The sequence below is a fragment of the Arthrobacter sp. Z1-9 genome, from assembly GCF_054792695.1.
Map to the genome: position 1 here is coordinate 792,525 of NZ_CP096456.1, position 56,357 is coordinate 848,881.

Annotated in this window: 50 protein-coding genes and 1 pseudogene (2 of these 51 cut by a window edge); 19 read left to right on the forward strand and 32 right to left on the reverse strand. The window is 66.2% G+C overall.

All coding sequences use genetic code 11. The annotated features are described in order from the left end of the window. The 5 genes in view from M1D93_RS03790 to M1D93_RS03810 are tightly spaced (at most 28 nt apart) and all read right to left on the reverse strand, a layout consistent with a single transcriptional unit that may run on beyond the window. Positions 1-523, reverse strand: partial view of a GNAT family N-acetyltransferase gene (locus M1D93_RS03790; protein ID WP_461173847.1) — the 5' portion only. 11 nt of this gene lie to the left of the window's left edge; 523 of the gene's 534 nt are visible here — the first part of the coding sequence; it begins with the start codon at positions 521-523; its stop codon lies off the left edge, out of view. 28 nt (positions 524-551) lie between these two features. Beyond that, positions 552-1,547, reverse strand: coding sequence for a sugar phosphate isomerase/epimerase family protein (locus M1D93_RS03795; protein ID WP_461173848.1), 996 nt, complete (start codon positions 1,545-1,547; stop codon positions 552-554). A gap of 1 nt (position 1,548) precedes the next feature. Further along, positions 1,549-2,736 (reverse strand): Gfo/Idh/MocA family protein, encoded by a 1,188-nt coding sequence (locus M1D93_RS03800; protein WP_461173849.1) that lies wholly within the window; start codon positions 2,734-2,736, stop codon positions 1,549-1,551. After that, positions 2,733-3,869, reverse strand: coding sequence for a Gfo/Idh/MocA family protein (locus tag M1D93_RS03805; RefSeq protein ID WP_461173850.1), 1,137 nt, complete (start codon positions 3,867-3,869; stop codon positions 2,733-2,735). Before M1D93_RS03805 ends, M1D93_RS03800 begins: the two co-directional genes overlap by 4 nt. Next, positions 3,866-4,612, reverse strand: coding sequence for a sugar phosphate isomerase/epimerase family protein (locus M1D93_RS03810; protein ID WP_461173851.1), 747 nt, complete (start codon positions 4,610-4,612; stop codon positions 3,866-3,868). Before M1D93_RS03810 ends, M1D93_RS03805 begins: the two co-directional genes overlap by 4 nt. A gap of 155 nt (positions 4,613-4,767) precedes the next feature. Here M1D93_RS03810 and M1D93_RS03815 point away from each other — a divergent pair, with 155 nt between their 5' ends. Further along, entirely contained in the window at positions 4,768-5,979 is a 1,212-nt protein-coding gene (locus M1D93_RS03815) for an ROK family transcriptional regulator (protein WP_461173852.1), read from the forward strand. A gap of 47 nt (positions 5,980-6,026) precedes the next feature. Here the strand turns inward: M1D93_RS03815 and M1D93_RS03820 are convergent, their stop codons facing one another. After that, a complete protein-coding gene (locus tag M1D93_RS03820) occupies positions 6,027-6,986 on the reverse strand; it encodes a D-2-hydroxyacid dehydrogenase family protein (protein ID WP_461173853.1) in 960 nt (319 codons plus the stop codon). Between the two features lie 141 nt (positions 6,987-7,127). On the opposite strand from M1D93_RS03820, the gene M1D93_RS03825 reads away from it, so the two are divergent. Next, positions 7,128-8,324, forward strand: a complete 1,197-nt coding sequence (locus M1D93_RS03825; protein ID WP_461173854.1) for an MFS transporter — start codon at positions 7,128-7,130, stop codon at positions 8,322-8,324. Between the two features lie 154 nt (positions 8,325-8,478). Here M1D93_RS03825 and aceB read toward each other — a convergent pair whose 3' ends face one another. Together aceB and aceA are read right to left on the reverse strand one after the other, a co-directional pair. After that, positions 8,479-10,131, reverse strand: coding sequence for a malate synthase A (gene aceB, locus M1D93_RS03830; RefSeq protein WP_461173855.1), 1,653 nt, complete (start codon positions 10,129-10,131; stop codon positions 8,479-8,481). Positions 10,132-10,220: 89 nt separating this feature from the next. Beyond that, positions 10,221-11,549, reverse strand: coding sequence for an isocitrate lyase (aceA, locus tag M1D93_RS03835; protein ID WP_461173856.1), 1,329 nt, complete (start codon positions 11,547-11,549; stop codon positions 10,221-10,223). Between the two features lie 148 nt (positions 11,550-11,697). On the opposite strand from aceA, the gene M1D93_RS03840 reads away from it, so the two are divergent. Then, entirely contained in the window at positions 11,698-13,212 is a 1,515-nt protein-coding gene (locus M1D93_RS03840; RefSeq protein ID WP_461173857.1) for a helix-turn-helix domain-containing protein, read from the forward strand. Between the two features lie 164 nt (positions 13,213-13,376). Here the strand turns inward: M1D93_RS03840 and M1D93_RS03845 are convergent, their stop codons facing one another. From M1D93_RS03845 to M1D93_RS03855, 3 genes are read right to left on the reverse strand one after another with little or no spacing between them, the layout of a single operon-like run. Further along, the gene (locus tag M1D93_RS03845) at positions 13,377-14,393 is read right to left on the reverse strand and encodes a TAXI family TRAP transporter solute-binding subunit (protein ID WP_461173858.1); all 1,017 of its coding nucleotides are present in this window, start codon (positions 14,391-14,393) and stop codon (positions 13,377-13,379) included. Further along, entirely contained in the window at positions 14,386-15,840 is a 1,455-nt protein-coding gene (locus tag M1D93_RS03850) for a sensor histidine kinase (protein WP_461173859.1), read from the reverse strand. Before M1D93_RS03850 ends, M1D93_RS03845 begins: the two co-directional genes overlap by 8 nt. Next, complete coding sequence (locus M1D93_RS03855) at positions 15,837-16,505, reverse strand: response regulator transcription factor (protein WP_461173860.1); 669 nt, start codon at positions 16,503-16,505, stop codon at positions 15,837-15,839. The genes M1D93_RS03850 and M1D93_RS03855 overlap by 4 nt, the downstream gene beginning before the upstream one ends. Positions 16,506-16,814: 309 nt before the next feature. On the opposite strand from M1D93_RS03855, the gene M1D93_RS03860 reads away from it, so the two are divergent. Both M1D93_RS03860 and M1D93_RS03865 read left to right on the forward strand, forming a co-directional pair. Further along, a complete protein-coding gene (locus M1D93_RS03860) occupies positions 16,815-18,209 on the forward strand; it encodes an MFS transporter (RefSeq protein WP_461173861.1) in 1,395 nt (464 codons plus the stop codon). A gap of 333 nt (positions 18,210-18,542) precedes the next feature. Then, entirely contained in the window at positions 18,543-19,859 is a 1,317-nt protein-coding gene (locus M1D93_RS03865) for a serpin family protein (RefSeq protein WP_461173862.1), read from the forward strand. A 151-nt stretch (positions 19,860-20,010) separates the two neighbouring features. Here the strand turns inward: M1D93_RS03865 and M1D93_RS03870 are convergent, their stop codons facing one another. Further along, a complete protein-coding gene (locus M1D93_RS03870) occupies positions 20,011-20,868 on the reverse strand; it encodes a hydroxymethylpyrimidine/phosphomethylpyrimidine kinase (protein ID WP_461173863.1) in 858 nt (285 codons plus the stop codon). Between the two features lie 145 nt (positions 20,869-21,013). Between M1D93_RS03870 and M1D93_RS03875 the strand changes: the two genes are divergently transcribed. Next, positions 21,014-21,757, forward strand: a complete 744-nt coding sequence (locus tag M1D93_RS03875; RefSeq protein ID WP_461173864.1) for a queuosine precursor transporter — start codon at positions 21,014-21,016, stop codon at positions 21,755-21,757. A 13-nt stretch (positions 21,758-21,770) separates the two neighbouring features. On the opposite strand, the gene tgt is transcribed toward M1D93_RS03875, so the two are convergent. From tgt to M1D93_RS03900, 5 genes are all read right to left on the reverse strand, one after another. Beyond that, positions 21,771-23,111 carry a tRNA guanosine(34) transglycosylase Tgt gene (gene tgt, locus M1D93_RS03880; protein ID WP_461173865.1) on the reverse strand — a complete coding sequence of 447 codons (1,341 nt, stop codon included), beginning with the start codon at positions 23,109-23,111 and terminating at the stop codon, positions 21,771-21,773. A 32-nt stretch (positions 23,112-23,143) separates the two neighbouring features. Beyond that, positions 23,144-23,869 (reverse strand): SRPBCC family protein, encoded by a 726-nt coding sequence (locus M1D93_RS03885; RefSeq protein WP_461173866.1) that lies wholly within the window; start codon positions 23,867-23,869, stop codon positions 23,144-23,146. Positions 23,870-23,960: 91 nt separating this feature from the next. Then, on the reverse strand, positions 23,961-24,959 hold the full coding sequence (locus M1D93_RS03890; protein ID WP_461173867.1) for a DUF6707 family protein: 999 nt from the start codon (positions 24,957-24,959) through the stop codon (positions 23,961-23,963). Between the two features lie 87 nt (positions 24,960-25,046). Beyond that, a complete protein-coding gene (locus tag M1D93_RS03895) occupies positions 25,047-25,586 on the reverse strand; it encodes an NUDIX hydrolase family protein (protein WP_461173868.1) in 540 nt (179 codons plus the stop codon). Positions 25,587-25,595: 9 nt separating this feature from the next. Continuing rightward, complete coding sequence (locus M1D93_RS03900) at positions 25,596-26,333, reverse strand: VOC family protein (protein WP_461173869.1); 738 nt, start codon at positions 26,331-26,333, stop codon at positions 25,596-25,598. 106 nt (positions 26,334-26,439) lie between these two features. On the opposite strand from M1D93_RS03900, the gene M1D93_RS03905 reads away from it, so the two are divergent. Further along, a complete protein-coding gene (locus tag M1D93_RS03905; protein ID WP_461173870.1) occupies positions 26,440-27,045 on the forward strand; it encodes a YdeI/OmpD-associated family protein in 606 nt (201 codons plus the stop codon). Here the strand turns inward: M1D93_RS03905 and M1D93_RS03910 are convergent, their stop codons facing one another. Next, positions 27,046-28,272, reverse strand: a complete 1,227-nt coding sequence (locus M1D93_RS03910) for a glycoside hydrolase family 76 protein (RefSeq protein WP_461173871.1) — start codon at positions 28,270-28,272, stop codon at positions 27,046-27,048. A gap of 136 nt (positions 28,273-28,408) precedes the next feature. Here M1D93_RS03910 and M1D93_RS03915 point away from each other — a divergent pair, with 136 nt between their 5' ends. Together M1D93_RS03915 and M1D93_RS03920 are read left to right on the forward strand one after the other, a co-directional pair. Next, a complete protein-coding gene (locus M1D93_RS03915) occupies positions 28,409-29,245 on the forward strand; it encodes an SDR family NAD(P)-dependent oxidoreductase (protein WP_461173872.1) in 837 nt (278 codons plus the stop codon). Continuing rightward, positions 29,242-30,465, forward strand: coding sequence for an acyl-CoA dehydrogenase family protein (locus M1D93_RS03920; protein WP_461173873.1), 1,224 nt, complete (start codon positions 29,242-29,244; stop codon positions 30,463-30,465). Before M1D93_RS03915 ends, M1D93_RS03920 begins: the two co-directional genes overlap by 4 nt. A gap of 20 nt (positions 30,466-30,485) precedes the next feature. On the opposite strand, the gene M1D93_RS03925 is transcribed toward M1D93_RS03920, so the two are convergent. Further along, complete coding sequence (locus tag M1D93_RS03925; protein ID WP_461173874.1) at positions 30,486-31,313, reverse strand: DUF1684 domain-containing protein; 828 nt, start codon at positions 31,311-31,313, stop codon at positions 30,486-30,488. Between the two features lie 92 nt (positions 31,314-31,405). Here M1D93_RS03925 and M1D93_RS03930 point away from each other — a divergent pair, with 92 nt between their 5' ends. The 3 genes from M1D93_RS03930 (at position 31,406) to M1D93_RS03940 (ending at position 35,443) form a co-directional block, all read left to right on the forward strand. Then, complete coding sequence (locus tag M1D93_RS03930; protein ID WP_461173875.1) at positions 31,406-31,951, forward strand: hypothetical protein; 546 nt, start codon at positions 31,406-31,408, stop codon at positions 31,949-31,951. Between the two features lie 112 nt (positions 31,952-32,063). Continuing rightward, on the forward strand, positions 32,064-34,895 hold the full coding sequence (gene ppc, locus M1D93_RS03935) for a phosphoenolpyruvate carboxylase (protein WP_461173876.1): 2,832 nt from the start codon (positions 32,064-32,066) through the stop codon (positions 34,893-34,895). A 242-nt stretch (positions 34,896-35,137) separates the two neighbouring features. Continuing rightward, entirely contained in the window at positions 35,138-35,443 is a 306-nt protein-coding gene (locus M1D93_RS03940) for a hypothetical protein (protein ID WP_461173877.1), read from the forward strand. A 6-nt stretch (positions 35,444-35,449) separates the two neighbouring features. Here the strand turns inward: M1D93_RS03940 and M1D93_RS03945 are convergent, their stop codons facing one another. The 3 genes from M1D93_RS03945 to M1D93_RS03955 all read right to left on the reverse strand — a co-directional run bounded on the left by M1D93_RS03945 (position 35,450) and on the right by M1D93_RS03955 (position 37,776). Continuing rightward, positions 35,450-36,070: a DedA family protein gene (locus M1D93_RS03945; protein ID WP_461173878.1), complete on the reverse strand. Its 621-nt coding sequence runs from the start codon at positions 36,068-36,070 to the stop codon at positions 35,450-35,452. 73 nt (positions 36,071-36,143) lie between these two features. Next, positions 36,144-37,112, reverse strand: coding sequence for an RluA family pseudouridine synthase (locus tag M1D93_RS03950; RefSeq protein WP_461174919.1), 969 nt, complete (start codon positions 37,110-37,112; stop codon positions 36,144-36,146). Between the two features lie 61 nt (positions 37,113-37,173). Beyond that, on the reverse strand, positions 37,174-37,776 hold the full coding sequence (locus M1D93_RS03955; protein ID WP_461173879.1) for a TetR/AcrR family transcriptional regulator: 603 nt from the start codon (positions 37,774-37,776) through the stop codon (positions 37,174-37,176). Between the two features lie 78 nt (positions 37,777-37,854). Here M1D93_RS03955 and M1D93_RS03960 point away from each other — a divergent pair, with 78 nt between their 5' ends. Then, positions 37,855-38,376: a DUF4188 domain-containing protein gene (locus M1D93_RS03960; protein ID WP_461173880.1), complete on the forward strand. Its 522-nt coding sequence runs from the start codon at positions 37,855-37,857 to the stop codon at positions 38,374-38,376. Positions 38,377-38,404: 28 nt separating this feature from the next. On the opposite strand, the gene yczR is transcribed toward M1D93_RS03960, so the two are convergent. Beyond that, on the reverse strand, positions 38,405-39,931 hold the full coding sequence (gene yczR / locus M1D93_RS03965; protein WP_461173881.1) for a MocR-like transcription factor YczR: 1,527 nt from the start codon (positions 39,929-39,931) through the stop codon (positions 38,405-38,407). Between the two features lie 61 nt (positions 39,932-39,992). On the opposite strand from yczR, the gene yczE reads away from it, so the two are divergent. Then, entirely contained in the window at positions 39,993-40,649 is a 657-nt protein-coding gene (gene yczE / locus M1D93_RS03970) for a membrane protein YczE (protein WP_461173882.1), read from the forward strand. A 93-nt stretch (positions 40,650-40,742) separates the two neighbouring features. Here the strand turns inward: yczE and M1D93_RS03975 are convergent, their stop codons facing one another. The 3 genes from M1D93_RS03975 to M1D93_RS03985 all read right to left on the reverse strand — a co-directional run bounded on the left by M1D93_RS03975 (position 40,743) and on the right by M1D93_RS03985 (position 48,310). Then, positions 40,743-41,573 (reverse strand): Fpg/Nei family DNA glycosylase, encoded by an 831-nt coding sequence (locus M1D93_RS03975; RefSeq protein ID WP_461173883.1) that lies wholly within the window; start codon positions 41,571-41,573, stop codon positions 40,743-40,745. Next, entirely contained in the window at positions 41,566-46,719 is a 5,154-nt protein-coding gene (locus tag M1D93_RS03980; RefSeq protein ID WP_461173884.1) for an Lhr family ATP-dependent helicase, read from the reverse strand. The genes M1D93_RS03975 and M1D93_RS03980 overlap by 8 nt, the downstream gene beginning before the upstream one ends. 64 nt (positions 46,720-46,783) lie before the next feature. Then, positions 46,784-48,310 (reverse strand): FAD-dependent oxidoreductase, encoded by a 1,527-nt coding sequence (locus M1D93_RS03985; RefSeq protein ID WP_461173885.1) that lies wholly within the window; start codon positions 48,308-48,310, stop codon positions 46,784-46,786. Between the two features lie 189 nt (positions 48,311-48,499). Here M1D93_RS03985 and M1D93_RS03990 point away from each other — a divergent pair, with 189 nt between their 5' ends. Next, positions 48,500-48,970, forward strand: a complete 471-nt coding sequence (locus tag M1D93_RS03990; protein ID WP_461173886.1) for a DUF4383 domain-containing protein — start codon at positions 48,500-48,502, stop codon at positions 48,968-48,970. 172 nt (positions 48,971-49,142) lie between these two features. Here the strand turns inward: M1D93_RS03990 and M1D93_RS03995 are convergent. Further along, positions 49,143-49,493 (reverse strand): annotated as a pseudogene (locus M1D93_RS03995) (DUF4232 domain-containing protein); the annotation flags it as partial. 82 nt (positions 49,494-49,575) lie between these two features. On the opposite strand from M1D93_RS03995, the gene M1D93_RS04000 reads away from it, so the two are divergent. Continuing rightward, positions 49,576-49,776: a hypothetical protein gene (locus tag M1D93_RS04000; RefSeq protein WP_461175110.1), complete on the forward strand. Its 201-nt coding sequence runs from the start codon at positions 49,576-49,578 to the stop codon at positions 49,774-49,776. A gap of 125 nt (positions 49,777-49,901) precedes the next feature. Here the strand turns inward: M1D93_RS04000 and M1D93_RS04005 are convergent, their stop codons facing one another. The 4 genes from M1D93_RS04005 to M1D93_RS04020 form a co-directional block, all read right to left on the reverse strand. Next, entirely contained in the window at positions 49,902-50,645 is a 744-nt protein-coding gene (locus M1D93_RS04005; RefSeq protein ID WP_461173887.1) for a YcnI family copper-binding membrane protein, read from the reverse strand. 73 nt (positions 50,646-50,718) lie between these two features. Then, positions 50,719-51,357: a hypothetical protein gene (locus M1D93_RS04010; RefSeq protein WP_461173888.1), complete on the reverse strand. Its 639-nt coding sequence runs from the start codon at positions 51,355-51,357 to the stop codon at positions 50,719-50,721. A gap of 177 nt (positions 51,358-51,534) precedes the next feature. Further along, positions 51,535-52,608, reverse strand: coding sequence for an NAD(P)H-dependent flavin oxidoreductase (locus M1D93_RS04015; protein ID WP_461173889.1), 1,074 nt, complete (start codon positions 52,606-52,608; stop codon positions 51,535-51,537). 121 nt (positions 52,609-52,729) lie between these two features. Further along, the gene (locus M1D93_RS04020; RefSeq protein ID WP_461174920.1) at positions 52,730-52,939 is read right to left on the reverse strand and encodes a hypothetical protein; all 210 of its coding nucleotides are present in this window, start codon (positions 52,937-52,939) and stop codon (positions 52,730-52,732) included. Positions 52,940-53,161: 222 nt separating this feature from the next. Between M1D93_RS04020 and M1D93_RS04025 the strand changes: the two genes are divergently transcribed. From M1D93_RS04025 to M1D93_RS04035, 3 genes are all read left to right on the forward strand, one after another. Then, the gene (locus M1D93_RS04025; RefSeq protein WP_461173890.1) at positions 53,162-53,506 is read left to right on the forward strand and encodes a hypothetical protein; all 345 of its coding nucleotides are present in this window, start codon (positions 53,162-53,164) and stop codon (positions 53,504-53,506) included. Between the two features lie 72 nt (positions 53,507-53,578). Continuing rightward, positions 53,579-54,049, forward strand: a complete 471-nt coding sequence (locus M1D93_RS04030; RefSeq protein ID WP_461173891.1) for a MarR family winged helix-turn-helix transcriptional regulator — start codon at positions 53,579-53,581, stop codon at positions 54,047-54,049. A 76-nt stretch (positions 54,050-54,125) separates the two neighbouring features. Then, complete coding sequence (locus M1D93_RS04035; protein ID WP_461173892.1) at positions 54,126-55,583, forward strand: MFS transporter; 1,458 nt, start codon at positions 54,126-54,128, stop codon at positions 55,581-55,583. Positions 55,584-55,597: 14 nt separating this feature from the next. Here the strand turns inward: M1D93_RS04035 and M1D93_RS04040 are convergent, their stop codons facing one another. Then, positions 55,598-56,357, reverse strand: partial view of a LacI family DNA-binding transcriptional regulator gene (locus M1D93_RS04040; RefSeq protein WP_461173893.1) — the 3' portion only. Its footprint extends 323 nt past the window's final position; 760 of the gene's 1,083 nt are visible here — the last part of the coding sequence; its start codon lies off the right edge, out of view — the gene reads right to left on this strand; the stop codon is at positions 55,598-55,600.

The following is a 56,357-nucleotide window of genomic DNA, read 5'->3' on the forward strand; positions in this document are numbered from 1 at the left end:
GCCGTTCCAGCACGAAGTCATGCTCCACTGTGCTTCCCAGCCGGAACGACTTGGTGCCCACTTTGCGGAATCCGGATTTCTCGTAGAAACGGATGGCCCTGGCGTTCTGGCTGTTGACTCCCAGCCAGACACCTTGTCCGCCTGCTTCCGCAGCTGCAGCCAGGCTGGCGTGCATCAGTTCCGCAGCGGCACCGAGCCCGTGGTGTTCCGGATGCACATAGCACTTGCTGAGTTCCACCGACGGCAGGATCTCCAGCACTGAAACCACGTCCCGGTCTTCTGCCGGCCGGTTCACCAGCAGGCTGTAGCCGCGCAGGTCGCCGCCGGCGTCGATCACCAGGATGATGACGTCCGGGTCGGCGAGGTACGCCTGGAAGTGCCGTTCGCTGAGCGTGTTGGCAAGGTGCTCCGCGATGTCCTGCGGCGACGACGACGGCGGGCAGGCCAGCGGAAAGGTGACGGCCGCCAGCGCAGCCAGCGCGCCGGCGTCGTCCGTTGTTGCTTTGCGGATGGCGGAGGTCATGCAGGGATTGTACGTGCCTGCCTTCGGCTTACTGCTTGAAGGCGGCGTCGAAGGAGGTGTTCGACGGCGGGAAGTCGAACTTCTTCAACGCGGCGAGGGCTTCGGGGGCGCCGTGCAGGCGGTCCATGCCGGCGTCTTCCCACTCCACTGAGATGGGGCCTTCATAGCCGATCGCGGTCAGGGCGCGGAAGGATGCCTCCCACGGGACGTCGCCGCGCCCGGCGGAGACGAAGTCCCAGCCCCGGCGGGGGTCGCCCCAGGCGAGGTGGGAGCCCAGGACGGTGTTCCGGCCGGTCTGCCGGATCTTGGTGTCCTTGCAGTCCACGTGGTAGATCCGGTCCTTGAAGTCCCAGATGAAGGACACGGGGTCGATGCCCTGCCACATCATGTGCGACGGGTCCCAGTTCAGCCCGAACGCCGGGCGGTGGTTGATCGCTTCGAGGGTGCGGACGGTGGTCCAGTAGTCGTAGGCGATCTCGGAGGGGTGTACTTCATGGGCGAAGCGGACGCCGCATTCGTCAAAGACGTCCAGGATGGGGTTCCAGCGGTCGGCGAAGTCCTGGTAGCCGGCGTCGATGACCTTTTCGGGGACGGGCGGGAACATGGCGACGTACTGCCAGATGGCGGAGCCGGTGAAGCCGACGACGGTGTCCACGCCAAGTGCCTTGGCGAGCCGGGCGGTGTGTTTCATTTCCTCGGCGGCGCGGGTGCGGACGCCTTCGGGGTCGCCGTCGCCCCAGACCTTGGACCCGACGATGGCTTCGTGGCGGAAGTCGATGGGGTCATCGCAGACGGCCTGGCCCTTGAGGTGGTTGGAGATGGCCCAGACCTTCAGGTTGTACTCCTCCAGCACGGCGAGCTTGGATTCGACGTAGCCGGGTTCGTCCCAGCGCCAGGCGTCCAGGTGGTCGCCGGAGACGGCGATTTCCAGGCCGTCGTAACCCCAGCCGGACGCCAGGCGTGCGACTTCCTCGAAGGGGAGGTCGGCCCACTGGCCGGTGAACAGGGTGTAGGGGCGGGGCATGTCAGGCTCCTTCGGTGGTGGTTGCGGCAGGGCGGGCGGCGGGGTTCAGCTGGATGCTGGAACTCTTTGCGGCGGCGGACTCTTCCACGGCGTCCAGGATGCGCTGGACTTCCAGCCCGTCCTCGAACGACGGCGAAGGTTCGGTCCCGCTGCCGACGGCGAGCAGGAAGTCGCGGACTTCGTGCGTGAAGGTGTGCTCCCAGCCGATGATGTGGCCCTGCGGCCACCAGGCGTCCAGGTAGGGGTGTTGGGGTTCACTTACGAGGATCCGGCGGAAGCCCTGCTCGCGCGCGGGCGCCGTGGCGTCAAGGAACCGGAGTTCGTTCAGGTTCTCCAGGTCGAAGCGCAGGGCGCCTTTATCGCCGTAGATTTCGATTTGCAGGGAGTTCTTCCGGCCGGTCGCCACCCGGGAGGCCTCCACTGAGGCGACTGCCCCGGAGGCGAGGGTCAGCGTTGCCCAGGCGGCGTCGTCGACCGTTACGTCTTCAAGCCCCGTGGCTCCGGGCCGGCGGCCCACGAACGTCTGCAGGCGGCCCGAGACCTCAGTGACCTGGTCATCGAGCAGGAAGAGGACCTGGTCGATGGCGTGGGAGGCGATGTCCCCCAGCGCCCCGGAGCCTGCGGTGTCCTTCCTGAGCCGCCAGGTCATGGGGGCGGACTCGTCGGCGAGCCAGTCCTGCAGGTAGGCCGCGCGGACCTGGCGGATGGTACCGAGCCTGCCCTCCGCGATCAGCTCCTTCGCCAGGGCCAGGGCGGGAACGCGGCGGTAGTTGAATCCCACCATCGACTGCACACCCTTGGCCCTGGCGGCCTGCGCTGCCGCAGTGATGGCCTCGGCCTCGGCGAGGGTGTTGGCCAGTGGCTTCTCCAGCAGCACGTGCTTGCCGGCCGCGAGGGCGGCGATGGCAATCTCGGCGTGCATCCAGCCCGGCGCGCAGATATCAACGATGTGGATGTCGTCCCGGTCCAGCAGCGAGCGCCAGTCGGTGGCCGTCTCGCTCCACCCGTACTTGGCGGCGGCTTCCGAGACGGCGGCGGCGTCCCTGCCCACAAGCAGCTTCTGCTCGAAGGCGGGGACGTCGAAGTAGCTTGCCACGTTCCGCCAGGCGTTGGAATGCGCCTTTCCCATAAAGGCGTAACCGATCATCGCTACGCCCAGCGTGCCCCTGGTAGTTGATTCCTGGCTCATGCGGTGCCGCCAAGGGTCAGCGTTTCGGGGGCCCAGTCCTCGGGAAGTGGAGCGGACACCGGCGCGGTGCTTTCGACGTCAACGAAGGTGCCGGATTCCATGGACTCGGAGATGGAGACCATGGAATCCAGGACGTGGTAGGCCAGGTTCCCGGTGGCGCGGTGGGGGACACCGGCGCGGATGGACCGGGCCATGTCCAGGACGCCCATGCCGCGGCCGTTGGCGGGGCCGGTGGCAGGGATGGTGGTCCAGTCCTCGTCTCCTGTGCGCCAGAGCCTGATGTCGCCGTCGAAATAGTTGGGGTCCGGCAGGGAGAGGGTGGCCTCGGTGCCGGTGATTTCCACGAAGCCCATCCGTGCCCGGGGCGACTCGAAGGAGAACACGCTGTGGGAGGATGCGCCGCTTTCGAACTGCGCCATTGCTGAGACGTGCGTGGGGACCTCCACCGTGAACTCCTGGCCGGCTTTGGGCCCGGAACCGATCACGCGGACTTCTTTGGCTTTCGACCCGACGGCGGCCACCTTGCGGATGGAGCCGAAAGCCTGGATCAGCGTGGTGAGGTAGTAGGGGCCCATGTCGAACAGGGGGCCGGCGCCGTGCTGGAAAAGGAATGCGGGGTTGGGGTGCCAGGATTCCGGGCCGGGGGTCTGGAACGTGGTCATCGCGGTGAGGGGTGTTCCGATGTCGCCGCGCTGGATCAGCCGCAGTGCGGTCTGGAGTCCTGCGCCGAGGAAGGTGTCGGGGGCGCAGCCGAGGCGGATGCCTCCGGCGTCGGCGGTTTTGAGCAGGCCGAGGCCTGATTCACGGTCCAGGCTGAAGGGCTTTTCGGTCCAGACGTGCTTGCCGGCGTTCACCGCAGCAGTGGCGACTTCGACGTGGGCGGCAGGGATGGTGAGGTTGACGATGATTTCGACGTCGGGGTGGCTCAGGGCTTTTTCCACTCCGCCCCACTCCGGGATGCCGTATTCCTTGGCGCGGGCTTCCGCGGCTTCTTCGAAGAGGTCCGCGATGACATGCACCTTCAGGTCCGGGAACACTGTCAGGTTGTCGAGGTACTGCTTGCTGATGTTTCCGGCGCCGATGACGGCAACGCCCACCGGACCGCGTCCTGTTGCGGAGGAGGAGGTGTTCATGCCTTGATTCCTTCGCCGGAGGCGGTCAGGAATGACAGGCTCTCGTCGATGCCTTCAAAGATGTCCCCGGCGTAGTCATCAAACTCCACCACTCCCACCTCCAGCGACTTGGCGGCTGCGATAACGTCCAAAATCTGGACCTGGCCCTGTCCCGCCGGAAGCTGGGCCTTGGTGTCCGTTGTCAGGGGCCCGTCCTTGATGTGGATGAACTTCACCCGGTCCCCGAGCTTGGTGAGGATCTCCACCGGGTCCTGGCCGCCGACGGCCACCCAGTAGGTGTCCACCTCCAAAACGAGTTCGGGGTCCAGCAGGTCCGCGAAGTACTCCAGGGCGGTCCGGCCTTCGATGATGGACTCGAGCTCCCACTGGTGGTTGTGGTAACCCACGCGGATGCCATATTCCGCACCCTTTTTGGCTGCTTCGTTCAATCGCGCGGCGGTGGCCTGTACGTCCTCCGCGGACTGCCAACGTTCGGCCGGGATGTACGGATCGATGACTGTGCTGATGCCCAGTTCCTTGGCCGCAGCGAAGATTTCGTCCTGGTCCTGGCTTAGCAGCGGGGCATGGCCGGAGGGTGCGGTGAGGCCGTTCTCCCGCAAGGCCGCGCCGAGCTCGTGTGCAGTGGCTACGAAGTTGTACGGCTCAACCTGGGTGAACCCTATCTCCGCGACTTTCCGGATTGTTCCCGAAAGGTCTTCCTGGATCGCGTTCCGCAGTGTGTAGAGCTGGAGGGAGTAGGACATGTGTGGTCTCCTGGTGTGGGAATCGGTTCCGGGCTGCAGGGGAGTGGGCTCGGCCACAGCTCTTTGGTCTACTGCAAAGCTATGGCCACTTTTGCTGCGCGTCAAGCAAAAGTTGATGGCGTGACATGCAGAAGTAGCCGTGCTATCCATGTCCTATGACAAAGACTGCAGGCACCAGAACCGCAGCCTCTGAGCTTGCCCCGGCCCAGGGCGGAGCCGGCGTCCTGTTCCAGCTCCTCCGCGACGGCAAGGCCCGGACGCGGGCCGAACTGGCGTTGACCACCGGCTTAGCGAGGTCAACCGTGGCAGGACGCATTGACGCGCTCATCGCGTCAGGACTGGTGGGCCCTGCCGGTGAGGCGAACTCGAGCGGCGGAAGGCCGCCGTCGCGCTTTGCGTTCAATCCCGCCGTGCGTGTGGTGCTGGCGGTGGATGTAGGGGCCAGCCATGTGATCGTCGCCGTCACGGACCTTAATGGCAACATCCTCGCCGAACAGCGGCTGGCGCAGGATGTCGCGGACGGGCCGGAGGCTGTCCTGGGCCGGGTGGTCAAGGAGGGGGCGTCGCTCCTGGCTGCGGCCGGACGGACAGCGGCGGACCTGGCGGGTGTGGGGATCGGCCTGCCGGGGCCGGTGGAGCACTCCAGCGGCCGGCCGGTCAAGCCGCCCATCATGCCGGGCTGGGACGGGTTCGACGTCGTCTCTTACGTCCAGCGTTCCCTGCCGGTTCCGGTGCTGGTGGACAACGACGTGAACATCATGGCGCTGGGGGAGCGGACCGCCCACTGGCCCGGGGACGAAAATTTCGTGTTTATCAAGGTTGCCACCGGAATCGGCTCCGGGATCATCAGCAGCGGAACGCTGCAGCGGGGTGCCAACGGGACCGCCGGCGACCTGGGCCACGTGCGGGTCCCGCGCGGCGACGACGTGCTGTGCCGCTGCGGCAACTACGGCTGCCTTGAGGCATTGGCTTCCGGTCCTGCGTTGGCGGCGGAACTAAACCGGCAGGGAGTGCAGGCCACCAAGGGCACTGACGTACTGCGGCTTGTGGCGCAGGGAAACCTGCAGGCCATCCAGGTGCTGCGCCAGGCGGGCAGGGACGTAGGGGACGTCCTGGCCGCCGTGGTCAACCTGCTCAATCCGTCTGTCGTGGTGATCGGCGGAAGCCTGGGCCAGGCCGGCGAACACCTGATGGCGGGCGTACGCGAGGTGGTCTACCGGCGTTCGCTGCCGCTGGCCACAGCCCAGCTCCGGATTGCATTGTCCCTGGCCGGCGACCGGGCTGCCATCCTGGGCGCAAGCCAGATGGTGACGCACCACGTGTTGTCTCCGTCAGCGATTGAGGCCGCCCTTCAGGCAACCGGGTAGCCGGCTGGAACCGTTCTAGCCTCGCAAGAGGACAGGCTGACGATGGCTCAGGCGGAAATCACGCGCACGGGTGAGCCGGCGAGCCAGGCCTTCACGTCCTCCAGCGCCCCGCCGTAAAACTGCCGGTAGCTCTCCCGCGTAACGTAGCCCAGGTGCGGGGACAGCACCGTGTTGGGGGCACTGAGGAGCGGGTGGCCTGCGGGCAGGGGTTCGTGGTCGAAGACATCCAGCGCGGCACCGGCGATCCAGCCTTCGGACAGGGCGCGCACCAGGGCGTCCTGGTCAACCAAGGGTCCTCTTGCGGTGTTCACCAGGACGCCGTCGGGCCCCAGCAGCCGCAGCTCCGGTTCGCCCACGATGCCCTCCGAACGGGGAGACAGGCGCAGGTGGAGCGTGGCGACGTCGGAATTTTGGAAAAGGTCCGCCTTGGACACTTTGCGCACCCCGGCCTCCGCGGCGGTCTCGTCCGTCAGGTTCTGGCTCCACGCAAGCACGTCCATGCCGAAGGCCTGGCCGTAGGCGGCAATCCTGCGGCCTATTTTGCCCAGGCCCACCACGCCCAAGGTCTTTCCGGCGAGTTCGAAGCCTACCGTGCTCTGCCAGCTGCCGGAGCGGAGCGAGGCGTCCTCTGAGGGGATGCTGCGTGCGATGGCCAGGAGCAATGCCCAGGTCAGTTCCGGGGCGGCGGTGGGCGATCCGGGAGTACCGCACACGGTCATTCCCAGCTCAGCTGCCGCCTCTACGTCGATGGACGCGTTCGCCATGCCGGTGGTCACCAGAAGCTGGAGGGCGGGGAGCTTTTCGAGCACCTCCCGCGGGAAGGCCGTCCGCTCCCGCATCGCAATGATGATGGTGACACCCGCCAAAGCCGATACCAGCGCGTCCTGCGATGCGAACGGTTCCCGGTAGGAGGTGACCGTCACGCCGTCGGCCTCCAGGGAGGACCAGTCCGCGAAGCCATGCGCCACGTCCTGGTAGTCGTCAAGGATGGCAAGCCGGTGCTGCATGGTGTGTCCTTCGTCCCGGAGTCTGCGGCAGTGATGTTCATCGTAAGGCAGGACCGGCACGCCGCCACCGGGAACTGCCGTGTGCGTGCCCGTGATAGCAATGGGGGTAATGAAACGAGAACCGACCCCCAAGCCTTGCCGGTGAGCGCCCGCTTCCTCGCCAGGATTCCGAACACCTGGATTTTGCTGGCCTGCATCGGGCTGCTGGCGCTGAACCTTCGCGGACCCTTCGTGGCCGTTGCCCCGGTTGTGGACGTGATGCAGGCGGACCTGGGCTTTTCCCCGGTGGTGCTGGGGCTGCTGACCAGCATCCCGGTGCTGTGTTTCGCGCTCGCAGCACCCCTGGCCTCCCTGGTGGCCCGCGGGTATGGGGCCGAGTTCGCCGTCACCCTCACCATCCTGGGTGTGCTGGCCGGAGTCATCATCCGTTCTGCCGGCGGCCCGGCATTGGTGCTGGCCGGGACGGTGGTGATCGGCCTTGCCATCACCATCGGCAATATCGCCGCGCCCCTCATCATCCGACGCGACTTCCCGCCCTTGCGGCAGGGAACGGCCATGGGCGTCTACACGGCTGCGCTGAACGTCGGGTCCTTCCTGACCTCGATGGTCACGGCACCGCTGGCCGAACTGGCGGGATGGCAGCTGGCGCTCGCGTCGGTCGGGCTCTTCGCTGTAGCGGCCATGGTGTGCTGGGCGCTCGCCGTTGGCCTCCGCAGTGCCTTCGTGCCCTCCGCCGCTGTTGTCCCGGACGGACCGAGGGACGGGGCTGCGGCAGGATCGGCGTGGACCACGGCCGGGCTGACGGCTGCGTTCGCAGGCCAGGCCTTCTCCTACTACGCCGTCACGGCGTGGCTACCCAGCTACCTGAACGACGAACTGGGCATGTCCGCTGCTGCGGCCGGAGCAGGGTCATCCCTCTTCCAGGTGTTTGCCATTGTGGGTGGCCTCGGCGTGCCGTTCGCCGCCAAATACTTCAGTACGACGACGGTGTCCGTCACCCTGGGCCTGTTGTGGACGGCGGTGCCCGCCGGACTCCTGCTGGCCCCGGAGCTTTGGTGGCTGTGGTCCGTTTTTGGCGGCGTTGCCCAGGGCGGCGGAATCACGCTGATTTTCATCGCCATCATCAAGCTGGCCCGGGACCAGGTTGCCGCCGGCCGGATGTCCGCCACCGTCCAGGGGCTGGGTTACTGCTTCGGCGCCGTCGCCCCGCCGCTGGTGGGATATGTGCACGACGTCTCAGGATCCTGGACACCGGCCCTGCTGGTGATTCTGGCGTCGGTGCTGACGTTCTTCCTTGCCGCCACCCTCTCCGTCCGGCGGGTGCCCAAGGGGCGGTGAGGCTGGCGGCAGCCCGCCGTCGTCGTCCGCCCTTACCCTTACCCGCCGGCGCACCCCCGGACTGCTCTGGCGGTGTTCCGTCGCCGGGCCGGCCCTCCGGATTTCGGAAGTGCCTGTTGCGAAGGGCGTGCCGGCCCGGCGGACGGAAGTTTTTTTAGGCCGCGGCGAGTTCCTCCACGGATGCGCGTTCCCGCGCTTCTGTCAGGTAGCGGGCATAGGCGGGGAGGGTGAGGAAGGACGGAAAGTCCTGGGCCAGGGTGACTTCTTCGAAGATGTCGCGGGCGTCTTCGAAGCGGTCGCCGTCGAAGCGTTCGAGCCTTGCGAATTCTTCGTCGAGGAGTTCCTCTACCCAGTGGTGGGTGATGATTTCGCCGTGGTCCGTGATGGCGCGGGCGTAGATCCACTGCCAGAGCTGTGAGCGGGAGATTTCGGCGGTGGCGGCGTCCTCCATCAGGTTGTGGATCGCCACCGCGCCGTTGCCGCGCAGCCAGGACTCGATGTAGCGGATCCCCACTTCGATGTTGTTCCGGATGCCCTGTTCGGTGATGGTGCCTTCGGTGGCGGCCACGTTGATCAGGGCACGGTCGTCCGGAATGACGTCCTCGCGGGTGCGGTCCAGCTGGTTCGGCCTGTCGCCCAAAATGGAGTCGAACACCTCGCGGCAGACCGGCACCAGGTCCGGGTGGGCCACCCAGGAGCCGTCGAAGCCGTCGTTGGCTTCGCGGGTTTTGTCCGCACGGACCTTTTCGAGGGCGTTCGTGTTCGCTTCGGGGTCCTTGCGGTTGGGGACGGCTGCTGCCATGCCGCCGATGGCCATGGCGCCGCGTTTGTGGCAGGCGCGGACGAGTTGTTCGGTGTAGGCGCGCATGAAGGGTGCGGTCATGGTCACCTGGCTGCGGTCCGGGAGGACGAAGCGCGGGCCGCGGGTGCGGAAGTTCTTGATGAGGGAGAAGATGTAGTCCCAGCGGCCGGCGTTCAGGCCGGCGGCGTGGTCCCGCAGTTCGTAGAGGATCTCCTCCATTTCGAAGGCAGCGGTGATGGTTTCAATCAGCACGGTGGCGCGGGTGGTGCCCTGCGGGATGCCGAGCAGGTCCTGGGCGAGGATGAAGATGTCGTTCCAGAGCCGGGCCTCGAGGTGGTTTTCAATCTTGGGCAGGTAGAAATAGGGTCCCTTGCCCTGGGCGAGGAGGCGGCGGGCGTTGTGGAAGAAAAACAGGCCGAAGTCCACGATGCCACCGGCGATGGGCTGGCCGTCGATGAGCATGTGCTTCTCCGGCAGGTGCCAGCCGCGCGGCCGGACAACGATGGTGGGCAGTTCACCGGAGGGGCGGAGCTTGTATTCCTTGCCTTCCTCGGTGGTGAAGTCGATCCGGCGTTCCAGGGCGTCGGTGAGGTTCAGTTGGCCCTTGATCACATTGCGCCACGTGGGGGTGGAGGAGTCCTCCAAGTCCGCGAGCCATACCTTGGCGCCGGAATTCAGGGCGTTGATGGTCATTTTCTTGTCCACCGGGCCGGTGATTTCCACGCGGCGGTCCTCCAGGCCGGGGGCCGGGGGAGCAACCCGCCACGAGGGGTCGTTCCGGATGTGCTCGGTCTCCCGCAGGAACCTGGGGTCCTGCCCGGCAGCAATCTCAGCCCGCCGGGTCCGCCGCGCCTGCAGGAGTTCCTGGCGCCGCACTGCGGTAGCCCGATGCAGCTTGGCCACGAACTCCAGTGCGTCCGGAGTAAGAACCTCGTTCTGCCGGCAAATCGGCTGGGCGGTCAGGGTTATGCCGTTAATCGTGAAGCTGTCAGTAAAGCTGTTCATTTCTGTCTCCTTTTACAGGCCCAACTGGGTAGCAGTAAATGTCGTTTTGACCCTTCAAAACGACACTTAGTGCTACTTACTTGGGGGAATTAGTGGAACTGGCCCTCTTCGGTCGATCCGACCAATGCGAGGGTGGATGCGTTCGGGTTGAGCGCAGTTGCGATGTCGTCGAAGTAGCCGGTGCCGACTTCGCGCTGGTGCTTGGTTGCGGTGTAGCCGCGGGATTCGGAAGCGAATTCCTTTTCCTGGAGCTCGACGTAGGCGCTCATGCCTTCACGGGCGTAACCGTGGGCGAGGTCGAACATCGAGTAGTTCAGGGCGTGGAACCCGGCCAGGGTGATGAACTGGAACGTGAAGCCCATGGCACCGAGTTCGCGCTGGAACTTGGCGATGGTGACGTCGTCCAGGTGCTTGCGCCAGTTGAACGACGGCGAGCAGTTGTAGGAGAGCATCTGGTCCGGGAACTCGGCCTTGACTGCTTCGGCGAACTTGCGGGCCAGCTCCAGGTCCGGTGTGCCGGTTTCCATCCAGATCAGGTCTGAGTAGGGGGCGTAGGCCTTTGCGCGGGCGATGCAGGGTTCGATGCCGTTGCGGACCTTGTAGAAGCCCTCGGCGGTGCGTTCCCCGGTGATGAATTCCTGGTCCCGCTCGTCGACGTCGGAGGTGATCAGGGTGGCTGCCTCGGCGTCGGTGCGGGCGATGACCACAGACGGGGTTCCGGCGACGTCGGCTGCGAGGCGGGCTGCGTTCAGGGTGCGGACGTGCTGCTGGGTGGGGATCAGGACCTTGCCGCCGAGGTGCCCGCACTTCTTTTCCGAGGCGAGCTGGTCCTCCCAGTGAACACCTGAGGCGCCGGCCTGGATCATGGATTTCATAAGTTCGTAAGCGTTCAGCGGACCGCCGAAGCCGGCTTCGGCGTCGGCAACGATCGGGACCAGCCAGTCCTCAACGGTCTGGACACCCTCGGAGAACTCGATCTGGTCCGCCCGGAGCAGGGCGTTGTTGATGCGGCGCACCACCGTGGGAACCGAGTTGGCCGGGTAGAGGGACTGGTCCGGGTAGGTGTGGCCGGAGTTGTTGGCGTCCGCAGCAACCTGCCAGCCGGAAAGGTAGATCGCCCGGAGCCCGGCTTTGACCTGCTGCACGGCCTGGTTGCCAGTCAGGGCGCCCAGGGCGTTGGTGTACTTGCCTTCCTTGTGCTCTTCGGTGAGCTGCTTCCACAGCTTTTCCGCGCCGCGGCGAGCCAGGGTGTGTTCTTCGGAGACGCGGCCGCGGAGGCGGACGACGTCGGAAGCTGAGTAGTCCCGGGTCACACCTTCCCAGCGGGGGTTGGCGGCCCACTCGAGCTCCAGGGCGGCGGCCTGCGATTCTGTGTCCTGGCCGGACGGCTTCTGGGTGGGCTCAAATGCTGCAGTCATCGTTGATCTCCTTGATTGAGCTCCGGGATCGGTAGGCGGGAACCGCGCCTTTGCGGTTCCCGCCGGCTTCCCGGTGCGGTGTTTCTTTCCGTGATCACTACTTTTCAGCACTTACAACAGGGTTGGTAGAGAAAAACTCTGGAAAGAAATGCAGTTCTTCCCGTATTCTTCAGAAATGTCGCTTACAAGCTGGAACAGGGAAGTATCGCCACCGCAGCCGCCGGGGACGGCGGTGGATCTGGACGTCATCTCACTGGGCCGCCGGGTACGCCACTTGCGCAAACAGGCGGGGCTCACGCTTGACGGCCTGAGCGCCGCCGTCGGGACAGCACCCAGTCAACTGAGCCTGATTGAAAACGGAAAGCGGGAACCAAAGCTCGGGCTCCTCCAGCACCTGGCATCCGCTCTTAACGTCAGTGTCGACCAGCTGCTGGGAGCCGAACCGCCCAGCCGCCGGGGGGCCCTTGAGATCGAGCTTGAGCGGTATCAGCGCGGGCCCCTCTACGAGTCCCTGAATCTGCCGAAAATCCGCATCAGTTCGCGGCTTCCGCTCGATGTGCTCGAGGCCCAGGTAGGGCTGCTGCAGGAGCTCGAACGCAAGATGAACGAGCAGGTGGCCACCCCGGAAGAAGCCCGCCGGGCCAACGGTGAACTGCGGGCCATGATGAGGGAGCGGGGAAACTACTTTCCGGAGTACGAAGCCGAAGCACAGAAAGTCCTCAAAGAGGTGGGCTACACCACCGGTCCGCTGAGCCAGCACGTGATCGCGGACATCGCCGAGCACCTCGGTTTCACCCTGCACCATGTGGGCGACCTGCCCCATTCAACCCGCTCCGTCACGGATTTGAAGAACCGCAGAATTTACCTGACGCAGAACCAGCGGCAGGACCACGATCCGCGCTCGGTGCTGCTACAGGCCCTTGGCCACTATGTGCTGGGGCACGAAACGCCCCGGAACTACGGTGATTTCCTCGCCCAGCGGGTAGCCACCAACTACTTCGCCGCAGCCCTTCTCCTCCCTGAGCAGGCAACGGTGGAATTCTTGCAAAAAGCCAAGGCGGCGAAGGAGATCGCGGTCGAGGATATACGGGACGCTTTTGCCGTTTCCTACGAGACGGCGGCCCACCGCTTCACCAACCTGGCCACCAAGCATCTGGGCATCACAACGCATTTTCAGAAGACGCACCAGAGCGGGATCATTTACAAGGCCTATGAGAACGACGGCGTGAACTTTCCGCAGGACCATACCGGCGCCATCGAAGGGCAGCCCTCGTGCAAGGCCTGGACGTCACGCGCTGTGTTCGACGTGCCGGACAAGTTCAGCGCCTACAGCCAGTACACGGATACCTCGTCCGGTACGTACTGGTGCACGGCCCGCACCGAGCGGTCGGCGAGCGGGGAGTTCTCGCTAAGCATCGGGGTGCCATACCAGCACGTGAAGTGGTTCCGCGGGCGGGAGACGACGGCGCGGGCTACTTCTAACTGCCCGGATCCCACCTGTTGCAAACGCCCGCCTGAGTCCTTGACGTCGCAGTGGGCGGGGAACGCGTGGCCGTCTGCTCGGGCCCACTCGCACCTGCTGGCAGCCATGCCGCCGGGGGCGTTCCCCGGGGTGGACGAAACCGAGGTGTACAGCTTCCTGCAGGCGCACTCGGGCAGCTGAATGACGCTCTCTCACTTGATGTGCTGTTTTCCCGAACCCTCTTTCAGTGCCTGCGGGATGGCTGTGATTCAGCCCGTGGATAGGTGAAGAGCGTTGCCGATATGGGTGCAGGAGGTGATGGGGCGTTGCCAATATGGGTGCTGGATATGGTGGAGCGTCGCCCTTTACCCGTGGAGCTCCCGGTAGGCAGAGGCGGCTGCCGGGTGCAGCGGCAAGCGTGCCGTGTTGATGAGGGATTCCGGGCTGAGGAACTGGACCCCCAGGCTGGACCGGGGAATGAGCTCCTCGGCGTGGTCCACCAGCAGCTCCACGGTCCGCTTCACGGTGGTGTCCGTCAGGTCGCCGCGGCAGAGCAGCAGGTTGGTCACGCCAACTGTCCAGACGGCGGGAAGGCCTTCGTAGGCACCGGCTGGGATCAGCACCCGGTCATAGAAGGCGCCGTACCTCGCACGCAGGGACGGAAGCAGCACGGAGATATCCAGGAAGTTGAGCCCAACGTCGCTATGGGCGGCAGCGATGGCGGCTGTGGGAACACCTCCGGACCAGAACAAGGCGTCCGCTGATCCCTCACGTAGCGCCGTCAGTCCATCGTTCAGCCCAAGGTTCACAACGGTAACCGCCTCTCCGCCGGGGCCAGCGGCACTTTCACCCGCGGCGACGGAGCGGAGGCCCGCAGCTTCAAGCAGGCGGGGTGTGGTGAGGGAAGTCCCTGAGCCTGGTTCGCCCACTGCCACCATCCTGCCAGCCAACCCGGCAATGCTGCTGATGCCCCCGGCCTTCCGGACGGCGCAGTGAACGTAGTTTTCGTAAACCCTTCCGAGAGCCGTGATTCCGACGTCGGTCGCGCCAGCTTCGGCTGCGCTTTGGGCTGCGGCATCAGCGAGGGCGACGGCGAGCGTGGCCCGCCCGCTCAGCAGGTGTTCGAGGTTGTCCAGGCTGCCGCCGGTAGTCAGGGCCGTCGCACTCCTTGCCACCCCGTTGCGCTGCAGGGAGGCGGCAAGCAGGCTGGCAAACTCGAGGTAGAAACCGCCCGGTTCACCCCCTGCAACCGTGACGGAGTCCAGCCGCTCGTCCGATGTGCAGCCGGCCAGTACCGGCAGCAGCAGGCCGGCGAACCCGCCCGCAACACCGGCTTTGATTGCCGCCCGCCTGGACAGCCGGCATGAGGTGAACTCAGGCATGAGGGTCACCTGGCCTTGGGCTTGCGGGAGCTTGGACGTCCGGTACCCGCGGGAATTCAAGGATGGCGGCCAGCCCGGAGGGCTGAGCCTCACCGAGCAGCAGGCGCCCCCCGTTGGCGACGGCCAGTTTCTCCACGATGGTCATGCCCAGCCCATTGCCGCTGATGGCCCGGTGCTCGGGGGAGCGCCAAAACCGGTGCGTGGCACTTGCCCTTTCCGCGGGTGAAAGCCCGGGCCCGTCGTCGGACACTTCGATCTTCACAACGTCCCTGTCAACGCGGAGTGAAACCGAAATACTGGCACGGCCCGCGTATTTGATGGCGTTGATCAGCAGTTCTCCTACCATTTGTGCGAGGTCGTCCGGGTTGCAGGCGATGAACGCGGACTGTCCGGGAGGGCTGCCGGGGCGAACGGAGGCACCGGCGAGTCGTGCGGCAGGTTCTACCCGTTCGGCTTCTTCCTGCAGGATGGGGAAGGGATTGATTGCCGCCTGGTCCCCCCTGAAAGTCAGGTGGCCGGGTGCGCCGGCGGAGTCCTTCACGGCACGGTGTTCGGCGGCCGCCAGCTTTAGCACCCCGTCAAGGATCTCCTCCACACGCTCGAGCTCAGCCACCACCGCGGACGCGGCAGCCCGCTCCCGGGAAGTTTTCAGCTCCAGCTGCAGCAGGTCGATCCGCAGCCGCAGGGCGGCCACCGGATTCCGCAGCTCGTGGGAAGTGTCAGCAATCAGTTGGCGCTGGGCTTCGATACTGTCACTTACGCTTCGTGCCATGGTGGTGAAGGAGCGGCTTAATGCCCGCAGCTCCGGTGGACCCTCCGCGGGCAGCCGGCCGCTCCGGCCGGTAGTTTCAAGTTCGGCGACGGCGGCGCTGAGGCGGTTCACCGGGCGCAGCACCCATCCGGTCACCCGGGCAGCGCCGATGAGGAGTAGGGCGGCCAGCGCGGCCGCGGCCAGTCCGACGGCGAGCCAGCGCTCGCGCAGTTTCTGCCGGGCAGCGTCCTGGTTGACCTCGAGGACGGCCGCGCCGAGCACCTGGCTGGCGCTGCCGAAGGAGCGGGAGATGACCTCCGAACCGGTGCCGAACGGTTGAAGCGGGGCCAGGGCGGTGTCACTGAGGTTCAGGTTTGCCCTGGCCAAGGCATCCTGGACGTCCGCCCTCTCCTCGCTCAGGCCACCGGACCGCAATGTGCGCTCCTGGAGCCGGACCAGGATTCCCTCCCCGTAAAGCTCCGAGTATCTGTCCATCTCGGCCTGGAGCTGCGTGGCGTCGCCCCCGTCCGTCCCGGCATCGAACGCAACCTGCGCAAGCCTGTTGAGGGCGGCGGCCCTGTTGATCTGGAGTTCCTGCGTAAGCTCCCGGCTGGCCGAAGCAAGGATGGTGTTGGAAGCGACGAGCACCAGAACGACTATCAGGATGCCCAGGATCCCCAGGACGCGGAGTCTCATGCAGGATCCGCTTCGACGCGGTAGCCGACACCACGGACGTTGATGATGAAGCCCGGCATCCGGAGCTTGGACCTCAAGCCGGTCAGATGCACGTCAAGGGACCGTGAGGATGCGAGGAAAGCATCGCCCCACAGTGCGTCGAGGATTTGTTCCCGCGTGACCACCGATCCTGCGTGCCTGGCCAGGAGTGCCAGCAGGTCAAATTCCGTGGCCGTCAGCGGGAGAGTCTGCTGGCCGAGGACGGCCACCCGGCGTTCGAGGTCAACTTCGAGTTCCCCGAGTACGATGCGCTGCTGCCTGTTGTCCCTGGCGCGGCCCGTCCGCCGGGTGACCGCTTCAATGCGCGCGAGGAGTTCCACCAGCTTTACCGGCTTGACGAGGTAGTCATCGGCCCCGGAGCGCAGGCCCAGCACCACGCTGCGTTCGTCGTCGCGCGCCGTGAGGATCAGGATCGGAACGGGGGTGACCTGGCGGAGCTTGCGGAGTACCTCGAGGCCGTCCATATCGGGAAGGCCCAGATCCAGCAGGATGACCTCGAACCGCCGGTGTTCGAGGAGCGCGTCGGCGCCACGGGAAACCTTGCTGGACCTATGCCCGGCGGAAACCACGGCCGCCTCAAGGGCGGATGCCATGGCGTCGTCGTCTTCGACGATGAGCACATCCATTGCCAGATCCTGTTCCGTTTGGGCCGTGTGATTCCCCCTGCCTGCCTTTGGAGGTTACCCCCTCGGCAGGTTTCCGTCCTGCCGGCTGCCCCCCCGGGCACTGCCACCCGGGATGAAAACCTAAGGAAGTGTTAGGAAATCTGTTTTCGCTTGGGCTGTGCCCTGGCTCACGAATAGCTTTGGTGGGGTCCTCAGGCTTCCAGAGGACGTTCAACGTCGAGGAGGAACCATGAGCAATGCTGCCATGGACAGTACGAAAGTCAGGTCGGAGCGCACAGCGGGGGCCGCGCATCCAAGGAAGGTTCAGCGATGAGCAGCCAGCAACTTGCAACAACGGGCGAGGCCGCGCAAACGCGCCGGGCAGTCAGCAACATCCTCAAGGGGTCAGCGGGCAACCTCGTCGAGTGGTACGACCTGTACGTTTACACGGTCTTTGCAGCCTACTTCCAGGCCCACTTCTTCAACTCCCAAGATGACCTCCAGGCCGGCCTCGAGGCAATGGCCGTCTTCTCGACGTCGTTCCTGATGCGGCCCATCGGAGCCTGGTTCTTTGGCCGGTACGCCGATCGAAAAGGCCGCAAGGCGGCATTGACCCTCAGCGTGACCCTGATGTCCGCAGGTTCTTTCGCCATCGCGGTCCTGCCCACCACGCAGCAGTTGGGTGTCTGGGCCTTGGTCCTGCTCATCCTGATCCGCCTGGTCCAGGGTTTCTCCGTGGGCGGCGAGTACGGTACCAGCGCCACCTACATGTCCGAGGCTGCGACGTCCAAGCGCCGCGGCTTCTTCTCCAGCTTCCAGTACGTCACCCTGATCGGCGGCCAAATGCTGGCGCTGCTGGTCCTGGTAATCCTGCAGAACGCCATGCCCAAGGAGGATCTCACCGAGTGGGGCTGGCGCATTCCCTTTGCGCTGGGCGGCGTAGCGGCGCTTGTGGTCCTGTGGCTGCGGCGTTCGATGGAAGAGACGGTCTCGGAGGAACAGGTACAGGCTGCCAAGACGCCGGCCGCAGCGGGAGTTGCCCAGCCCGGCACCATGAAGCTGCTGTTCACGCAGTACTGGAAGCCGTTGCTGATCTGCATCGGCGTCACCCTCGGTGGCACGGTGGCGTTCTACACGTACACCAACTTCATCCTGAAGTTCATGAACGATACCTCGGGCATCGCCAAGACCGACACGTCCGTAATCAACTTCTGGGCATTGTTCATCTTTATGCTCCTGCAGCCGGTTTACGGCATGGTTTCGGACAAGGTGGGCCGCAAGCCGCTGCTTCTGTGGTTCGGCATCACGGGCGTCCTTTTCACGTGGCCGCTGCTCTCCACCCTGTCCAACACCAAGGATCCGTTCACCGCCTTCCTGCTGATGCTGGGCGGCCTGCTGATCGTGGGCGGCTACACCTCCATCAACGCCCTGGTGAAGGCTGAACTGTTTCCCGCTTCCATCCGGGCCCTCGGCGTCGGACTCGGCTACGCGATTGCCAACTCCCTGTTCGGCGGCACAGTCCCGCTCATCGGTGCCGCCTTCCAGAAGGCTGAACGGGTGGACCTGTTCTTCACCTACGTCACGGTGGCCATCGCCATCTCGCTGGTGGTCTACATCTTCGCCTTGAAGAACAAGAAGGCCACTCACCTGGACCATGAGCAGGGCCACGCCTGGGTGCAGGACCGCAAGGACGGCGACAAGGACAAGGACCTCCTGGGCGTCTAGCGTCCGGAGGGAGAACCTCAGGGAGGACGACGGCGGGCGGCCACCGGCCGTCGTTCCTCACCGCACCAGGACGCTCTCTCAGGTTCTGCAGGAAATACCGGGATGCTCCATCACTCTTTTCAGGAAAGTGAGAGAGGGTCCCGGATTTTCTTGCGTTAAGTGCGAGAGCGTCCTGGTGGAAGGGCCCGCGGAAGGCTACCGGGCAGGTGCAGGGCGGCGAGACCCAAATGAGTGCAAAGCGTGACCGAACAGGCATCGCCCGGCGGCGCCGTCGCTGTTTCACTGGGAGGAGAGGCGGATTCCCGCCCTTGTCCGCCGGGGGAGGCAACAGAGATGTTTCGTTTTCAGCGGATGTTTGCGTTGGGTGCCCTGATGGGACTGGCAGGGTGTGCGGTGCCACCCCCGCTGCCGGCGCCGCCGGAGCTCTTCGCGGCCGACGGCGTCGAGCGCGTCTTGGTGGACCGCGCGGGCTACGCCGCTGAGCTGCGCTCCTTCCGGGCTTCCGCGCTCGTCCTCGGTGCAGCGCTGCTGGCTGACGGCGGGGACGGTGCCAACGGGAACGTGGTGTCCTCACCCGGAAGCCTCCTGATTGCCCTCGCCATGCTCCGTGCCGGTGCCACCAATGGAACCGCGGCCGAGATGGACAGCATCCTGCAATTTCCCGCTGAGAAGCGCGATGAGGCCATGAACTCAGTCCTCCGCTCGCTCGAAAAGTTCGACGGCGACCCCGGCGCAGTGGATGAGGACAACCCGCCGCGGAAACCGGTCATGCACTCCGCCAACGGGCTGTTCGTCGACAAGGATGTGCCCACCGGGCAGTCCTTCCTGGACACGCTGGCCCGGCACTATGGATCCGGCGTGTATCCGGTGGATTTCAGCAATGAGGGTACAACGAAGCCCGCCATTGATGCCTGGGTTAACAGGAACACCGGCGGCAGGATCAAGGAAGCCCCGGCACAGTACGACCCCGACAACACCTTCAGCCTGCTCAACTCTTTGTACTTCGCCTCCGCCTGGAGCACACCGTTCGATCCGAACGACACCTCTGACCTGCCCTTCACGACAGCCGCGGGCGAGGAAATCGCTGTGCCAGCAATGCACAACGAACTCAGGATGAAATATGCGGAAGGCACCGGCTGGGAGGGTGTGGACCTTCCCTACGCCGACGGTTTCGTCATGCGGCTGGTCCTGCCCGCGGAGACGGCCGCTCCCGATGGCACAGCCGCTTCCGCTGACACTCCCGCCCCTGCGGCCTTCGGAGCGGAAAAACTCACGGAAATCGCGGACGGATTTGATACGGCCCGGCCCGCGTCAGTCCGGATCCAGCTGCCGCGCTGGGACCACAGGTCCAGTTTTGACCTCCGCAAGGTCTTCAACGCGCTGGGACTGGAGAAGATGCTCGGCACCACGGAGGACTTCAACAACATCCAGCCGCAGATGATGATTACCCAGGCCGCCCAGGCTGCCAACATCACGGTGGCCGAAAAGGGCACCATTGCAGCCGCGGTGACCCAGATCAACGGAATGGCAACCAGCGCCCCACCGGAGCCCGAACGGACCATCGATTTCGACCGGCCGTTCCACTACCAGATCATCCACATTGAAAGTGGGCTGCCGCTGTTCATGGGAACTGTGGCCGACCCCAGGTGAATTGGACGTCGGGGACCGGCCGGCCGTCATTTGCGTCCTCAGACGCTCCATCAGCTCATGCAGCAAAATACGGCACCCTCTCGCACCAGGTGCAAGAGGGTGCCGGAAAAACGCCCATTGAGTGAGAGAGCGTCCGGGGTTGAGTGGCGGGTTAGCCGGCGCCGCCCTGCCAGAGGGCGTCAAACGGCGCGCCCGAAGCGACCCGGTTCCGGATGCCGGCGGTGACAAACGCTTTTGCTGTCCGCGCAGCCTCCAGGGGCGCCGCGCCCTTGGCCAGCTCAGCCGTTACCGCAGCGGCGAGGGAGCACCCGGCGCCGGACACCGCAACGTCCCCGACCTTGGGCGCGCTCAGCACCTCGAGCGTTTCGCCGTCGTAGAAAACGTCGACGGCGTCCGGGCCTGCCAGCCGCACCCCGCCCTTGGCCAGTACTGCTGCTCCGCTGATTTCATGGATGAGCACCGCCGCGGCTTTGAGGGATTCGACGTCGGTGATCTCCAGCCCGGAGAGGGACTCGGCCTCAAAGTGGTTCGGCGTGACGAAGGTGGCCAGCGGGAGGACCTGTGCCTTCAGGGCCTGGTCGGTGTCCAGTGCGTGCCCGGGCTCCTGGCCCTTGCAGATAAGAACGGGATCCAGGACCACGTTGCGGAACTGACCGGTCTCGAGGGCGCCCGCCACGGTGCTGATGGTGGCCGGACTGCCCAGCATGCCGATCTTCACCGTCTCCAGGACTGACGGCGCGCCGGACTCCCGCCCGTAGGCCGCCGTGGTCGCCTCCAGCTGGTCGGCGATGACCTGCTGGTCCACAGGCACGAAGCGGTGGTTCCAGCTGTCGTTCGGGTTGAAGGAAACGATGCAGGTCAGGTTGGCGATGCCAAAGACGCCGAGCTCCTGGAAGGTCTTCAGGTCGGCCTGGGCACCGGCGCCGCCGGTGGCCTCAGAACCTGCGATGGTCAGGACGACGGCGGGGGCGGCAGCGGGGGACTGGACATCGGCGGATACAGAAGTCATGGCACTATCCTGCCATCCGGCGTCGTCCGTCCGCTTTGTGTGCCTGAACAGCGTTCAGTGGGACAATTGGGCGGACAGTGCTAATACAGCCGGCGTACCCGCCCGACTCCGGACGCCGAGCGAACCACTATGAACGGACTTCCCCATGCCCCCAGTCTCAGGCCACAACGCCCTGCCCGAAACAACCCCGCCAGGCAGCGCAGCCAGGTTCGCCTCGATCGGTTCCCCCTACTTCGGGATCATGCTGGCGTCCATGGCGGTGGTGCTCATCCTGTCCAACATCGGTGCATCCAAGGGCGTGGCCATCGGGCCGATCATTACGGACGGCGGTTTCTTCCTCTTTCCGCTGGCGTACATTCTGGGCGATGTCATCAGCGAGGTCTACGGCTTCAAAGTGGCCCGCAAGGCAATCTTCACCACTTTTGCGCTGTCCGTCTTTGCCTCCCTCTGCTACTGCGTGATCATTGCCCTGCCCGGCTTCGACGACGAGTTCGGAACGTCAAAGCAGGCCGCGCTGGAAGGCGCCTTGGGCCCGGTGCCGCAGATTGTGCTGGCTTCGCTGCTCGCGTTCCTTGCAGGGCAGACCATCAACTCGTGGATCCTGGTCAGGATGAAGGCCCGCTCGGGCGAGAAGTCCCTGTGGGCGCGCCTTATGGGTTCGTCAGGCGCCGGCGAGTTCGTGGACACCCTCATCTTCTGCAGCATCGCCGCGTCAGTCATTGGCATCACCGACTTCGCAACCTTTGTGAACTACGTGGTGGTGGGCTTCGTTTACAAGACCCTGGTGGAGTTCATCTTCGTGCCGGTGACGTCCCTGGTCATCGGCTGGGTCAAGAAGCGCGAGCCGAGCTACGGCGTCCCTGCCATCGCGGCGACCGGCAGGGTTTAGCGGTCGGGCCGGCTCAGGAGTAGTACAGCGCCAGAGTCTCGGCCTTGAAGTCGAAGAAGGTCCCGGATTCGATGGCCAGCCGGGCGTCGTCCACCATCTTCACCACGAACCGCTCGTTGTGGATGGAGATCAGCGTGGCGGACAGCATCTCCTTGGCCTTGAACAGGTGGTGGATGTACGCCCGCGAATAGTGGGTGCACGTGTAGCAGTCGCAGCCGTCCTGGAGCGGGCCGAAATCGCGCTTGTACTTGGCGCCGGACAGATTGAAACGCCCTAAAGGTGTGTAGAACGCCGAGTTCCGCGCCACCCGGGTGGGGGAGACGCAGTCGAAGGTGTCAGCCCCGTTCTCGATGGCGGTGAAGATGTCATCCGGCTCGGAAATACCCAGCAGGTGGCGGGGTTTGTCCTCCGGCAGTTCCTCGTTGCACCACCGCACGATGGTTCCCAGGTTCTCCTTCTCCAGCGCCCCGCCAATGCCGAACCCGTCGAACGGCATGGCGCCCAGGTCCCGGCACGCCTTCCGCCGCAGGTCCTCGTACTGCGCGCCCTGGATGACGCCGAACAGCGCCTGGTACGGCTTGCCCACCCGGGACGAGGTGAGGCGGAAGTGCTCCTCGATGCAGCGCAGTGCCCACAGCCTGGTGCGCTCCAGGGATTCCTCCTGGTAGCCGCGGGAGTTCTGCAACGTGGTCAGCTCGTCGAAGGCGAACATGATGTCCGCGCCGATCTGGTGCTGGACCTGCATGGAAATCTCAGGGGAGAAGCGGTGCTTGTCGCCGTTCAGGTGCGATTTGAACCAGACGCCGTCGTCGTCGATGTGGGCCAGGCGCTCCTTGCCGGGGGCGACGGCGTCGTCCGGGCCGGAGGCGTCAACGGACTTCATGTCGATGACCTTCTTGAACCCAGAGCCCAGGCTCATCACCTGGAAACCGCCGGAGTCGGTGAAGGTGGGCCCGGGCCAGTTCATGAAGGCGCCGAGGCCGCCTGCCTCATCCAGGATGTCCGCGCCCGGCTGCAGGTACAGGTGGTAGGCGTTTGCCAGCAAAGCCTGGGCCCCAAGATCGGACATGGACTCCGGCAGCACGGCCTTGACGGTGGCTTTGGTTCCGACGGCGATGAACGCCGGAGTCTGGATCTCACCGTGGGGTGTGGTGATGGTCCCGGTGCGGCCCAGGAACTGGCCCCCGTTGGACGCTACCTGGGCAGCCGACGGCGGGCAGGTCTCGGCAAGGCGGGTGCCCACCCGGAAGCCGAACTCGGACTGCCGCGCAGCGACGCCAGGGGAGGCAGGACCGGGGCCGGGGTCAGTCGCAGCGGCCGAAGGGGAGGGAGCAGAAGCAGGGTTGGCTGGCACCGTACCAGTGTGCCAGCAATCGGGCGGGTGGCTCAGCTCACCGGTTCGGATGTGGGGTAGTTCTCAGCCCGCCACGAGTCCCAGGAGCTGCGGATCGAATCCAGCCTGGCGGCACCCAGGCCGTACGTGGAGACGATCACCATGGACCCGCCGTCGGGCCGGACGTCCTCGATGGCGAGCTGGTCGGCGACCACCAGGAGGCCGTCACCATGGTCAGCGTAGCTGTGCACCGTCAGGCCCACCTGATGGTTGGTCCGGTACCAGACCTTCCCGGAGATTTCCTCACCGGTGGCCAGGGGCAGCTGGTAGTTGTCACCGCGCGCCGTGAGCTCGGACAGGCCGAGTTTTTCGATCGCGGAACCCGGCCCGCCGGGTACCTGCAGGAACAGGGTATGGCGCTTCCCGTGCGGGTGGCGTTCCAGCGCGAAGCGGAGCTGCTGCAGGAACGTAAGCCAGCCCTGGGTGATGTCCTCGTCCCAGGCGGCCCACTCGGAGTTGTGGTCCACGGCAGCCCGGGTGACGCTCACCAGAGTCCCCTGCGGAACGGGCTTCAGCTCGAAGACATCCCCGCCGTGGACGGTCAGGCTGGTATGGTCCGGCGATTCCTCCACGTCCGAGGAGAAGTAGATCTCCTTGATCTCCGCGTCCAGGTCCTCCGCTTGCCAGCCATGCCATTGGGCCACTTTGGACGGTTCGCGCAGCATGGTCCAGACCTGGGGCGCGTCAGCATTGATCACGACGCTCAGATTGTTAGTCATAGCCCCGAATGTACAACTCCGCCCGGGCGGCGGATAGGGGCAATTTCTTCAGTGATCCCGCCGCAGCGCCGAGGAAGCAAGACGGCAGGACTCAGGAGCGGACAGCCTCGAGTTCGTTGCTGATGCGGCGTTCCAGTTCGCCCAGCCCGATGGTTTCCGAACCACCGTGGGCCCGGAGGAACAACAGGGATTCGAGCCGCAGCAGCCGCCATTCCCGTTCGGCGTCGTGGTTGGAGTTGTCGATGGACCGAAAGATTTCCTTGTCATACAGGTTGGGCTCGTTGAGTGAGCGCTGCCGGACCTTTGCCGCCATCCTTGCCTTGAACGGATCGGTCTCCTGGTTTTCCGGCGTGCGGATCAGCCGTTCGTAAACCTCTGCCCGCTCCTTTTGGCCGTCCTGCCGGCAGATGTAGCTGGACAATGCCAGGGACGCTTCAACCGAGGCCCAGCGGCCGGGATTCCCGTCATAAGGCAGGACGTTGAGCAGGTCGGCGACGGCCAGGGAACCGTCCGCGTCCTTGAGGGTGATGAAGAGTTCGTGGGCGAGGTCGCTGAGGTCCTTGAGGCAGCTGCCGGACTTGAAGTTGACGCCCTTGGCCAGGCGGTCAGCCAGGAGCAGCACTCCCATCGCGTCCGGGTGGGCTTCCGCTGCGGCTTCCACCACCGATTCCGGCGTGCCTTTCGCAGCAGGGATCAGGGCGAGTTCCTCCTCGCTGGGGCCGCTGGCGGCCGGCGGAACCGGGGGCAGGGGAGGCACGACGACGGCGGGAGGCGCCGGTGCGGCGGCGGGAGTCCCGCCGGGCTGCTCCTGCCCCGCCACCTCCGAAGGCATTCCCGGCAGCGGAAGCGGCGCCACGCCGTCGGCCGCTACGTCAATTACCGTCACGGTCGTGCCAACGGCGATGCGCAGTGTCCCGCCGCCGGCCAAACTGGCGAGTACCAGCGCAGGCGCGCCGAAATCGTCCGATTCCAGCTCCACCTGTTGGATCTCCGCCGTCCGTTCACCGTCAGGCAGGAGGATGAGGTCGCCGGTGGTCAGGGATCCAGCCTGCTGTTCACGATGGTGCCTGGCGGCTGGTGTTTCGGTCATGGGAGTCCTTAAGTTCTCTTGCGGTCCGCCCTACAGTCTACAAAGGAGGGTGCCGGAAGTCGGGGACGCCGGGTTCGGCCGAGGGTGTCAGAACCCTACGCCCGCGAACGCCAGTGCCTGGCGGATGAGGCCGCCGCGCCCGCCGCTGAACTCCATTTGGACGCCGGGACTCAGCACTTCCTCCGGTGTCATCCAGGTGAGTTCAAGGGCGTCCTGGCGGGGCTCGCATTCGCCGGTCACGGGGATTACGTAGGCCAGGGAGACGGCGTGTTGGCGCTCATCAGTGAAGCCGGTCTGGGATGGAGCGGGGAAGTACTCCGCCACGGTGAAGGGGACCGGACTGATGGGCAGTTGAGGGAACGCCAGCGGGCCGAGGTCCTTCTCCATGTGCCGGAGAAGGGCTGCGCGGATGGTCTCGCGGTAGATGACGCGGCCGGAAACGAGGGAGCGGATCATGGTCCCGTCCTCGTCAGCCTGGAGGAGGGTTCCGACCTCATTGACGAAGCCCAGCGGATCCAACCGGACAGGCACTGCCTCGACGTAAACCATGGGCAGCCGCCCGCGCGCCTCAAAGAGGTCTTCTTCGGAAAGCCAGCCGGGGTTCGGGTCAGGAGTGCGCACGTTCATGGTTAAGTTCTACCGCATGGGACGCCGCTCGGAGATCCACACCGTCGCGGGCACATGGTGCGCGGCGGGCCCCGCATCCGGGTTGGGCAGGTGGAGCGTCCTGCCAAAAGCCTCCTCGGTAATGCTGCCCTCGTACCCGGCGGCGGCGAGCCGTTCCCGCAGTGGATCCAGGCCGCCGTCGTACTCAAAGCCCAGCCCGGAGCGTGGACTGCCGGACGCTGGACGCACCAGCAGCACGCCGCCGTTCTTGGCGGTGAAGTCGGCGGTTTCGTCGGCGTCCGGCGCGGGGCGGGGGCGGGCGCCGATGTGCTGCAGTGTCTGGGAAGCGGCGGCGGGATCCTCCGTCAACCAGACCCCGACGACGGCGAGGGCCGGGTCCGCGCCGCCGGCCGGGGCGGCGCCGGGGGCAGCTTTGCCGGCCAGGAAAGTGAAACCGTCCGGCCCGGTGATCCTGCAGGCCTCACCATGGTCGGCCATGACGATTTCCGCGGGGGTGGTTCCTTCATCCTGTGCCGAGAGGTTGGTGCGGCGGGCAAACTCAGCCAGGTCGCCCACCTCCACTGCCAGTGCTGTGCTTCCGTCCTCTGCTGCTCCTTCCGGTACGCCCTGGAGGGCCAAGCGGCCCGAGCCGGCGTCGAAGACGCGGGACCCCGTATCGCCCTCGGTCAGGACCAGACCCAGGGCGGTGAGAAGCCGCTCCCATGATTCCATCTTGGACGTGAAATGAAGCGGGCGGACGCGGAGCATGGCTTCCCCTTCGCATAATCAACGGGACTCTGGTGCCATCCTGCCACGTGGCCCGCTGGGTGTCGCTTGCGCTTGTACTGCCGGTCTGCAGGAGCAGAATAGGGCCATGGCTGTTGAACTTGAGGAACTGCTGGTGCCCGATGCCTTCGCCTGGCGCAGCTGGCTGGAGGAACACCACACAACCAGCCCAGGTGTCTGGCTGGTCCTGCACAAGAAGGGCGGAAACGTCACCGGGCTGGACTATGCGGCTGCGCTGGACGAGGCTCTCTGCTTCGGCTGGATCGACGGCCAGGCCAGGCGCCGGGATGCGGAAAGCTCCTTCCAGCGGATGACGCCCCGGGGACCCAAAAGCCCCTGGTCGGCGAGGAACGTCACGTACGTGGCCCGCCTGGAGGCCGACGGTCGGATGACCGACGCCGGGTGGGCAGCCGTCAACGCGGCGAAGGCAGATGGCCGCTGGGACAAGGCTTACGAAGGACAGGCAACAGCCGAAGTTCCGGCGGACCTGGCAGCGGCAATAGCCGCGGTTCCCGCCGCCCAGGCTATGTTCGACGTCCTCACCAGGACCAACCGCTTCGCCCTGATTTACCGGACCAACTCCGTCAAGCAGGCTGCCACGCGGGAGCGGAAGATTGCCGGGTTCGTGGAGATGCTGGCCCGCGGGGAGGCACCCTACCCGCAGAAGAAGCGGCCACCGGCGGTGCCACAGTAATCAGCCGGCCGCGGTGATGGAAGCGGCGGCCTCGAAGACCATCCATGCCTGAAGCTGCGTGGAGAGTTCGACGACGGCTCCGGGCGGGTAGGTAATGTCCGCGGGAGCGGCGGCGTGCATCGAGAAAACGAACCTTCCGGGCCATTCCGTGCTGCCGCCTCCTCCGCCTGGGGCAGCCGGCCGCTTTCCCTCCCACAACGCCCCTGCGGTGTCGAACACCAGGCGGGCAGCGGTAGCCCGTGTCCGGTCGGGAAGCCGGACATCGACGGCGACGAGGGCAAGGTAACGGCACAGAATCCCGGTGAAGAGGCCGCCGTCGCCCGTTCCCTCGCAGCGCAGCGCTGTCCGGTGGGCACCCACGGTGCCGGGAGCTGCCGGGCCATGCTGCACCGGAACCGTCAGCAGCCGCGCTACCCCCTCCACCACTTCCGCCGCCCTGGAGAGGTTCGCGTCCCCGCCGAGCTCAAGCTGTGCGCCCAGGACCGGGCCCTGGTTGTAGGTGTAGAGCGCCCTGTCGATCACCGCGTTCCCGTCCGGGCCCAGCCGCGCACCGTCCAGGTAGAGCCCTTGGTCCGGATCAAAGAGGGTGGCGTCCAGCCAGTCCAGCAGCGACTGCGCCTTTTCAGGGTGGCCGGTGCGGGCATAGTAAAGCGCGATGGGTGCAGTGGCGGGGGTGTTCTTGAAGTCCCGTTTTTTGCTCCAGAAAGCGCCCCCGCCCAGGTCGCTGGTGCATGCCGCGTCAAACTGCAGGGTCAGGGATTTGCGGACCCCTGCATTCCGGTGGCGCCCCGGCTTGCAGGTCTCCGCCGCCAGCTGGTCGAGCCGGAGGACGGCGAGGGCGAGCCAGGCCATGTCGTCGTAGTAGTTGTTCACGAACGTAAAGGCGTTGCGCAACCACATTCCGGTCACCAGCCGGGAAGCGAGCTTGCCGGCACTGGGCTTGCCGGCACCATCGAATCTGGCTGCGGGCGTGGCGCCGTTGCGCAGTTCCCGCCGGCCCGCATCCAACAGGCAGTCGGCATAGTGGGCCTGCCACCAGTAGTGCCAGGGCTGGAGCAGTTTGGCCTTCAGGCCGCCCCGCCAGGCAGGGTCGGGCCACGCCACCGCGCCGAGGTGCGTCCCGGGCAGGAAGAACAGCTTCCCGCCGAACAGCGCCGTCACCGACCGTGCGGCCTCGTTGGCCCTTTCCGCCCAGTCAACGGGAGGGGAAGCATCCGCGGAAGTCATGGCTTCCACCCTAGCCGGGCGCAGCGGTATGCCGGGGGAGGGGCCGATGGTGCGGACCCGTCGCAATTTCAGTTAACATGCACTAACTAATGCTTCGCGGTTTCCTGCCGAAGCAGTCACGCATCAAGGAGGATGTATGGACGTTCCAGGCAGCGTTGCGTTGGTAACCGGAGGTGCCTCTGGCCTGGGAGCCGCCACTGCGCGCAAGCTGTTCGACGACGGGGCAACAGTAGTGCTTGTTGACCTTCCCTCCTCCGCGGGCGCAGCCCTCGCGGAGGAGCTGAACGCGTTGAACAGCGAACGGGTCAACAGCGGCCAGGCCGGAAGTCCGGCAAGGGACCTGGGAAAGTCCGCCGTCTTTGTCCCTGCGGACGTGACGAACGAAGCTGATGTACAGGCCGCCGTCGACGCCGCCACCGCCCTCGGACCGTTGCGGATTGTGGTGAACTGCGCAGGCATCGCCACCCCCGGGAAGGTGCTGGGCCGGGAGGGCGTGCTTCCGCTGGAGGCGTTCAACCGGGTCATCCAGGTCAACCTCGTGGGGACCTTCAATGTGCTGCGCCTGGCGGCAGCGGCAATGGTTGCCACCGAGCCGGCCACCACCGAACTGGGTGGGCCGGAACGCGGGGTCATCATCAACACCGCCTCCGTGGCTGCTTTTGAGGGACAGATCGGCCAGCCTGCCTACGCTGCTTCCAAGGGCGCGGTGGCGGCCATGACCCTGCCCCTGGCACGGGAGCTTGCGCGCTCGCTGGTGCGCGTGGTGGCCATCGCTCCGGGAATCTTTGAAACGCCCATGATGGCGGGGTTGCCGCAGGAAGCACAGGATTGCCTGGGCGCCCAGGTGCCGCACCCCTCGAGGCTGGGCAAGCCCGAGGAATACGCCAACCTGGTGGCGCACATCGTGGACAACGCCATGCTCAACGGCGAAACCATCCGCCTTGACGGCGCCATCCGCATGGGGCCGAAATGACAGGCGCCGCCCGTGACGCCGCTGCAACCATGTCCGGCTTGCCCTCGGCGGACTTCTTCGACGTCGAATCGCTGCTGAACCAGGCCGAACGGGAGAAGCTGGCCGAACTGCGGGAGTTCCTGGCAACGGAGATTGCCCCCTTCGCGGGGGACTGGTGGAACAAGGCTGAATTCCCGGCGCATATCCTGCCCAAACTGGCAGCCCTGCAGCTCAGCACCCCGGCGCAGCGCGGTTACAGCCACCTGTTCGCCGGACTGGTGATCGCCGAAATGACCCGCGTCGACACCTCGATCGCCACCTTTTTCCTGGTCCATCACGACCTTTTTGTCGAGTCCCTGTACGCCTTCGGCACCGCGGAACAGAGGCAGCGGCTTCTCGATGACGCCGCCAACCTGCGCATCACCGGGGCCTTCGCCCTGACCGAACCGGACCACGGCTCCGACGTCGCGGGAGGAATGGAGACGCGGGCACGGAGGATCTCATCCACCACGGGACAGCCCGACGACGGCGGCGACACCTGGGTGCTGAACGGCGCCAAGCGGTGGATCGGCAACGGGACGTTCTGCGACTACATGCTGGTCTGGGCCCGGGACGAGGCGGACAGGTCAGTACGCGGCTTCATCGTGGACGCCACCCTGCCGGGCGTCAGCCGGTCCCGGATCGAAAACAAGATCGCCCTGCGGACTGTCCAGAACGCCGACATTGTTTTCGCCAACGTGCGGGTGGCGGAGGCGGACCGCTTCGCTGCCATAAACAGCTTCGAGGACACCAACGAGCTGCTGCGCGGTTCACGCATCATGGTCGCGTGGCAGGCCGTGGGCCAGCAGCTGGCGGCGTTCGACGTCGCCCGGCAGTACGCCGTCGAACGTCACCAGTTCGGACGCCCGCTGGCCCAGTTTCAGCTGGTCCAGCAGCAGCTGGTGACCATGCTGGGCAACGCCGTGGCGAGCATGGCCATGATGGTGGGGCTGGCCAGGCTGCAGGACGAGGGCGCCGCCGACATGCCGCACGTGGCCCTGGCTAAGTCCTACCTCAGCGCCCGGATGCGGGAGACTGTGGCGCTGGGCCGTTCGATCCTGGGCGGGAACGGCATCGTGACCGATTACCGGATGGCAAAGATCTTTTCGGACGCGGAGGCAATCTACACCTACGAAGGGTCTTTCGAGATCAACACCCTGATCGTGGGCCGTGCCGTCACGGGGGTCTCGGCCATCGTCTAGCCCTGGGTGAGTAGGCCGGTTTACCCACCGGGCGGATAGGGCTGCATCTCGCCCGCCTCAACACGGACGTCCAGCGAGTTGTTCTTCACGGGCATGGGGCAGGTGCCGTAGGGGGTAAAGGCGCTGGGGTAGTTGATGGCGCGGTTGAAATCCAGGACCACGGACCCGTCCGGGCGGGGGCGGGGCAGGGCGAGCTTGCGCCAGTCGTCGGTGGTGTCGCCGTTTGTTTCATCGTGGAACGTCACGGTCAGGGCGCCCAGCTTTTCCTCCTCCGCCTGCAGCCGGAACTCGTGCCCGCTCCCGGGAAGGCGGAACACCACGTCACCCACCGTGCGGTGGATGCCGTCCACCAGCGGGTTGGCGGTGGCGATGGGCACCTCCACGGGCTCAGGATAGGGCTCAAACGTTCCGCTCACCTCCCAGAGGGGGTCATACGGGTAGGTGGGAACGCCCTCGAATCCGGTGAAAACGGGCGAGCCGGCGTCCCGGGTGCGGATGGCGTACCTGCCTCCGCGCATAGCCAGCTCCACCACAACCTGCGCCCCGTCCCCGCCCCCGAACTGGACCCACATCAGCGACTCCTCATCGGCGAGGGCGGCGGAAACCGTGCCCTCGACCGTTTCGCCCGACTCCACCAGGGACAGCCCGTCAGCGGGCACTGCGGTGAGTGCCGCCGTCGTACCGTCCGTTGACCACAGCCCAGGCGCCAGTTCGACGGCGGCGGGCGAGTCCTCCAGCCACTGGAAGGAGGTGAGGGTCAGCCAGCCGTGCGGGGCGGCCAGGGCCTTGTTCCGGTTGTCGCGGAAGCGCTGCCAGCGCTCCACCTTGGCGGTTGGAGTGGTGCTCATGGTTCCTTTCGGAGGTCTGCCTGCCACGGCTACAACCGCGCAGGGCAGGGGTTCATTCCGCGGCAAGCCTGTCCACACGGTTGAATGGTGGCGTGGATATTTTGGCGGGCGTAAGCGCTGAGTGGCTCAAGTGGTTGACCTGGATTGTTGCGGCTGTGTGCGGAGTGGCCATGCTCGCCTGGCGTCCGCGCCGCCCGGACCAGGCGGTCCTGGCATCGCTGCTGGTGTTCATCACTGCGAGCGTGGGTGCAGGTATTTATGTCCTTAACCATTTGGCCGACGGGCGTTGGGGCGGCGACGCGCAGTCCAAACTGAGTGCGCCGTCCTTGTCCGGAGCCCCGGTGGTGGGGGACTTCCTGAAGCCCCTTGAAGGGGCACTGGGCGGCATGGCGGACGGCGTCAACGACTTCATCGACTTCCAGTCTGCCCTTCCGGTGGCGCTGGATTACTTTGCGGCGGCAGGCTGGGCTCTGGCCGTTACCGTACCCGTGGGGCTGCTGGTCCTGGCGGGCAGCGCCCGGGCCGCCAGGCGGCGGACTGCCGAAGTCGCCAGGCACGCCACCGAGCTCGAAAGGCTGCGCGCGGAGCTTGAGCGGGTGAAACGGCACGTCGGTTATCCCGCCGAGGACATTATCTGAGACGGATTGCCGCGGGACGCCGCACTGCGGGTAGCATCTTTAGCTAGTTACGTGGCTCACAGTATCCAGCGCAGTGTACGAGCCAAGTCCGAACCCTCGAAAGATAGTTTCCATGGCTCACACTGCAACAAATCCCGAAACCGATCTTGCCTCTGAACTGAGGGCAGACGTCCGGCGCGTCTCCACGCTGCTGGGCGAATCACTGGTCCGCCAGCACGGACCCGAGCTCCTGGACCTCGTGGAGCAGGTGCGCCTCCTCACCAAGGAGTCCAAGGAAGCTGCCCGCGGCGGTGCGGATGCCACCGGCCCTTGGAGCGCGCACGACGTCGTGGCGCAGGTCCGCGAACTCCTCGGCTCCCTGCCCATCGAGCAGGCCACCGACCTGGTCCGGGCGTTCGCTTTCTACTTCCACCTCGCCAACGCCGCAGAACAGGTCCACCGCGTGCGGGGCCTGCGGACCCGGGAGGAAAAGGATGGCTGGCTCGCGAAAACCGTCAATGAGATTGCTGAACAGGCCGGTCCGGGCGTGCTGCAGGAAGTGGTCAACGGGCTCGATGTCCGGCCCATTTTCACTGCGCACCCCACCGAAGCCTCGCGCCGTTCGGTGCTCGATAAGATCCGCAAGCTTTCCGACGTGCTGGCCCAGCCCACGGCCGAGGGCACCACTGCCCGCCGCCGCCAGGACCGCCAGCTCGCCGAGATTATCGACCAGATGTGGCAGACCGACGAACTCCGCCAAGTCCGCCCCACGCCGGTGGACGAAGCCCGCAACGCGATCTACTACCTGGGCGGCATCCTCACCGATGCCATGCCGGAAATGCTGACCGAACTGGCTGAACTGCTGGGCGAACATGGAGTCAGCCTCGCGTCCCAGGACGCCCCCATCCGCTTCGGTTCCTGGATCGGCGGGGACCGGGACGGCAACCCCAACGTCACAGCGGCCGTAACGCGGGAAATCCTGCAGATCCAAAACCAGCACGCCATCCGGATCAGCATCGGCATGATCGACGAACTGATCTCCATCCTCTCCAACTCCACGGCCCTCGCCGGCGCGGACCAGGAACTGCTCGATTCCATTGACGCGGACTTGAAGAAGCTGCCCGGGCTGGACCGGCGCGTCCTGGAGCTCAACGCCCAGGAGCCGTACCGCCTGAAGCTCACCTGCATCAAGGCCAAGCTGATCAACACCGGCAAGCGGGTGGCTGCAAACTCCAACCACGAGCACGGCCGGGACTACAGCGGAACCGGCGAACTCCTCGCGGACCTCGAACTGCTGGAAATCTCGCTCCGCAACCATTCGGCGTCGCTCGCTGCCGATGGTGCTCTTGCCCGGGTCCGCCGCGCAGTGGCCTCCTTCGGCCTGCACCTGGCCACCCTGGACATCCGCGAGCACGCCGACCACCACCACGACGCCGTGGGCCAGCTCATGGACCGGATTGGCGGTCCCGGGCTGCGGTACGCCGAACTGAGCCGCGGGGAACGCTTCGAAGTCCTCGGCTCCGAACTCGCGTCCCGCCGGCCGCTCTCCGGCCACCCGATCAAGCTCGACGGCGCCGCTGACGGCACGTACGACGTCTTCCGTGAAATCCGCCGCGCCCTGCGCACCTACGGTCCGGACGTCATCGAGACGTACATCATCTCCATGACCCGCGGCGCCGACGACGTGCTCGCCGCCGCCGTCCTGGCGCGTGAAGCCGGCCTGGTGAACCTCTTCGGCGAAAAGCCGTACGCAAAAATCGGGTTCGCGCCGCTGCTGGAGACAGTGGAGGAGCTCCGCGCCTCCGCGGAAATCGTGGACCAGCTCCTGTCCGATCCCTCCTACCGGGAACTCGTGCGCCTCCGCGGGGACGTCCAGGAGGTCATGCTCGGCTACTCGGACTCCAACAAGGAATCCGGCGTGATGACCAGCCAGTGGGAAATCCACAAAACCCAGCGCAAGCTGCGGGACGTGGCGGCCAAGCATGGCGTGCGCGTGCGCCTGTTCCACGGCCGCGGCGGGTCCGTGGGCCGCGGCGGCGGACCCACGTACGATGCCATCCTTGCCCAGCCCAACGGCGTCCTCGAGGGTGAAATCAAATTCACGGAACAGGGCGAGGTCATCTCGGACAAGTACTCGCTGCCCGAGCTGGCCCGGGAAAACCTCGAACTGTCCCTCGCCGCCGTGCTGCAGGGTTCAGCCCTGCACCGGGATCCGCGCACCTCCGCGGACCAGCGCGAACGGTACGGGCACGTAATGGAAACAATTTCCGACGCCGCCTTTGGGCAGTACCGGAAACTGATCGATGACCCCGACCTGCCCGCCTACTTCCTGGCCTCCACGCCCGTGGAACAGCTGGGCTCCCTGAACATCGGCTCCCGCCCGTCCAAGCGCCCGGACTCCGGCGCAGGGCTCGGCGGCCTGCGCGCCATCCCGTGGGTTTTCGGCTGGACGCAGTCCCGGCAGATCGTCCCCGGCTGGTTCGGTGTCGGCTCAGGCCTCAAGGCTGCCCGCGAGGCGGGAAACTCGGCGCAGCTGGTGGAGATGTGGGAGAACTGGCACTTCTTCCGGTCAGTGCTTTCCAACGTGGAGATGACCCTCGCCAAGACTGACCTGGACATTGCCGGGTACTACGTTTCAACCCTGGTCCCCGACGAGCTGCACCACATCTTCCGGGCCATCCGCGAGGAATATGAGCTGACGGTTGCCGAGGTCCAGAACCTGACCGGCGAGAACCTGCTCCTGGACGCCCAGCCCACGCTCAAGCGCTCTCTCGAGATCCGTGACCAGTACCTGGACCCCATCAGCTACCTGCAGGTGGAACTCCTTCGCCGTGTCCGCGCGGAAGCTGCCAAGGCCGCTGAGAAAGCAGACGGCATCACCGCAACCGAGATTGACGAACGCCTGCAGCGGGCCATGCTGATCACCGTCAACGGCGTGGCGGCCGGCCTCCGCAACACCGGGTAACCCACCCTCTCTCACTTAACGTGGGTTTTCCCCAAACGCTCTCTCACTTGATGTGGCCATTTCCCCGACGCTCTCGCAGTTCAAGGTGATGGAGCGTTCGGGCGTTTCCTGCGTGAGGTGGTGGGGCGTTCGGGTTTTTCCTGCGTGAGGTGGTGGGGCGTTCGGGTTTTTCCTGCGTCAGGTGATGGAGCGTTTGGGGTTTCCAGCATTAAATGGGAGAGCGTCTGGGTAGGGTTGGAGGCATGCCATCGTTCCAAACCCGCCTGAAGATCACGGGCCTGCGCCCCGGCAATCCGCCTGAAGCCGTCATGGATGCAGCAGTGGAGGCGCTGGAAACACGCCACCACGTGGAGTCGAACCAGCTGCAGATTGCCGGTGGAGTGCCGCAGCTGAACCTGCGGTTCCTCGTCGAGGCGACCGAGTACAGCGGCGAGAACCGGCAGGCGCTGGAATCGGCAGCCATGATGCGCGACGCCGTCGAACGCGTTGCGCTGACCGGCTCGCTGATGGTGCTGCGCCGCAACAGGGGCCGCTGGGCGCCTGTCTGAAAGGAGCTACGCCAGGGGAGGGTCCGGCTCTTCCACCGGCGATCGGTCGCCCCGGCGCCGGGTCACAATGATGCCGACGACGACGCCGATCACCAGTCCCAGCGCCACGCCGATCAGGGAGCTGGCCCAGAAGGGCAGGCCCGTGGCGGAACCGGTGAAGTAGCCCAGGCCAACGAGCCAGCAGGCCCAGAGCAACGCCCCGAGCCCGGCGCACAGGCTGAACCCGCGGACCGAGACGTTCGCGATCCCGGCAGCGGCGGACGTGGCCAGCCGTCCGCCCGGAATGAACCTGGCCCCGATGATGGTCCCGTACGTGGACGAGCGGCCGGCCTTCGCAATGGCGATGTGGATTCCGGAGTGCACACGCCGGCCCCACTTCCAGCGGTCGAGGACGTGGCTCAGCCGCTTCCTGAACAGTTGGAACACCACAACATCGCCCAGCCAGGAGGCCAGGGCGGACAGGGCCAACACCAGTAACACGTTGGCCCGGCCGTCAGCGGAAAGGGCTCCGCCGGTGATCACCACCATCTCGGACGGGACCGGCGGAAAGATGGCGTCGCCCAGCACGATGGGGATGATCCAGAAATAGATGGCCGTCCCCCAGCTGTCAGCGCTGCCGAAGTCCATTGCCACAAGGTACCGCACTTTGCCCGCCCAAGCCGGGGAGCCAGAAGTTGCTGCGGGCAGCCCGGCGCATCCTTCAGGAACGGCTCCGGGCCGCCTCGCTGAGCTGCAGGCGGCTGCGGTACTCCACCGGCTTTCCGGAGATGGGATCCACGAACCGGATGCCGCGGGCCAGGAGCTGCAGGGGCTTTGTATAGTCGTCCGGAGCCTTGTCCAGCAACTCCGGGTAGAACGCATCGTTGACGATTCCCAACCCCAGGGAAGCCATGTGCACCCGCAGCTGGTGCGTTTTTCCGGTGTGGGGTTCCAGCCGGTACAGCGCCCGGCGCACCGGACTGCCAGCTGCCGCAACAGTGACTGAAGCACCCCCGTCGAACGTTTCCAGCCGCTCAATCCGCGTTTCTGCGTTGGGCTCGCCGACAATCACCTCGGCCAGCAGGTAGCTGCGGGACTTGGTCATGCGGTTGCGCACCACCACGGGAAATTCGACGGCGGGATACCCTTCGGCGGGCTCTGCGGCGGACACGCACTCGTAGTTTTTTTGGACCTGGCGCTTTTCAAAAAGCACCTGGTACTTGCCGCGGGTGTCCGGGTTCGTGGAGAACAGCAGGACGCCGGCCGTCATCCGGTCCAGCCGGTGCATGGGAATCAGGTCCGGCAGGTCCAGCTGATTCCGCAGGCGCACCAGGGCGGATTCCTGGATGTAGGTGCCGCCGGGGGTGGTGGGCAGGAAGTGCGGCTTGTCCACCACCAGCAGATGCTCGTCCTGGTGCAGGATGCCCAGCTCCACGGGAATGCGGGTTTCAGGCGGCAGTGTCCGGTAGTACCAGATGAACGTATGGTCCTGCAGCGGCGTGGAGCGGCTCAGCGGGGTGCCGCCCTCGCCAACGATCTCGCCGGCGTCGAACCTGTCCTCGATGCCCTGCGGATCAATATGCCCCCAGCGGTGCATCATGTAGTCCATCGCGGTATCCCAGGGACCCTCAACGGGCAAGCGCAGGCGGGTGGCATTAACGCCGTCGCGCACGGGGAGGGGGGATTGCATCACCGGACAATTCTACGGGGCGCGGTTGCTGCCTGAAGCGCTCCCGGGACTGGGCACCCCGTCACCCTCCGCCGCTTCCGTCCGCTTGCGGGCTGGCCCAGCCGCGGGCGATGGCGTCGAGGGCTGCGCTGTAGGCAGCCGCCCAGTCGGCACCCGGCGGGCCCACCTGGGCGAGCTCGAGGCTCACCAGGCCGTGCACCTGGCCCCAGATCGCGAAAGCGGCCACCTCAACCGGCGCCGGCCGCAAGGCCCCGCCGGATTGCGCGGCAGCAACGGCTTCCATGAGGGGTTTCATGGCGCCTGCAGCCACCTCCGGGCTGGGCTGGCAATCCACGTAGGCCGCCAGAGCGCCGCCGAACATCAGCCGGTACAGCGCGCGATGCTCCAGCGCCCACACCCTGTAGGCGGCTCCAAGCTCACGAAGTCCACCCGGTGCGGCGGCAACCTGCGAGTCCCGGAATGACCTGAACCCATCATCCACCACCGCCGTCAAGAGCTTGGACTTCCCGCCGAACAGGGAATAGACGGCAGTAGTGGAAGTTCCTGCTGCCGATGCCACATCCCGCAGGGTTACCTTGGCAGGCCCGTCCCGGTCCACCAAGTCAGCAGTTACGGCCAGCAGTTCTTGCTTCAGGGAGTCGTTATGCACCACGGGTCTTGCCATGGTGTCCATTGTTCCATAACATTGTTTTGTAACGCGGTTATAAAACGGCGTTACGACACCAAAACCAAGGAGATTCCCATGGCGCCGAGCGTTTTTTCTGGCCGCTACACTGCTGACCCGGGCCGGGAATCGGTCACTGTTTTCCTGATCGGCATGCGGGCAAACCGGTGGTGGAGGGCGGGGACCGTTGGAAAGGTTGCTGCAGCAATGCCGCGGATGCTCCAGCACCTGGCCGGGGAGCCGTCGTCGGGGATGCTGGGCTATGAGCAGTGGTTTGGACGGACCACACTGCTGCTCAGCTACTGGGAGAGTCCGGAGCACCTGCGGAAGTTTGCCGCGGACAGGGAGTCCCCGCACCTGGAGCCGTGGCGCCGGTTTATGAAGGAAACGGCCGGGAGCGGGGACGTGGGCGTCTGGCATGAGACCTACCAGGTGCCTGCGGACGGAATCGAGGTTATCTACAACGGGATGCCCCTGTTCGGGCTGGCGAAGGCCACGGCCCATGTCCCTGTCGGAGCCGGGAAAAATACTGCCAGGCAGCGGATGGGCAGGTCTGCGAGGCCCTCCGCCGCATCAGCAGCCCCCGCTCGGCAAGCCTGACGCCCGTCAGGCGAAAGCAGCGTGCCCGTCAGGCAATAGCGACGGCGGGCGCGTCCTTGAGCGTCCGGCGGAGCTGGGGGGCGGCGTCCAGCCGGTCCTGCGCCGACCGCAGGGCAAGCACCGCGGTCTCCAGCTTCTCCGGCGGCAAGGTGAACGGCACCCGGAGGTAGCGTTCGAAGGCGCCACCAACCCCGAAGCGCGGCCCTGCTGCCAGCCGGATCCCATGTTCGGGTGCGATGACCGTCAGCGCCGTGCTGATGGGCGCAGGCAGTGTGCACCAGACGGACAGGCCGCCGGAGGGGTACGCCGTGTCCCACTCCGGCAGGTATCCGGCCAGCAGTTCCAGCAGGGCGCCACGGCTGTCCCGGAGGGCAGTAAGCCGGGCCGGCAGCGGCTCGTCCAGGGCCCGGACCAGATGCGCCGCGGCCAGTTGTTCCATGACAGGTCCGCCCAGGTCCAGGGAGGTCCGTGCCGCCGCGAACCGCTGGATCAGGTCGCCGGAAGCCCGGATCCAGCCGGTGCGCAAACCTGCCCAATGGGACTTGCTGAGCGATCCGATGGTTACCACTGCTGGACTGAAGGCGGCCACGGGAGTCGTTTCGACGCCGTCGAGGTTCAGCTCCCGCAAGGTTTCATCCACCACCAGTGTTGTTCCGGCGGCGGCCGCCGCCCTGACCAGGTGGCGGCGCTGGAGGTCCGGCATGGCTTGTCCGGTGGGATTGTGGAAGTCGGGCACCACGTACGCGAGTTTGGGGCGCTGCTGCATCAGGGCGGACTGAAGCGCCTGCATGTCCCAGGCTGGAGCCTGGCCGCTGTTAACGCCAGCAACGGAAGCAACCGTGAATGCCACCGGAGTTGGCCGGCAACCGGCGGCGCGGATGGCATCAAGGGCGTTCGGATAGCTGGGGTGCTCCACCAGCACCCGGTCCTGCCGTCCGGTCAGGGCACGGAGGATGATATTCAGCGCGTGCTGGGCGCCCGACGTCACAAGGATCTGGTCCGCCGTCGTCGGTGCTCCGGCTGCCGTGTAGCGTGCCGCGACGGCCTCGCGCAGGGGGAGCAGGCCGATGGCGTCATAGCCGAATCCCGGGAGCAGGGCCGGAAGTTCGGTGAGGGCGGCCGCGAACGCACGGTGCACCACCTCACCGCTGGCGGGAAGGGACGCGTAGGCGAGGTCGATCAGCCCCTGCGGCGCGGCCAGTCCGGGTGCTGCCAGTCCCGGGCCTGCCAGCCCTGCACCGTCAGGCATTGGGCCAGCGAGGACCGTGATGCCGGCCGGCGTTGCTCGTGGAATCCGGGTCCGGCTCCTGCTGCCTTGGCCGCTGGTAAGGAACCCCTGCTCCCGGAGGAGGCCGTAGGCTGCGGTTACAGTGGTGCGGCTGACGCCCAGTGATTCGGACAGTGCCCGCTCGCTGGGCAGCGCGGTGTCCAGCGCCACGCGGCCGTCCAGAACAAGGAGGCGCACGACGTCGGCCAGCTCACGGTACGCTGGCGCCGCACCCACGTTCCACGTGCCGAGAAGGCGGGCAAGGGCACCGGCGCTGAGCGAAGACATAAGGCCAGTATTGCAAACTGGCTATATATTTCAAGGCCAGTTCTCGGGGATAGTTGTTCCCATGTTGACCCGCAGACTCCTCCAGCTTTTCCTCGGCCTCGCCATGTACGGCATTTCTCTCGCCATGTTCATCCGGGCCGGACTTGGCCTGGACCCATGGGACGTCTTTCATCAGGGCGTGGCCGAACGGACCGGGCTCAGCATCGGCCTGGTGGTCATCATTGTTAGCTTCCTGGTGCTGCTTCTCTGGATTCCGTTGCGGCAGCGGCCCGGGTTCGGCACGTTGTGCAATGCCGTGCTGGTGGGCGTCTTCGCGGACATCGGCCTTGCCCTCCTCCCGGCTTTCTCCCACCTGGGCGCACAGGCCGGTATGCTCGCAGGCGCCGTGCTGCTGAACGGTATCGCCTCGGCATGCTACATCGGTGCACGGTTTGGACCCGGAGCGCGGGACGGCCTGATGACCGGGCTGGCCCGGCGCACCGGATGGTCGGTCAGGTTGTCGCGCACCCTGATTGAAGTGGTGGTCCTGGCCGTCGGCTGGCTACTGGGCGGCTCAGTGGGAGTGGGCACGGTGGTTTACGCCCTCGCGATTGGGCCCCTGGTCCAGCTGCTGCTCCCGGTGTTTATGGTGCCCGCCGCACTCCCGGCGGAACCTGATGCTCAGGGGCGTGACGACGCCGGCTCCGCCGCACCGGAACCGCTGGCCAGTAACGGCTAGTCCAGGAGTCCCCGGGGCGGGCTTGCCAAACAAGATTCCCGGGACCCCGGCAGGGCTCCTTGCCCTGGGCGCGCCAGGATGAGTGCACATGTATTAGGCCAGGAGCGGCTGGCACTTAGGACAGAAGTAGATGTCCCGTTCCTCTTCGCCGTTCAACTTCCCCAGGACGGCACGCCGGATCGGTGTACCGCACTTGAGGCAGGGCTGGTGCTCCCTGCGGTACACCCAATAACCGGGCCGCCCGGCCATCCTCCCCACCGGTAAACCCTTAGCGTTGAGTACGGTCACACGTCGGCCCGGGCCGAGGTTGACTTCCAGGAGTTGCTTGGCGTCGATCATCATGGTCCGCACATCCCGCACGGCGGACACCGGGGACGCAGGATGTACGCCGGAGAGGAAGCAGGCCTCGCAGCGGTAGATGTTGCCGATCCCCGCCAGGTTGCGCTGGTCCAGCAGCGCGACACCGATAGGGACGTCCGGGGCGGCGCGGACCCGCCGCTCCGCTTCGTCCAGGTCCCAGTCCGGCCCCAGGAGGTCGGGTCCAAGGAACCCCACGATGGAGTCCTCATTGTCCGTGGTCACCACTTCAACGATGCCAAGGGAAAATCCGACGGCGTCGGCCACCGGCGTGCGCAGCACGCACCTGGCCGTGTATCCCGGCTTGCGCCACCTGCCGCCCGATGGGTAGACCTGCCAGGTGCCCTCCATTTTCAGGTGCGAGTGGATGGTAAGTTTTTTGTCCTCCGGACCCACTACCCGCATGAGCAGGTGCTTTCCCCGGGGCACCACTTCAGCCACCGTCCAGTCGGCCAGGTTCAACGTGGCGAAGCGGGGCACGCGAAAATCGGACGCGATCAGCTTCTGTCCCGCCAGGGCCTGGTGCAGCTGGTGGGCAGCGCGCCAGACCGAATCCCCCTCAGGCACGGATCCTCAGCCCCTTGGGCGTGGAGTAAGCCCCGGCCGAGCTGAGGGCTGCGGCGACAGGCGTCTCCAGGATCCCGTGGCCGTTCACCTTTTCCATAATCAGCTTGTCGACGGCGCCGCGGGTCACCACACCGACCAGCGCGGAGCCGGCCGCGGCGAGGATGGCGTCGTCGTCGCTGAAGGCCAGCAGCGTTTTTCCGCCCCGTTCCACGTACAGGACGAGCGCTCCGTCCACCAGTACCACCAGTGCACCCGCCTTCCGCCCGGGTCGGTGCCCGGTTCCGGCGTCGTCGTGGAGCGCGGGCCAGGGGAGGGCAGCGCCGTAGGGGTTGGCGGGATCGGTGGCGGCGAGGGCGAGGCCCACGGGCTCTGCCTTGGTGAGCTGGGTGTCCTCCGAGTACGAACGCAGCCGGTCCACGGTGGCCGGAACGGCGAACTGGGCTGCTCCCAGGTGCTCGATGAAGTAGCCGCGGCGGCAGCGACCGGCTTCCTCAAGCCGCGCGAGGACTTTGTACATCAGGCCGAACCCGCCAAGGATCTGTTCTGCCATCACCGAGCCGCGGGTGACCACGCCGTAGCGGTCCAGCAGCAGCTCGGCAGTGGCCCGGGCGTGGATGGTGGGGTCCAGCTCGGGCTGTGGAAGGGCAGACCACCGGCCTGCTGCCAGGGGAGACGTTGTCGTGCCGGCCGTTCCGTAACGGCCGCTGCCCATTCCGGCGGAACCCATCAGGCCGGTCCCGTGGGACCGGCCCAGCCGGCTCAGGCGCGGTGCCCGTGCCCTGGGTGCGCGGGCTACCTGGCGGTGGGCCGTGTGCCCGCCGGCGATCAGGGCGCGGACTGGAGCGAACGTGTCGCCGGTGATGCGGCCGGCCCACGCCAGGTCCCACAGTGCCGTGACAACTTCCTGGTCACTGAGAACCGAGTCCATCCCGCCGGCCACCTCGGTCAGCTGCCGGAAGAAGTAGCCGCCGCCGTTGTTTCGAAGGTGTTCCAGGAGCCGCTGCTGGGCGTCGCCAGGTTCGTAGTCGATGGCAGGGTTCAGGGTCAGCTCTGCGGAATCGGCTAAGTGCAGGCTGATCCAGCCGTCGTTTCCGGGCAGTGCTCCTGCTCCGGACCAGAGCACCTCGCCGGTGGCCATCAGCTCGTCGAGCATGGCGGGCTGGTAATTGGAGACCCGGGATGCCAGGACCAGGGGCTCCCAGGCGGAGGCGGGAACCGGGATGCCGGAGAGCTGGTCGATGGCGGCGACGATGCCGTCCAGTCCACGCAATGCCGGCTGGCCGCGGCCTGCCCCGGGAGTGCGGACGTGCTGCCAGGCCGGCAGGAAACGGCCGTAGGCGGACGCGTCGACAGGCTCCACCTCTGCCCGCAGCGCTGCCAGCGACCGGCGGCGCAGTTTGCGGAGGACCTCGGCATCGCACCACTCACTGACCGTGGCGGGGTGCAATGCCTCGGCCGGTGCCGCGGGGCTGGCAGTAGGAGGGTGGGTAGCTGCGGGGTTGACACCAGCAGGGGTAGCCCCAGCCGCATCGGTAAGAGCCTCGGCTGTAGCACCTGGGTCAGTCCCGGGCGTACTTGAGTGGGGCCGGAACTCGCCTTCCACCACCCGGCCGTCAGCGGCAAGGCGCTTGAGGGCGGTGCTGACCACTGCCACGCCCAAACCCAGCCGGTCTGCCGCTTCGGCCGCTGTAAAGGGCCCGTGGGTGCGGGCATAGCGGGAAACGAGATCGCCCAGCGGATCTGCCACTGGTTCGATGAATGCGAGCGGCACTCCCATGGGAAGGGGGACGCCGATGGCGTCCCGGAGCCGCGCGGCGTCCTCAACGGCTGCAAAGCGTTCCACGCCCCCGATGTTGACCTTGATGGCGCGGTTTGCCCGCTGGAGCGTGAGCAGATGGGCGGTGGCGGATTCGGTAGTGGCATGGGCCAGATCTGGTGCGGGCACCTGGTCAGCAAGTTCGGCCGCAAGCTCTGCATCTGTTGGTTCGGCGGCCGCATCCGCTGCGGGTTCCATGCCAGCCGGTTTCGCGGCAGTCCCTTCGGCAATCCTCCGCGTCTCTGCCACCGGTTTGGCAGTTGCGGGCTCCTCGACCTGGAGCCTCGCGGCAGCTTCCTCCGGCGCCAGCGGGCCGAGGAGCCGCAGCAGGTCCGCGACGCCCTCCACCCCGCGCGCGCGCCGGTCCGGCGCTAGCCGCTGCAGCTCCCGTTCGGTGGCGTCGATAACTTTGGCGTCCAGCAGTTCCCGCAGCTCGACGCGCCCCAGCAGTTCGTTGAGGAGGGTGGAGTCCAGGGCCAGGGCAGCGGCGCGGCGTTCAGCCAGGGGGGAATCGCCCTCATAGAGGAATTGTGCAACGTACCCGAACAGGAGCGACTTCGCGAAGGGCGACGGCTGCGAGGTGGTGGTTTCCACGATCCGAAGCTCGCGCCGTTCCACAGACGCAGCGATGTCCTTAAGCGCCGGCAGATCGTAAACGTCCTGCAGGCATTCGCGCACTGTTTCCAGCACGATGGGGAACGTAGGGTACTTCCGCGCCACGTCCAGCAACTGGGCGGACCGCTGCCGCTGCTGCCACAGCGGTTGCCGCTTGCCGGGCGTCTGCCGCGGCAGCAGCAGGGCACGGGCCGCACATTCCCGGAAGCGTGAGGCGAACAGCGCGCTGCCACCCACCTCTGCCGTCACAATCTGTTCCAGTTCCTCGGGGTCGAACAGGAACAGCTCTGCTCCCGGCGGTTCATCCTCCATCATGGGCACACGCAGGACGATCCCGTCGTCGGCGGCCATCGCGGAGCCGTCCATGCCGTACCGCTGGTTGAGCCGCTGGCCCACAGCAAGCGCCCAGGGCGCATGCACGGGCATGCCGAAGGGGCTGTGGAGAATCACCCGCCAGTCGCCCAGTTCGTCATGGAACCGCTCCACCACCAGGGTGGTGTCGCTGGGCACCACCTCGGTGGCCTGTTTCTGTTCGCTGAGGTACTGGATCAGGTTGTTGGCCGCAAAAGCGTCCAGGCCGCTGGCTTGGCAGCGTTTGGTGGCGGGCCCGACGTCGGACGCTGACAGTTCGCGCACGAACGCTCCAAGGGCGCGGCCCAGGTCCACCGGGCGGCCGAGCGAATCGCCCTTCCAGAACGGAAGCTTGCCGGGCTGGCCGAAAGCAGGGGAAACCAGCACGCGGTCGTGGGTGATGTCCTCGATCTTCCAGCTGGTGGCGCCCAGGGCAAAGACGTCGCCCACCCGGGATTCGTACACCATTTCCTCGTCCAGCTCGCCCACCCGCCGGCCGCCCTTGGGGGCAGGGGCGGGCTTGCCGTCCGTGGAGGGCGACGCCGATCCTTCGACCTCGGTGCCGATGATGTACACGCCAAAGAGGCCGCGGTCCGGAATAGTGCCGCCGGAGGTGACGGCGAGGCGCTGGGCCCCCGGCCTGCCTTCGATGGTGCCGGCGTTGCGGTCCCAGACGATCCGGGGACGAAGCTCGGCGAATTCGTCCGACGGGTAGCGGCCGGCCAGCAGGTCGAGGGTTGCCTCGAATGCTGACCGGGGGAGGGATGCGAACGGGGCGGAGCGGCGGACAGTACCAAACCATTCCTCAACGTCGATGCTGCCCAGTGCGGTGGCCGCCACGGTCTGCTGTGCCAGGATATCCAGGGGATTGGCGGGGATGCTGAGGCGCTCGATCTTGCCGCCCAGCATGCGTTCCACTGTGATGGCTGTGTGCACCAGGTCTGCCCGGTGCTTGGGGAATAGGACGCCCTGGGAAACTTCGCCCACCTGGTGGCCGGCACGGCCCACCCGCTGCAGGCCGCTGGCTACCGACGGCGGTGATTCCACCTGCACCACCAGGTCCACGGCGCCCATGTCGATGCCCAGTTCCAGTGATGACGTGGCCACCACGCATCGCAACCGGCCCGATTTGAGGTCGTCCTCAATCAGCGCCCGCTGGTCTTTCGAAACGGAGCCGTGGTGGGCGCGGGCCAGCACCGGGTCCGCCCCGGCGGAACTTCCCGCCTGCGCCATCATGTGGGCCGGCGTGGCCGTGGAAGCAGGGGCCCCGGGGGCCGCCGCGAACGCCGCGGCTCCTGCCGGTACAGGATCGTCCCAGCCTCCGCCCTCTGCCAGCAGCTGCCGTTCCACGTAGATCTCGTTGAGGCGGGCCGTGAGCCGTTCGGACAAGCGGCGGGAGTTGGCGAAAACGATGGTGGACTGGTTGGCCAGCACCAGGTCAACGATTTTCTCCTCCACGTGCGGCCAGATGGAGGCCTGGGGCTGCAGCCCGGACGCGGGGCCGGAATCGAAGGCTCCGGCAGCACCCTGGAGGTCGGACATATCCTCCACAGGCACGGAGACGGTGAGGTCCCAGTTCTTTTTCGCGGGCGGGGCAACAATTTCCACTGGTGCGGAACCGGCCAGGAACTGCGCCACCAGTTCCCTCGGCTCCACGGTGGCCGAGAGCCCGATCCGCTGCGCCGGTTTGGGCAGCAGGGCATCGAGCCGTTCAAGTGACACGGCGAGGTGGGCTCCACGCTTGGTCCCGGCCACGGCGTGGACCTCATCGATGATGATGGTGTCCACCTCGGTCAGGGTCTCCCGGGCCCGGGAGGTGAGCATCAGGAACAGCGATTCCGGTGTGGTGATGAGGATGTCCGGCGGGTTGCTCAGCAGCGCGCGGCGATCGGCCGTTGTGGTGTCCCCGGACCGGACGCCCACAGTGATCAGCGGTGCCGGCAGCCCCAGCCGCTTTGCCGTCTGCGTGATGCCGATCAGCGGGGAGCGGAGGTTCCGCTCCACGTCAACGCCGAGGGCTTTCAGCGGCGAAATGTACAGGACCCGGGTTTTGCGTTTGGGCGCGCGGGGGCGCCGCCCTTTCGCCGGCGCCTCGGGCGCCGGGGTATCGGGATCGGCTGAGGCACCGGACTCGAGCAGCCGGTCAAGCGCCCAAAGGAACGCGGCGAGGGTCTTTCCCGAGCCGGTGGGGGCGACAACAAGCGCGTGCGAGCCGGAGGAGATGGCCTGCCACGCGCCGTTCTGCGCGGGCGTCGGCTCTGAGAAAGCGCCGAGGAACCAGTCGCGGGTTGGCCTGCTGAACTGGGCCATGGGCGCCTCCGCGGCTGCACCCCTGCCACCCCTTGCGGGCTGTTCCTGGATCATGCCTCCATCATGCCCCAAGCCACCGACAGTGGTGCCGGCGCCCGGAGGCTCCTCCGCCCTTGGCTCAAGCCTTTCCTGCGCTGGGGAGGTTCTTGGTGGCAGGGCCTTCCAGGAGTTGTCCTTCGTTGGTGAAGCGGGAGCCGTGGAGCGGGCAGTCCCAGGTCAACTCGCTGTCATTCCAGTGCACGATGCCGCCCATGTGGGTGCAGACGGCCGACAGTTTGCACGTGGTTCCATTAACGGTGGAGACGGCCACCGGTTTTGTTCCCTCGCGGTAGACCCTGCCCTCGCCTTCGGCCGGAACAACGGGGACCGGCTCTGCCGCAGGCTTTTCCTTGCCTTTCCTCAATCCTTCAGCGGCCAGTTGCCCCCAGCCGGATGCAAGTTTGGCTGCCACCCCGGCGTTGAGGGAAACCGCAGACGCTGCGGCGGCCGGCGAACTGACACGGCGGTGGATGGTGTTGGCCCAGGGCACGTGGCCGCCAAGGATATCGGCGGAAATTCCCACAGCAGCAGCCACGGCGTTGGTCATGCCCCACTTGTTGTAGCCGGTGCCGAAGTAGACGTGGCCCTTGCCCCTGGGGAGCTTGCCGAAGAAGGGCATCAGGTTGACGGGCATATAGTCCTGCGCGGACCAGGTGTGGGTCGCCACCGCGCCGGGGTACTGCTGCACGGCCCAGTCGACGAGACTGCCCAGGTGGTGTTTCTCCGACCGTGCCCGGCCTACGTGGTGTCCGTGGCCGCCAACCAGGAGCAACCGGCGGCCGTCCACTTCGTAGTCCCGCAGGGAATGCGTCGGCTGCTCGACGGAAATGTACATTCCCGGGGGAGGAGCCTGGCCCTCCTGCAGCTGGAGCGCCGCCGCATAGGAACGGCTCGGCTTCAGCTTGGCGAAGTAGAGGCCGCGGTCCAGAACGGGAATCCCGGTGGCAAGCACTACCTCATTCGCGGTGACCGTGCCGTGGTCGGTGTGGATGGTGGCGGGGCCGCCCCCGGTGACGTCCTGCAGCCGCACGCCGCCCACCACGGATCCGCCGCGGTTTCGGATGTCGGACACCAAGGTGTCCAGCACTTCCATGGGGTTGATTTGCGCCTGGTTTGCCAGCCGAACCGCTCCGTGGACGGGAAACGGCAGGCCGGGGTCGCGCACGTATTCCATGTCCAGCCCGGCGGTGGTGCCGGCACTGACCTCCTCCCGAAGCTTTTCCGTGCCCTGCGCTGAAGCCGCGTACGTATAGGCGTCACGGGTCTGGAACGGAACCTTGTGTTCTTCCAGGTACCGCAGGAGCCAGGCCTGGCCTTCGAGGTTGCCGTCCACATATGCCTGAACCTGCTTTTGGGAGTACTGGCGGGCCAGTTGGGCCAGGAAGGTACCCTGCAGCAGCGTCACTTTGGCGGTGGTGTTCCCTGTGGTCACAGCACCGGGGTACCGTGCCTCGAGCACAAGGACGGTTTGACCCGAGCGGGCCAGCAGGAGTGCGGTCACGAGACCGGTGAGTCCGGCGCCGGCGACAACGGTGTCGTAGCTGCTTCCGGGCTCGAAGGGATCAGAGGTGAAGGTCTCTGTGCGGTCCAACCAAATCGACGTCATCCCAGTTCAGCCTGCCTTTTGGTCCTGGCCCTAGCGGGCCGTTTGTGATGTGTCCGTTATAGACCATTACTATTCGTGGCGTAGCTGCTAAGTATACTTATGATGTCGGTGTTTAAGTCTATGGTTTATGGTTTCAGGCGCGACCCGACAGCCATGATGTGAACGTTTACGACAACAGCAGGAGTAATCATGACAGGCATGAGTTCCGACGGTCGCACCGCTGGCCGTACAAACATCCAAAAAGCAGCACTCGCCGTGGGAGCAGTGTTCCTCCTGGTGGGCGTCCTGGGCTTCATTCCGGGCATCACCAGCAACTACGAAACCATGGGATTTGCCGGCCATACATCTCAGGCCTTGCTCCTGGGCATTTTCCAGGTGTCCATACTGCATAACATCGTGCACCTGCTCTTTGGAGCGGCCGGCATCGCCATGGCCCGCAGCGCGGCCCAGTCCCGGAACTACCTGATCGTAGGCGGCGCCATCTACCTGGTCCTTTGGCTTTACGGCCTTCTGCTAGGCGGCGACACGCCCGCGAACTTTGTTCCCGTAAACAGCGCGGATAACTGGCTGCACTTTGTCCTGGGGGTCGCAATGATCGGTTTGGGCGTGGCTCTTTCCCGTGGCACTTCGCGTGTCGGGGGTACCAGCGCCGCGCGCTAAATGTTTTGAGCCCTCGGCATTTATGACATAACGCCCCAAGGGCGGAAACCACCTGCAGGCGGCCCGGCACTTGCCGGACCGCCTGCATTTGTCTGTACTGGATTTGTCTGCGCTTTAGTTCCTCTACGCTCGCTGGTAATTCCAGCGCCGCAAATTACCAGCCTTTGTCTTCCTACGCGGGCTGGAACGCTCCGATGGTTAGCAGCGTAATTTCCGCGTTGCTGCAGGCTTTGGTGGGCTGGGGCAGAAACAGGGATGCTGTGTCCTCCGGCGGGTAGATCCGGTAGCCTGCGGCATCCACCATGGCGCAGTCCGGGTAGTTTCCGGCCTGCGTATAGCGCAGGACTGCGGAGCCTGCCTGGCCGGGGGCCAGCAGGACGTCGGTTGGAGCGGTGGCTTCATCACGGGCAGCCGGAGCGCCGATGGGGGCGCCGGCAGCATCGGCGGTCAGGGATACGCCGGCAAAACCACGAAGGACACAGGATTCCGGACCGGTGTTGGTGAGGTTGAGCTTCATGTAGACGCTGCCGGCTGCTCCGCCCCCTGACGCATCCGTGGCGGCGGAGAGGCCGGCCGCTTTGCAAAGGGCCGGCGCCCCAGGCGCAGTGGTAGCCGGGGCCGTTGTAGACGGCGTTGCCGACGGCGTTTCCGACGCCGACGGCGATGCGGACGTTGTGCCGGGGCTGGCAGAGCTGGTGTCCGGTGACGTCGTCGGCTGCGCTTGCGGCTCGCTGGGGCCGCACCCGCTGAGCATCAGTGCCGCCCCGGCAGCCGTCGTTATGACCAACCCATGTGAAATTCTCTGAGACCTCATGGCACCACCTTTGCGGCACTGTCTGACCGCGTCAATGATGCCACGAGGCCGTGGAGCATTTTGATGCCCGGATCGTGATGATCCGGGCCTCAATGCGTTGTCCTACCCGGCTGGCGCCTACGCCGCAGTGTTGCGGCGCTTACCGCTGCGGAGGAGTGCAGCGCCGCCGAGCACCAGGCCGCCGATGCCCGCTGCCAGTCCGGCCCAGCTGCGGGCGTCAGCTCCGTTGTCCGTCTCTGACGCCTGTTCAGCGGAAGGGGATGCCGTGGTGTGCGATGCAGTGGCAGCGGCTTCGCCGTGTCCATTGGTGCCGGCAGCTTCGGTCACCGTGATCGACGGGGCCGGTGCCTCCAGCGAGTGCGGGTCCTGGCCGTCCTTGGCGATTTCCGACCAGTCCGTCTGCCCCGCCTCACACGTCTGGAGGGTGGGGAAGTAAAGCGTGGTACCGGCCGTTTCAGGAAGTTTCACCGAAAGCACCAGTGCGTCGCGCAGTTCGTGGGCCAGCGGAGTTTTGGCGCTATAGACAATCTGGCTGGTCCGCTTGGTGATGGACGTGCCGTCGGCGAGTTTTTTCGGCTCGGCGAGCTGCTCGGTCACCTTTTCCACGGTCCAGTTGGGGTTGACCGTGGGCTGGGCATCGTTCAGTTCTTGGGGCAGGGTGATGGCAACCTTGGTGGTGCTTGAAGTGTCGCAGCCGTGCGGGATGGCGAAGGTGAGCAGCGCGTAGGAGTTGGCGGCGGTTTTGTCCGGCGTGACGCCGACGTGTGCCGTGGCGCCACCCGCGGCGGCGAGCAGCAGGGCTGCCGCGCCTCCGCTAGCAGCGGCAGTTTGCAGGGTACGGCGAAGAGCTGAGTGTTTCATGGGTTGCCTTTCTGGCGCCCGCTCGGGGTCCGGGGATCCGGGCAGGCGAAAAGTTTCGGGTGCGCCGCCGGCATTAAGGGGCGGCGGTTCTAGCAGGAGTGCACGACGGCGAAGGCGGGCCGCGCCGGTTGTCCTGCCGGAGGTTCCGCCAAGGACGCTGCGGCGCCGCAGCGGTGGGAAAGGCGGCCAAAGGTGGCGGGACGGCGTCGGGCACCACCGCGCGTGGGAGGGCTGACAGCGGCCGGAGCCAGGCAGCCAGTGCCCAGAGGGCTGCTTCGCCCTTGGCGAGCAGGACCGCGCAACCCAGCGTCGCCAGCGCGTGCGCGGCCAGCATCAGGGGTGCGGACCCAGCTTCGGTACCAGCGAGGTGGGCGGCTGGAGTGAGGACGTCGGCACCGGAAAAGTGGCCGGCATGGGAGGTGGCCCCGGTTGGCGTCCTGCCTGGGGCGGAAGGACCGAAAGCCGTAAAGAGTCCGTGCAGGGCCAGTTGCCCTCCGCCCAGCAGGGCGGCCATGGCGGGAAATCCCAGCTGCAGGCGGGTGGCGGTGGTGCTGGCGAGGGCCGTCAGGGCAAGGACTGCCAGCAGGATGACTGGGGCAGGAAGCGCGCCGCCGCCCGCGAGGTGGGCGACGGCGGCGAGCGTCAGGATGACCGTGCCAACTGCGGACGAGCGGAGGAAGTGGAAGGGTGTCCGAGGACGGTGCGTACGCACGATTCCCCCTTCCCGGTAACGGAACCAAGCAAGGCCGCCGGGCGGGCCGGCGGCTGCTGGTTGATCAGATTCTAGCGGGATTCCTTACTGAGCCTTGGCCCGGCGCCGGCGCCGGGCAAGCGTTACGGGAACCGCTGGGCCGGCCTTACGGGAACCGCCGGCCGCGCAGGGAAACAGTCAGTTGGTGCCGGCCAGCAGTTCGGCGAGGACCTCTGCTGCGGTGCCGTGCTTGAGCAGGGGCGCCGACTGTCCGGCCCACAGGGACATCAGGTCCGTGTTTCCCACGGCGGCAGCCTGGGGCCGGAACCGGCCGGTGAGCCAGTTCTGCACGGGGAAGGGGGCTATGGTTCCTGCTTCTTCAAGCTCGGCAATGATGCGGTTGGGGATGCCGCGGGCCAGCCGGCCGCTCAAAGTCCGGGTCAGCACTGTCCGTGCTGCGCCGGGGCTTCGCAGTACCTCACGGTAGGCGGGCACGGCGGCTGATTCGCGGGTGGCCAGGAACGCCGTTCCCACCTGGACTGCACCAGCACCCAGGGCCATTGCGGCTGCAAAGCCGCGGCGGTCGGCAATGCCGCCGGCCGCGATCACCGGGACGGACACGGCGTCGGCCACCTGGGGGACCAGGGCGAACGTACCCACCAGGGACTCCTCTGCGGGCTTGAGGAAGGACACGCGGTGGCCCCCGGATTCCGTGCCGCTGGCCACCACGGCGTCAACACCGCCTGCCTCCAGCGCCAGGGCCTCTGCAACGGTGGTGGCGGTGCCGAGGACCTTGATGCCCCGGCGGTGCGCCTCTTCTACAACGTCAGGAGCGGGCACACCGAAAACAAAGCTGGCGACGGCGGGACGCGCCTCAAGCGTGGCCTCCACCTGCTCGCCGTAGTCCGGCAGGTACCGCGGCGGCATGTCCGGAAGGGGAATGCCCAGTTCCTCAAAGTAGGGCTTCAGGGTGGCCGCATAGCGGTCAAATTCCTCCTGCGGGAGCCCGGTGGTTTCAGAGCCGTTGGGGACCCACAGGTTCAGGGCAAAGGGCTTCGTTGTGGCCGCGCGAAGTTCGGCTGCGGTCCTGTGGATGGCGGCACCGTCGTACCCGTACAGGCCGTAGGAACCCAGGCCGCCGCCGTCGCTGACTGCAGCGGTAAGCTGCACGGAGGAAACGCCGCCGAACGGGCCAAGGACCACGGGAACGTCAATCCCGAAAAGCCCGGTGACCTTATTGGCAGCGGCGGAAGGGGACGGTGCAGTGGTCATGGGAGGCTCCCGATGGTTGTTGGCTCGGCTCAAGCCCAGTCTTGCAGCACGCACTGCGCCGCCCCAAGTCAGTCAGTTTCGGGTCCGCTGCAGAAGTGGCAGTCGTCGGGGCAACTCTCCGTCATGACTCAGCGACCAGCAGGTCGTAGCCGTCGGAGATGTGGAAGAGCCGGCGCCCGCCGACAGTCGTTGTAACCCAGACCACTTCTCCGTCCGCCGTTCGATCATCCACCAGCCCGGCGTACACCGGACGGCCGTTCCTGCTGAGTTCCACTGGCTCGCCAACCTGGGCTTCTTCCCAGCGGGCCGGGCCCTTGACGCGGTTCACCATCGAAGTCACGCTTCTTTCCTTGATTGAGGGATCCGGCGGTTTGGGCCGGTCCACCCATCAAACCGGTCAGGTGCAGCACACTTCAATGGAGGAGTGGCCACGCCGGGGCCGGCACTTTGTGCAGCGCACCAAAGCCTTTGGAAGGCCGCCCGTGAGGTGTACCGGCCGATCAGGGCGGGGCTAGACTGCAGGCGTAGATGTCGGCGACCCTGAGGAGTAGTTATGGAATACACCCGAAGCCAGCAAGAAAAGGCACTTCCCGCAAGTGAACTTGGCCGCAGCCACATCGGCCAGACCATCAGTTTCCAGCCGAACGAGTTCACCGTGGTCTTCGGCAAAATCGCCGGAATTGCCCGGACCGAGGCGATGGTTTACCTGTCCCTGGAGGGCGTGGGGAACGGCACGCATCTGAAGGATGAATACGACCTGCCGCTCACGCATGAGGTCTACCTGCCGGTGGATGTCCTCACCAACGCCGAATCCACCATCAAGGATCTGTTCGGCAAGGTCCAGGAAAATCTGCGCGGAGCGGGCCACAAGAGCGAGGACCAGACGGACCGGCTCTAGCGGACTTAGCTGCAAGGGAGCCCCAGCGGCAGGCGCCGCTGGGGCTTTCCTGTCCGTGCCTATGATGAGCCAATGGAAAGTGAGCAGCGCGGGCCTTCAGCGAAGGCAGTGGACCATCGGGCCCTTGCCGTAGCGCTGCTGGATATCTCTGCCGATGTGCGCCGGAAGTCGCACGAGGATACCGGCGTCCGGCCGTTGCCGAACGGAGCGGTGGATATCCTGCGCGTGGTCGAGGGCAGCCCGGGAATCACGGTGGCCGAGGTGGCGGCGCGGCTCGGCCGGCAGTTCAGCAACGTCAGCGTCCAACTGCGCGAACTGGTAGCCGCCAACCTGGTGACGAGGCTGCGGGACCCCAGCGACAAGCGCTACGTCACCCTGCATCCCACCGAGGAATCCCGGCGGATCAGGGCGATTCTTGAAAACTCCTGGGCCGAGGTCCTGGCTGCCTCGACGTCGAAACTGCCCCCCGGAGAGCAACAGGAGTTGGCTGCCAGCCTCCCTGCCCTGCAGCGGCTGGCAGGGTTCCTGGCCGAGCAGGAGTGACGAAAATCGCGCAGGACGTTCCCCGGTTATTAGTTATACTTGTATAAGTATTACTACCAATGAAACGGAACGACGTATGGCTACGCAACTCGCAACCGCCCCTCCGGACCTGGCAAGGGCCAAGGCTCCATGGGGAGCCCTGATCTTCCTGGCCCTGGCCCAGCTCATGGTGGTGCTGGATGGCACCATCGTCAACCTTGCGTTGCCGCAGTTGCAGCGCGAGATGGGTATCAGCGATTCAACCCGCGCCTGGGTGGTCACGGCCTACGCGCTCGCGCTTGGCGCCTTCCTGCTTCTGGGCGGGCGCATCGCGGACTTCTGGGGCCGGAAGCGCACGTTCGTGGTCGCCGCCGCGGGGTTCGCAGTGGCCTCGCTCCTGGGCGGGATTGCGCAGGAAGCCTGGGAGCTGATTGGAGCCCGCGCCCTGCAGGGACTGTTTGCCGCCCTGCTCGCACCCGCAGCCCTTGCCCTCCTGACCGTAAGCTTTCCCGGCGGCAAGGATCGTGGAACGGCCTTTGCCATCTTCGGTTCCATCAGTGGCGTGGGTGCCGCTATCGGCGTGCTCCTGGGCGGCTACCTGACCGACTACGTCTCCTGGCGCTGGTGCTTCTTCGTCAACATCCCCATTGCCGCCATCGCCCTGGCCGGTGTTTGGGCCAAGGTCCAGGAAAGCAAAGCCGGAGGATCCACCAAGTACGACTGGCCCGGCGTCGTCCTGGCAGCACTGGGTCTGGGCTCCCTCGTGTACGGCTTCACCAATGCTGAGCACGGCTGGGGAAGTCCGGAGGCATGGGGCTTTATGGCGGCCGGCGCCGCCCTGCTGGTGCTGTTTGTCCTGGTTGAAAGGAAAGCCAAACACCCGCTGCTGCCGCTGCACGTGGCCACCGAGCGCAACCGGGCTGCGGCGTTCCTGGCGTCCTTCCTTTCAGGCGCGGTGCTGATCGGCGGCATCCTCTTCATCAACTTCTACCTCCAGATCGTCCTGGGGTTTGCGCCCTTTACCGCCGGCATAGCCTCGCTGCCCATGACGGTGGTCCTCATGGTGACGGCGGGCATCGCCGCAAAGAACCTTCCCCGGCTGGGTGCCAAAATCCCGACGGCGCTTGGACCGGTCCTGATTGCCGCTGCCATGCTGTGGCTCACCCAGGTATCCGCCGACGGGACCTACCTGGTAAATATGCTCCCCGCCCTGCTGCTGCTGGGCGCAGGCCTTGGCCTGGTGTTCGTTCCGATGCAGAACCTCGCCCTCTTTGGCGTGGACAAGGATGATTCCGGCGTGGCGAGCGCCTTGGTGAATGCCTCGCAGCAGGTAGGCGGTTCCCTGGGCATCGCACTCTTCAGCACCCTCGCGGCCTCGGCGACAGCTGCGGCAGGGGGAGCGGGACTGGCGGCACTGTCAGCCGGCTACTCCCTGGTCTTCCTCTGGGCCGCGGGAGTTGCCATCCTGATCGTTCCTGTCGCCCTGCTGCTGATCGACATCAACCGCAAGACCTTCAGCGGAGCAACGTCCGACACCCCGGCGGTCCACCTCTAAGGCGGCCGTTCGATTCATCCGGCGGTTGCTCCGTACCTGCCCCTTTGATCGGGGTAAAGGGGCAGGTACGGAGCAACCGATGAGGTGGTGGCCGGCGCGGTTGAGCTCCGGACCGTCAGATGGGTGGGCATTACGGACCGGATGCGGCTGCCGACACCGCTGAATGGATCCAGCCGGCCCAGGAGCATCGTCACAGCCACCCGGCCGGCCTGCTCAATGGGGGAGGACATGGTGGTGAGGGGAGGATTGCAGAAGTCCGCACCAAAGATGTCATCGCAGCCCACGATGCTCATGTCCTCGGGCACCCGGACGCCGCGCTCCCGCAGCCGTTGCAGCATGCCGATGGCGATCAAATCATTGAAGACGATGCAGGCCGTGGCGCCGCTGTGTACGGCGGTGTCGGCCGCGGCTGCACCTGAGTGGGTCTTCGGCGCGAACGGGCCGAGCTTCTGGACTTCCACCCCGCTGTCTTTCGCTGCCGTTGTCAGCGCGGCCCACCTGAGGGAGCTTGACTGCGACGACGGGGGCCCGGACATGTAGGCCACTTTCCGGTGCCCCAGGGAGACGAGGTGGTCCAGTGCCTGGGAAGTGGCGGCGGGGGTATCGATGATGACCGCTGGAACTCCAGGGACGTCCCGGTTGATGGCAACCAGCGGCATCGCTGCCGCTGCGGCAAGGAGACCTTCGTCGGTTAGCCGAGGGGCGGCAACGATTATGCCGTCCGCGCTCTTTCGAAGCTGTTGGACGGCGCTGGCCTCCACCTCCTCTGATTCC

Coding starts and splice junctions, on each gene's coding strand:
- M1D93_RS03795 (WP_461173848.1), bottom strand. CDS start 1,547: ATGCCCCGCCCCTACACCCTGTTCACCGGCCAGTGGGCCGACCTCCCC.
- M1D93_RS03905 (WP_461173870.1), top strand. CDS start 26,440: ATGGCTGTTGAACTTGAGGAACTGCTGGTGCCCGATGCCTTCGCCTGG.
- M1D93_RS03950 (WP_461174919.1), bottom strand. CDS start 37,112: ATGCAATCCCCCCTCCCCGTGCGCGACGGCGTTAATGCCACCCGCCTG.
- M1D93_RS04015 (WP_461173889.1), bottom strand. CDS start 52,608: ATGACCACTGCACCGTCCCCTTCCGCCGCTGCCAATAAGGTCACCGGG.
- M1D93_RS03915 (WP_461173872.1), top strand. CDS start 28,409: ATGGACGTTCCAGGCAGCGTTGCGTTGGTAACCGGAGGTGCCTCTGGC.
- M1D93_RS03925 (WP_461173874.1), bottom strand. CDS start 31,313: ATGAGCACCACTCCAACCGCCAAGGTGGAGCGCTGGCAGCGCTTCCGC.
- yczR (WP_461173881.1), bottom strand. CDS start 39,931: ATGTCTTCGCTCAGCGCCGGTGCCCTTGCCCGCCTTCTCGGCACGTGG.
- yczE (WP_461173882.1), top strand. CDS start 39,993: ATGTTGACCCGCAGACTCCTCCAGCTTTTCCTCGGCCTCGCCATGTAC.
- M1D93_RS03800 (WP_461173849.1), bottom strand. CDS start 2,736: ATGAGCCAGGAATCAACTACCAGGGGCACGCTGGGCGTAGCGATGATC.
- M1D93_RS03890 (WP_461173867.1), bottom strand. CDS start 24,959: ATGACCGAAACACCAGCCGCCAGGCACCATCGTGAACAGCAGGCTGGA.
- M1D93_RS03920 (WP_461173873.1), top strand. CDS start 29,242: ATGACAGGCGCCGCCCGTGACGCCGCTGCAACCATGTCCGGCTTGCCC.
- M1D93_RS03840 (WP_461173857.1), top strand. CDS start 11,698: ATGCAGTTCTTCCCGTATTCTTCAGAAATGTCGCTTACAAGCTGGAAC.
- aceB (WP_461173855.1), bottom strand. CDS start 10,131: ATGAACAGCTTTACTGACAGCTTCACGATTAACGGCATAACCCTGACC.
- M1D93_RS03885 (WP_461173866.1), bottom strand. CDS start 23,869: ATGACTAACAATCTGAGCGTCGTGATCAATGCTGACGCGCCCCAGGTC.
- M1D93_RS03845 (WP_461173858.1), bottom strand. CDS start 14,393: ATGCCTGAGTTCACCTCATGCCGGCTGTCCAGGCGGGCGGCAATCAAA.
- M1D93_RS04005 (WP_461173887.1), bottom strand. CDS start 50,645: ATGAAACACTCAGCTCTTCGCCGTACCCTGCAAACTGCCGCTGCTAGC.
- M1D93_RS03980 (WP_461173884.1), bottom strand. CDS start 46,719: ATGATCCAGGAACAGCCCGCAAGGGGTGGCAGGGGTGCAGCCGCGGAG.
- M1D93_RS03990 (WP_461173886.1), top strand. CDS start 48,500: ATGACAGGCATGAGTTCCGACGGTCGCACCGCTGGCCGTACAAACATC.
- M1D93_RS03960 (WP_461173880.1), top strand. CDS start 37,855: ATGGCGCCGAGCGTTTTTTCTGGCCGCTACACTGCTGACCCGGGCCGG.
- M1D93_RS03815 (WP_461173852.1), top strand. CDS start 4,768: ATGACAAAGACTGCAGGCACCAGAACCGCAGCCTCTGAGCTTGCCCCG.
- M1D93_RS04035 (WP_461173892.1), top strand. CDS start 54,126: ATGGCTACGCAACTCGCAACCGCCCCTCCGGACCTGGCAAGGGCCAAG.
- M1D93_RS04030 (WP_461173891.1), top strand. CDS start 53,579: ATGGAAAGTGAGCAGCGCGGGCCTTCAGCGAAGGCAGTGGACCATCGG.
- M1D93_RS03945 (WP_461173878.1), bottom strand. CDS start 36,070: ATGGACTTCGGCAGCGCTGACAGCTGGGGGACGGCCATCTATTTCTGG.
- M1D93_RS04025 (WP_461173890.1), top strand. CDS start 53,162: ATGGAATACACCCGAAGCCAGCAAGAAAAGGCACTTCCCGCAAGTGAA.
- M1D93_RS03875 (WP_461173864.1), top strand. CDS start 21,014: ATGCCCCCAGTCTCAGGCCACAACGCCCTGCCCGAAACAACCCCGCCA.
- M1D93_RS03855 (WP_461173860.1), bottom strand. CDS start 16,505: ATGGATGTGCTCATCGTCGAAGACGACGACGCCATGGCATCCGCCCTT.
- M1D93_RS03860 (WP_461173861.1), top strand. CDS start 16,815: ATGAGCAGCCAGCAACTTGCAACAACGGGCGAGGCCGCGCAAACGCGC.
- M1D93_RS03805 (WP_461173850.1), bottom strand. CDS start 3,869: ATGAACACCTCCTCCTCCGCAACAGGACGCGGTCCGGTGGGCGTTGCC.
- M1D93_RS04020 (WP_461174920.1), bottom strand. CDS start 52,939: ATGGTGAACCGCGTCAAGGGCCCGGCCCGCTGGGAAGAAGCCCAGGTT.
- M1D93_RS03985 (WP_461173885.1), bottom strand. CDS start 48,310: ATGACGTCGATTTGGTTGGACCGCACAGAGACCTTCACCTCTGATCCC.
- M1D93_RS03910 (WP_461173871.1), bottom strand. CDS start 28,272: ATGACTTCCGCGGATGCTTCCCCTCCCGTTGACTGGGCGGAAAGGGCC.
- M1D93_RS03940 (WP_461173877.1), top strand. CDS start 35,138: ATGCCATCGTTCCAAACCCGCCTGAAGATCACGGGCCTGCGCCCCGGC.
- M1D93_RS03895 (WP_461173868.1), bottom strand. CDS start 25,586: ATGAACGTGCGCACTCCTGACCCGAACCCCGGCTGGCTTTCCGAAGAA.
- M1D93_RS03810 (WP_461173851.1), bottom strand. CDS start 4,612: ATGTCCTACTCCCTCCAGCTCTACACACTGCGGAACGCGATCCAGGAA.
- M1D93_RS03820 (WP_461173853.1), bottom strand. CDS start 6,986: ATGCAGCACCGGCTTGCCATCCTTGACGACTACCAGGACGTGGCGCAT.
- M1D93_RS03865 (WP_461173862.1), top strand. CDS start 18,543: ATGTTTCGTTTTCAGCGGATGTTTGCGTTGGGTGCCCTGATGGGACTG.
- M1D93_RS03955 (WP_461173879.1), bottom strand. CDS start 37,776: ATGGCAAGACCCGTGGTGCATAACGACTCCCTGAAGCAAGAACTGCTG.
- M1D93_RS03900 (WP_461173869.1), bottom strand. CDS start 26,333: ATGCTCCGCGTCCGCCCGCTTCATTTCACGTCCAAGATGGAATCATGG.
- M1D93_RS03870 (WP_461173863.1), bottom strand. CDS start 20,868: ATGACTTCTGTATCCGCCGATGTCCAGTCCCCCGCTGCCGCCCCCGCC.
- aceA (WP_461173856.1), bottom strand. CDS start 11,549: ATGACTGCAGCATTTGAGCCCACCCAGAAGCCGTCCGGCCAGGACACA.
- M1D93_RS03850 (WP_461173859.1), bottom strand. CDS start 15,840: ATGAGACTCCGCGTCCTGGGGATCCTGGGCATCCTGATAGTCGTTCTG.
- ppc (WP_461173876.1), top strand. CDS start 32,064: ATGGCTCACACTGCAACAAATCCCGAAACCGATCTTGCCTCTGAACTG.